This window comes from Streptococcus hyovaginalis DSM 12219 (assembly GCF_000420785.1).
In the GTDB taxonomy this organism is placed as follows: Bacteria; Bacillota; Bacilli; order Lactobacillales; family Streptococcaceae; genus Streptococcus; species Streptococcus hyovaginalis.
Window position 1 is genome coordinate 115,343 of record NZ_ATVP01000004.1, and the last position, 57,671, is coordinate 173,013.

Sequence of the window (57,671 nt, forward strand, 5' to 3'; positions counted from 1 at the left end):
ATAATCTGACGAACGTGATGTCTCACGATACAGAGTTCCGTTTTTGATCACATAGCCCGACTCATTTGCCCCGTAGTAATCACCATTTATCGCAAAAATAGCATTATTAGACTTGGCTATTGAGGATGTTGTTTCTGTGATATTAGTTCCATAGGTACTCTGCGCTAAGGCTGTTTTTAGATAGGAAGCATCTGAAACCAGTATATCAGCAACATAGTAAGTAGTATCATCAGTTGATTTAGTGTCAATTGAGATAGAAATATTATCATCCTTGTAAGTTGTATCTGTTTGAGTGACCTGTCCTTTATCACCTGTACTAGCATCAGTAGTACTTGAGCTTCTAGAAGTACTCGTTGCTTCAACAGTTGATATGGCTGATGGTAAAACGAAAACTTTCAGTAGCGAATAGGTATTTGCGCCTAATAATACTACGGAAAATAATAAAGCATAGGCATGTCGTTTTAAAAATGTCATAGATATCCTCTCAATCATTATTAGTGATTGAAATTAGTCTACTCAACATCAATAAAAGAAATCTTAAAATCTGATAATCGTTCAAACTCTTTAAGAATGATTTAAGGAATTAGCAATAAAAAAATTCTAGAAATATATTTAAGATGGATACTTTGAAACACGAAAATGGAAAAGAACCATTACTGAAATATAGTATCTTCATTGTAGCTCAGACAGTATTTTAAAATATCTTACCTACAAACTCTTCCACTTTACAGAGAAAACCTCTTTCTGATACAGAATATCAAAAGTTTAAAAAGCATATTAGGTACGGTTAGCATTAAGTTCTTCTTTGTCTAACATGCCATTTTCTTTAAAAATTTTTCTTTTTTTATGTACTAATCTAATCCTAAAGAAAAGCCCTTAGAAACTGAATTCTAAGGACTTTATTTTCAGTATGAAACTAGGATCTCTTCTGGTTTTCAATTATTTACCATTACTTGATGTAGCGTGATTCAAGACCTTCTGCTTCCAAAAATTCGCGGAACGGCACTAATTCTTCAGCTTCATATTTTACTTTAAAATCAGCAATTTCTTGTTCTGAGAAGAGTTTTGGATCCAATGTCATAATTGGCGCTTCTACTGGAATCGGACGGTCTTGGGTGATGCGAGCGTCGATCACGATTGTACGACCAGCTTTGTTGAGCTCAACTGCTTCTTTCATGACCGCATCCATGTCTTCAATGCGCTCAACACGGAAACCAACAGCACCTTGTGCCTCAGCGATTTTCACGTAATCTGGGTTAGTGAAGTCTACACCGAAGAGGTGTTTGTTAGTGTCTTCGTATTTGTTTTTGATGAAGGCATATTCAGCGTTTGAGAAGACGATGTTGATAACTGGAAGGTTGTATTGAACGTTTGTGATAACGTCTGGGTAACACATACCAAAGGCACCATCACCCATGATATTCCATACTTGACGGTCTGGATTATCTTTCTTAGCCGCAATACCACCAGGAAGAGCAATACCCATTGTTGCGAACAATGGTGATGTACGCCACATGTTCTTAGGTGTCATGTGCAAGTGACGTGTTGAAGTTTGAGTTGAGTTACCAACGTCAATTGAGTAGATTGCATCTTCATCAGCGTATTTATTGATGGCATTGTATACTTGGTACAATTGTAACGCGCCTTCAGTTTTACCTTCAAGCTTGTTCATGTAATCGCGCCAGTTTTGGTTGTTCTTAACAGCAGCATTCCACCAAGCAGACTCTTCAACAGCGTCAACACGCTCAAGGAGAGCTTTAGCCGCTTCTTTAACGTCACCAAGGATAGATGCATCAAGAGCATGACGTTTACCAAGTTTGTAAGGGTCGATATCAACTTGGATGAATTTTTCAGTATTTTTGAATGTGTTATAAACTTCTGAGAATGGGAAGTTACAGCCAAGGAAAAGGACAGTATCCGCTTCAAAAACAACTTCGTTAGCTGGTTTCCAACCAACACGGTAAGCTGAACCAGTAAGACCTTCGTAGTTCCACTCGAATGTTTCAAAGTTTTTACCAGTTGTGATCACTGGAGCTTTGAGTTTACGTGATAATTCAGTGATGATTTCACCAGCACCACGTCCACCAAAACCAGAGTAAATAACTGGGCGCTCTGCTGCGTTAAGGATTTCAACAGCCTTGCTGATTTCGACTTCATTCAAACCTGGAGCAACAAAAGTGCGGTCAAATTCACCTGATCCATAGTAAGAATCTTCGTCGATTTCTTGGAAACCAAAGTTTACAGGAATTTCAACAACGGCTGGACCTTTTTTAGCAATAGCTGCACGAACGGCATCATCGATGACTTTTGGCAACTGCTCAGCGTAAGCCACGCGTTTGTTGAAGACAGCAACGCCGTTGTACATTGGGTTTTGGTTAAGTTCTTGGAAAGCATCCATATTAAGTTCGTTAACTGGACGTGATCCAAGGATAGCAAGCATTGGTGTAGCATCCATGGCAGCATCGTAGATACCATTAATCAAATGTGTCGCACCTGGTCCCCCAGAACCTACACAGACACCGATAGAACCACCAAATTTAGCTTACATAAGAGCAGCCAATGAACCTGTCTCTTCGTGACGCACTTGCAAGAAGTTGATATCTTTATCTTCTGCAAGAGCATCCATCAATGAGCTAAGTGTTCCTGAAGGAATACCATAAATCGTGTCAACGCCCCATGTTTTGAGAACGTTCAGCATTGCTGCTGATGCTGTAATTTTTCCATTAGACATTTATAAATCTCCCGATTTTTTATAATTAATGTACACCGAGCCTAAACACTATTATTTGCTGATCAGACATTTGAAAACGTTTTATGTTTTTTTGTACAAGCATAATATTAGCATTCGTCCTTACTAAGAGCAATAAACATGCTCATATGGCAACGAAAACTACCTTATAACAGTTTTACCATAATTGTTATAATACAATTAAATGGTGGCGATTGAGCATTAAAACGCTGTTAGGAGATTTTTAACACATTTAGCCCAAGGTCATTTTTCGGTTATAAACTCTTGTCTTTCATAAAATGGCTCGCAGGATGTGGGAGATCACTCCTGTCTAATGGTGAAATGCTTTCTTAAAAGAGGTCAAAGCTAATACAACATCATCGCATATGATTAAACCAGTTGTCGAGGAGACCTGAGACATTCCCGTCAGGAACTATCTTTAACCGACAAGCTGATCATCGCTGTCGCCATGGCTAAAAAATCGGGAAATAACTGCCATGTGAAAAATCTTGTGGCGGCTTGGGATGACTTTAAAAGAAACCTTTCGACTGTTGCTAGCATCCTTTGAGCCTCAAAATGCCAAGATCTCGCTAAAGCTGTTCATAGGTGATATCGTCTCTAATGGCCTTGTAACATCTAGCGAAGATAGCTACCTATCATCGATTAGATACTGATACCTTACTCATTTTGGGCAATGTAGACACCATCTTTAACCAAAGGTTCCCGTTGAGACCGAAGCCCTTCTTCTTCTAGGAAAACACGAATTGGAATCAAATCTTCAGCTTCATAACGTTCTTTGAAAGCCTTAATTTCCTCTTCGGTGGCTAATTCAGGATCCAATTGCATGATTTCAACTGGGAATGGGCGGTCGTGTGTGATTTTAGCATCAATCACAACTGTTTTTCCAGCTTTGTTGTCTTCTACAGCTTTACGAACCACTTCATCAATGTCTTCGATGCGACGAACGGTGTAACCGACAGCACCTTGAGCCTCTGCTGCTTTGGCGTAGTCAACATCTGTGAAGTCGACACCAAAGAGGTGTTTATTGGTATCTTCGTATTTGTTTTTAATGAAGGCATACTCTGTATTTGAAAAGACCACATTGATTACTGGAAGATGATAAGAAACATTTGTCACCACGTCAGGATAGCTCATATTAAAGGCACCATCACCAATAATGTTCCACACTTGGCGATCTGGATAAGTCCGTTTGGCAGCAATACCACCAGGAATAGCAATCCCCATTGTCGCAAATAGTGGTGAGGTCCGCCACATGTTTTTAGGATTCATATGAAGATGACGGATAGAGGTTTGAGTTGAATTACCGACATCTATCGAATAAATGGCATCCTCATCAGCGTATTTGTTGATGGCATTATAGACTTGATAAAGTTGGAGCGGACCTTCAGTTTTGGTTTCCAATTTTGCCATATAGTCATGCCAGTTTTGAATATTTTTAAGATTAGCGCGCCACCAAGCAGAATCGTCAACAGCATCCACACGTTCGTAAATAGCACGGACTGCTTGTTCTGCATCAGCTAAAATAGAAACATCTAATGAATGACGTTTCCCCAGTTTGTAAGGGTCTATGTCAATTTGGATGAATTTTTTAGCATTGCTAAAGGCACCGAAAATTTCAGCGAAAGGATAGTTAGAGCCGATGAAGAGTACGGTATCGGCTTCAAAGTGAAGTTCATTCCCCGTTTTCCAAGCAACTCGGCCCACAGAACCAGCTAGTGCAGGATCATCCCAGTTAAAGCTATCAAAGTTTTTACCCGTAACGACAATAGGCGCTTTGATTTTTTGAGCTAAGTCAGAGACAAGGTCTCCAGCTTGATTGATACCAACTCCAGCGAAAATAACCGGACGTTCTGCATGATTGAGGACATCAACTGCCGCATCAATATCGGCATCATTTAAAGCTGGGAGTAGAAACTCTCTCTGATAGCTTCCTGAACCATAGAAGGCATCAGCAGGAATCTCAGCATAACCAAAGTCATTTGGCACCTCAACGACGGCTGGTCCTTTTTTAGACATGGCTGCACGCGCCGCTTCATCAATGACTTTAGGGAGTTGTTCCGCATAGGCAACACGTTTGTTATAAACGGCCACGCTTTCATACATTGGATTTTGATTAATCTCTTGGAAAGCATCTAAATTAAGCTCTTTTGTTGGACGAGAACCTAGGATCGCAATCATTGGGACACCGTCCATAGCGGCATCATAAATCCCATTGATCAAATGAGTTGCTCCTGGGCCGCCAGATCCGACAGCGACGGCTAAAGCACCGCCCCATTTTTTCTGCATAGCAGCTGCGAGTGAACCTGTTTCTTCATGGCGTACCTGTAGAAAATCAATTCCCTCTTCCTCTGCCAAGGCATCCATAATACCTCCCAAAGTACCAGAAGGAATCCCATAAATGGTGTGAACGCCCCATGTTTTCAAGACTTTTAACATGGCACGACCTGCTGTAATCGTTTCTGTACTCATAGTTGTTCTCCTCTCAATTGCTTTTACAACTATATAGTAATACTTCGCAAAAACCTTGTCAAGGATTTTGTGTTTTTTTCACATTATTAAAAAAACATAGCTTTAAAACACAGCTCTGGACTATAGAAACAAAGGTACTGAGCTTACATTGACAGCCATTTTAAACCACCCTGACAACATCTGGTCATAAAAATGCCTTCCCTTAAACGAGTCAGGATCCTAAAATAACCAAGGGCTTCTGAACTCTCAAACACTATTAATCAGATTAATTAATAAGCCAATTTATGATTTTAGCGGCAGTATACCTAATCAGTGCTGCTATGACCAAAATCAACAAAAAAGAACAAGCAGACACTTCCTTGGAATGAAAGAAAGGTTGCTTATTCCTTGTTTGTATTTGAAAATAGCCTTTGCGCTGCTTCTATTGTGATGACTGTCTCTGTTTCAAGCTATAGCGGCTCAAAGCATAAGCCAGCCACATGAGGCCTTCATAGAGGACAAAAAAGAGAAGGAAACAATGCATAAAGAAAGTCTCTGGCAAAACCCATATGATGGGATCAGTATAGGGATTAAAAATCCAGGTTCTGTCTCCCGGGAAAAGAAGCTGATGAAAGAGCGTGAAAAATTCGTTAAAGCCCATAGCTAGGCCTAAAGCAGCAATCACTAAGGGGACTAGGGCTGCGATTAGATAGGCTTTTTGATGAAGAAAGAGTGATTTTTGCCGCCAGGAACCGATAAGAAAATAAAGACTAGGTACTAGCGTTACAACAAAAATCACCTGAACCAGATGAAATAGCGACTTCACGTCTGCAAAATGCTTTAAACCATCCGCAGAAGACTGGAAATCCGGCATCTGTAAGACCTTTGCAAAAGGGTTGGTCAAATAATTAAGCAGGTGATTGTAGTTGCTCAACAATTCTGATTTGGACAAGGTCACCTGATCCAATAGGTTTAACCAATCAATCTCTAAAGGATAGGCCAACCAAGCTATGTAAATAGTCGCCAAAATAGCTATCGACAATAACCATATCACACTCAAAAATGCTAATAAGCGCTGTCCAAAAATGCCTTTCATCCTTACCTCACCTTTCATATCAGTGTCAATAGCCCTTTTTACTCACCCATTGGCTTGGTCATTTTAGCTTAGTTTTCTTAAGCAAACCTTATAAAAGGCCTTAGCCTAATCAAAGCGCCAGTCCGACAGTGATTCCAGGACATGTGTCGGCTGGACAGGTAAATTGGGTACCTCTTCTTTTTTGGTGAATCCTGTCAAAACGAGCAGGGTTGCAATATCGTTTTTGATACCGGCCGTAATGTCTGTCAAATAATTATCCCCCACCATGAGCGCTTGGTCACGTTTGACACCCAGTCTTTCCAAAGCCTTATTCATAATCACCGCTTCAGGTTTACCGATGATGATTGGCGAAACACGTGTGGCTGCTTCTAAAAGCGCTAACAAAGAGCCCGCACCAGGCATGAGACCACGCTCTGTTGGGATATTGAGATCTGGGTTGGTTCCTATAAAGATGGCCCCATTTTGAATAGCCAAAGTCGCAATGGCCAGTTTGTCATAGGTGACTTGGCTGTCCAGTCCCACAACGACATAAGCAGGATTCTTTTCCTCGTGGCGATAACCTGCTGCTTCGATGGCAGATTTTAGACCTTTTTCACCGATAACATAAGCTGTTTTTCCACGATCCATGTCATTCATGTAATCTACAGTAGCCAAAGTTGCTGTATAGATGGTCTCAAGCGGTGTCTCCACCTGGAACTTGCTGGCTAGCATCTCCTGCACCATCTCCGGTGTGCGTGTGGTGTTGTTGGTTACCAACACGTAAGGAATCTGACGTGCTTGCAAGTCAGCAATAAACTGCTCCCCCGCTGGAATGCGCTCATTTCCACGATAAATAGTGCCGTCTAAATCAATTAAATAACCTTTGTAAGTCATAGATACCTTTCTGATTGTCTAGTCAAAAACCGCCTCCCAGTGCTCAACTTTAGAAGCTTGATAGCAGAGCTGGATTTGCTTTTCTGTCGTTTTGTTTTGCGACAATTCTGGAAGCTGATCCAAAGAAAAGTAACGTGCTTCCAAGGTTTCACTGTTCGCAACAAAATCGCCACTAACGTAATCACAAAGCACGAAATGTTTAATCACTCTTAAGGCCGTATTGGACTGATTGTTTTTACGTTTATCGAGCACGGCTACTAGCCGTCTGGCCTCCACCTCAAATCCTGTCTCTTCTTTGACTTCTTTGATGGTATTGGACAAGATGGACTCTTGCACATCACACCAACCTCCAGGTAAAGCCCAAAGACCATTAAGCTCTTGAACTAAGAGAACCTTATCTTCTTTAAAAATGGCTGCTCGAGTATCAATTTTAGGGGTTTGATAGCCCTCTTCACCAGCAAACAATTCCCTGACCCTGTCCTTGGGAAGTCCTGAAGGCGCTTCTAACATTTGCACAGCGATGTCGCGAATCTCTTCATAGCGTTCCCTATCAAAGGGAGCAGGAGCATAAGCTAGGCCATTCTGTGCCAAGGCTTGCAGCCGGACTGCCCATTCTAACCAATTGTCATTTTTCATAGCTTATCCTTTCAACTCCTGCCACTCAATCAGAGCCTGGGCATTGATAACCCCTTCTGTGGTAATTTGGTGACGGCTTTGTTTGCCCTCAAGCACCACCTGTGAAACAATGTCATGACCATAATGAATTTCTTTTAGGTATTTCAACTGGAGCCGCTTGGGCTGATGACTCGTCAAAAACGCAAAAGGCAAGACATCATAAATCCATTCCAAGTATTTGCTATTATTGACATGGCCATTCATGTCTAAATCAAAATAACGCACGTGATAATCGGTCGCCTGACCTGAATTCAAAGCTGGGTATTTTGGACCACGCTTGACCTTCTTTTGAAAGTCAGAGTCATAGACTATTATCAAATCTTCCGGAACAGGAGCTACTTTGCGACTGTCAAAATCAATCAAGACAAAGGTGGCAGAAATGGTCAGCAGAACCTGGCCCTCATGGTCTGTGATTACAAAGTCACGGTAACAAAAGAGTTTGTTATAAGACTTGGCCTCTGTCGTAATCGTGACCGTCTCTGCAAATCGCGGAAGGCGCTCAACAACGATGTCATAATCCGTAATCACCCAAACCAAACCATAAGTTTCTAAGACATAATGGTCGGATACTCCTAATTCTTGAGATTGCTGGCCAGAGATCTGTAAAGCAACGGACAGAAGATGAGGAAGCTTCACACAGTGAGAGACATCCGTCTCATAAAAGGGAATTTCATAGGTAGTGCTATATTGTTTGCCCATACTTGTCCTTCTTTCTATTCATCATCAATAATAAACTTCTCAGCGACTGTATCACCTAAAAAGAGACCTTTGCGGGTCATGCGAATGATGTCTCCTTCATGAATCAGTAAACCATCAGCTACTAATTCCGCTACAATAGCGCCGTAGCGCTCTTCGAATGACACTCCAAACTTAGCCTCAAATCGGCTAATGGAAACACCTGCCTTTTTACGAAGACCGAGGAAGAATTCTTCTTCCATCATCTCATCTTTGGTCAATATGTCTTCCCCTAAGCGAGAGTGCCCTTCTGCCGCAATGGCTTTTAAATAATGTTGAATAGGTCCGCGGTTACGATAACGAATGCCATTTAAGTAACCCGATGCCCCAGCACCTACACCGTAATACTCCACATTATCCCAATACATGAGATTGTGACGGCTTTCAAAGCCTGGCTTGGTGAAATTCGAGATTTCATAATGTTCGAAGCCATTTTTCTCCAACTCAGTAATAATGTAGGTAAACATGTCTGCTTCAATGTCTTCATTTGGCAGGTGCAAACGGCCACGGCGTTGTTTGTTCATAAAGACGGTATGATCCTCTAAAATCAAACTGTAAAGACTGAGATGAGGTATATCGAGCGACAACGCCTTACGCACATTTTCTTCAACCTGTTCCATAGTCTGATTAGGCAAGGCATAAATCAAGTCAATCGAAATATTGGTCAACCCTGCTGCTTTCAAAGCATCAATGCTTTCATAAATCTGTGCTTCATTGTGACTGCGACCGATTTGCTTGAGCTGTTTGTCAAAAAAGGTCTGTACACCGAGAGATACACGGTTGACAGCTGACCGCTTTAAGACCTCGATCTTTTCTGGTGTCAAATCGCCCGGATTAGCCTCGATCGTGAATTCTTCTAGCATGTCTAGATTAAGATTCTTTTGGAGATGCGTCAGAAGATAATCTAGTTGCTCTGCCGAAATGGCTGTTGGTGTCCCTCCGCCAATATAAAGCGTCTTGAGGTCACGAATATCGTAGTAGTTAAACTCACGAATAAGAGCCTGCAGATAAGCATCAACAGGCTGATTTTTGATAAAGACTTTTGAAAAGTCGCAATAATAACAAATTTGCGTGCAAAAGGGAATATGCACATAGGCTGAAGTTGGTTTTTTTGACATAAATCTATTGTAACACTTTAAAAAAGAGTGTCCATTTTTCCTCACGATTTTTCACAAAAGAACCTCAACTTCCTGTTGCATGCCTTCTTTTACATTGATTTCCCGGAAAATAGGAACTAGACTAAAACCTTATCCTATTTTGATAAACGGATGACCTCAACTTTGTAGCCGTCAGGATCTTTAACAAAATAATAATGTGGTTCTTGGCCCGGCAAACCTTTTAGCTCAGTCACTTCAAAACCTGCTTCGACATGTTCCTCATATGTCTCTTCGAGATCGTCAACACCGACAGCCAGATGCCCATAACCATCTCCAATATCGTATGCCCCATGGCCATAGTTATAAGTGAGTTCGATTTCAAAATCATCATTTGGGGTTTTTAAAAAGACCAGTGTGAATTCATGATCTGGAAAATCCTTACGACGCACTTCTTCTAATGGAAAGGCTTTCGTATAAAAAGCAATTGACGCTTCCATGTCTTGGACGCGAATACAAGTATGTAACATTTTCATGATAAGTGTCCTCCTATACCTCTATCCTATCGGTTTCTGACAGAGATTGCAAGGCAGACGCTAGCGCTGATTTAAGAATTGTCCTAGCATTTGCCGTCATCTGGCATCTCACCTGCACTCAAGTTTTGAATAATTGACTATTTTTGACTATAATGGAGTTAAAAAGGAGTTACTCATGAAATCATTTTCACTACTGGCTGGTCTTTTATCGCTATTGATTGGCTTTTACCTGTTTAACCAACCCTTGTCAGCCGTTGCCACTATTGGATGGCTCCTCGCTCTATTGATCTTCATTTGGGGCATCCAAGGTCTCTTTACTTACTTCAAGAGACAGCGCAAAACTATCTGGCAACTCTTACAAGCTATAGTATCTACCGTGTTTGGGTTAATGCTCTTAGGCAGTTCGGCTCTATCACTCAGCCGCTTGGTGATTAGCTTTGTGGCCTACTGGATTTTGACAATTGCCATTTTGCGGATGATGTCAGGCTATCAGACCAGAAAAATGGGTTTTGGCAATAGCACACTGAACTCAGGAATTGCTATGTTCCTACTGGGACTGGTGCTCCTACTAGGTCCTGTTTTGACATCAGTTTTCATTGGCAAATTCTTATCTCTGGTCTTTATCATCCTAGGCTTCTCAGTACTGGTATTTAGCTTTAGACGCTAGATCAAGAGATTGGACAATGGGAGATAGAAATGTGATCCTAATGCTTCAACACTAGCAACAGACTGCAAAAAAAGCCTGGTCTCACGGTTTCCACAACCTGAGACCGGGCCTTTTAATTTTTGACAAGCACTGCTAAAAGACAGAGAAGGTCGCTATCACTAAGCCATTACACGCTATTGAGAGACAGCTTTTATTACCGCTACTGTTAAAAAGAGCTTAGAAATAAGCTTAGAGAAGCCCCAATTGGGCAAAGGCATTATAAAGCCCATCCTCTGCTACATCGTCAGTTATCATATCAGCCATGGCTAGAATCTCAGGGCCACCATTTCCCATCGAAACCCCAACCTGACAGTAGTCTAACATGGGAATATCAATCTTAGCATCCCCAAAAGCAATGGTATCTTGTCGATCAACTCCTAGATGCTGTAAAAGGACCTCTATGGCATGGGCTTTGTTAATGTCCTTAACGCCTAAATCACCAAAAAGGGCTGTTTCACCACGACCCCCCCAAGTATGGGCTTCAAGATTTGGAAACTCCTCAATAGAATCTAGATGATCCTGATAATCAGATAAGATGAAGCTGACCTTATTGAGATCATCACGATAAAGTTCGCCTCCATACACGAGACCATGTAGGGCATCTTCTGCTTCTTGGTCCTTGACTTCTTCTTGGGTTCTCCCCTTACGCAGACTATACTCCCTCAAAACAGGACGCGCTGCATCTCTGAAGTTTTCAGAAGCAAAAAGCCCATTATTCGACTCTAGATAAAACTCCAGACCTCTGCTATGGAGCCAATCGACGATATGCTTGGTATCCTCTTTGGAAATCAACTGGTGCATGATAACCTGTCCCTGATCTTCGACATAAGATCCATTGCCACCAATCATGCCATCAATGCCAATATCCCAGATTTCTGGCTGCATCTCAGCCCGACTACGACCTGTACAGACATAAACCTTGTGACCACTCTGACGCGCCTGACGAATGGCTGTGATAGCGGATTCTGGAATGGTATTATCATAATCCACCAACGTTCCATCAACATCTAAAAAAATCACTTTTGACATGCTTTACCTCACTTGTAATTCTGATGTTTCCAGTATATAAAAAAGATAGTGACAAAACCATCACTATCCTCGGAAAAAAAGATACTATCCTACGATTTGCTGAGACTTCAAAACGTAGCGATTGTAGAGTTTCTCAGAAAAGGGATTGCAAAGAGCTACGACACGACCTGTGAAGATCATAGCAATAATGGTACCAATACCAACACCCAACATGCCTTGACCAAAACTAAAGCTGAGAGCAAGAGCTAAAAAGGTACAGGTAAAGTCGAGCACGTTTTTACCAAAGCCAAAACTCTTATTAAGAACAAAACCAATCGTATCTGCCAAAGCATCGGCAGGATTTGGGATTAATTTCATATTGACTGTGATGGAAGCTCCCAAACCTGTCAAAACAATCCCAATCACCAACCAAATCAAACGCGTTAACAAGCTTTGAGGAACAGGCAGCAGGTAATCAAATCCTTGAATAAAAAAGCTGGTCAAAAAACTGACGAAAACCTGTAAAAGTTGTACCCGTTGAAAGTTTTTGCGTAAGAGCAAAAATTGGATAGCAATCAAAAAAACGTAGTACAAAAAAGTTGCCAAACCAATGGAAACATGGAAAATCTTAGCCGCATTAAAAGCCAGCGAAATCACTGGTGACACCCCCAGGGCTGTCTTGGTATTAAAGGTAATACCAAGACTGACAATGACAATACCGATCATGTAAATAATAATCTGATTGAGATGAATGGTTTTAGAATTCATGTACTCACTCCTTTTAACTACTAGCCAAGCACCAACAGAAAAACCGCCATAAGCTGTTAGTCAGTTAACTAGCGGTTTTTAAGCAAAATCGTCTTGTCCTTTATGGCTATAAAGCTAGGTCATAGCTTGTTTAATACTATTAGCATATCAAAAGGTGAATTTTTTGTCAAACTATAACTAATTAGTGACATAAAAACACAATATCATCTAAAACTAACAACAAAGGACAAGAGATAAAAAAGTCTAGAACCTTTGGGTTCTAAACTTTTTAAAAAGATGCCGCAAGTGATGCTTTTGATAGTTAGTCAATATCTGTTCCGTTTGAAGCGATCACTTTTTTATACCAATCAAATGATTTTTTCTTAGAACGCTTGAGGGTTCCATTACCATAGTTATCACGGTCAACATAGATGAAGCCATAGCGTTTTTTCATTTCCCCTGTTCCGGCAGATACCAAGTCAATTGGTCCCCAAGTTGTGTAACCAAGCAATTCAACGCCGTCTTCGTTGATCGCTTGATTCATGGTTTCAACGTGAGCACGAAGATAGTCAATACGGTAGTCATCTTCAACGTAACCATTTTCATCTGGCGTGTCAATAGCTCCTAAACCATTTTCCACGATAAACATCGGTTTTTGATAACGATCCCAGATAGCATTGAGCGTGATACGGAGACCTAATGGGTCAATTTGCCAGCCCCACTCAGAAGCATCTAGATAAGGATTTTTAATAGATGCAAAAATGTTCCCTTGCGTTTTTTCATTGACTTCAGGATCGCCTGACGCCACGCGGCTTGAATAGTATGAGAAGGACACGAAGTCAACTGTATGTTCTTTCAAAAGAGCCAAGTCTTCATCAGTTATTTCAATGTCTAAGCCAAGATGCTCGAATTTCTTCTTAGCATAGTTAGGGTATTCCCCACGCGCCTGCACATCGATGAAGAAGTAATTTTCCCGGTCTTCTTGCATAGCTGCCCAGTAATCACGCGGATGTGCAGTATTTGGATAGTATTGACCAGCCGCAAGCATACAACCGACCTTATTTTCTGGGTCTACTTCGTGAGCGATTTTGGTGGCAATAGCTGACGCTACTAGTTCATGGTGAGCCGCTTGATACTTAACCTGTTCTTGGTTTTCACCCTCTTCGAAGTACAAACCTGCTCCCATAAACGGTGCATGCAAAATCATATTAATCTCATTAAAGGTTAGCCAGTATTTTACCAAACCTTTGTAACGATTAAAGATAACCTGACAGAGACGCTCGTAGAATTCGATGATTTTGCGATTACGCCATCCGCCATATTCCTCGATCAAATGCATAGGGAAATCAAAGTGCGTAATGGTTACCAAGGGTTCGATATCGTATTTGCGCAATTCTTTGAAGACATTTTCATAGAATTGAAGACCTGCTTCGTTTGGCTCCAACTCATCCCCTTTAGGGAAAATACGTGTCCAACCGATAGACATACGATAAGTTTTAAAGCCCATTTCCGCAAAAAGTGCAATATCTTCTTTATAATTATGGTAAAAATCGATAGAGCCTTTTGCTGGGTAGAAATAACCCTCTTCAAAATCAAACATTTTCTTTTGACCAGCAATGATTGGGAAGCGATCTTCTCCAATCGGTACCACGTCAACGTTGGCTAAACCACGTCCATCAACATCATAGGCACCTTCAACTTGGTTGGCAGCTGTTGCCCCACCCCATAAGAAGCCATCTGGGAATGCAGGTAATTTTGTCATTATGAAACCTCTTTCATGATTTTATGACATTATTATACCATACAAAGCGAGGGAAAAACTGATAATTTCATAGGAATAACTGGTACTATCCTTTGATTTCTTACCATATAATTGACAATGTAATAAATAGACAAAAAATCTCAGCAATTTTTCTAGTAAAATAGTCTTATTTATCGACCACAGGAATCAAATTTATCTGAAATAGCGATTTTATTAAAGAGTTATCTGTCTAGTATTCACTGAGAAATAGCTAGCGATTAGTTTCATAACTCGATAAACTAATAGTCCGTTAGTAAATCATCTAAAAGTCATTTATTTGAGAATTTGATGATACACTTTTGCCTCAAGATACCCATGGATTTACTCACAAACGGACATCATCAAGGTAAAGCATATTATGCTAAGGATTATATTGAAAAATATGAAGACATTCCTATCCTGAAACGATCATGGGAAAGTTTAAAAAATACACAATAGTTCGAGGATAGAGACTGTAGGCAGATACCGTCGTTAAGTAATAGAAAATACTATTTAGTAACCCTATTAGACATATAATAGACCAAAAAAATATCTGAACTGAAAAATTCCTGATGAGAGAGTTTTTGGGAAAGCTATACACTTCATCGAATAAATGGGATTAAAAAAAAACAAGTCTAAAAACTTGCTTTTTTTATTTATCTAAGAAAATTCCCGATTAGGGTTATTTAATTTTTTAAACTTAGCGATCAGAATGATTGATATAACAATTTCTGCCACAGTGATAACTAAAACTAAACTGGTTGCAAATTCATATTTGTCAAGAAAACCACTCAATATAATATAGTCCCATGTAGAATGAAATAAAATTGGGAACCAAATAAATTTAGTATAAACATAGATACAACCTAAATAAATTCCCATAACAAGGGTTGATACTAATTGACTAACAATATCTTGGAAAGAAACACCTCCAAAAACATTTAGAACATGCAACAAAGAGAAAAAAGATGATGACAATATTATTGCCTTAACAGGACTCATTTCTCTCAAACTGCCACCCAGAAGAATTTTTCTAAACATAGTTTCTTCAGCGAATCCAATTAAAAGTACATCAAAGATTAAAATAAAAAATTTTGAACTAATCTCAAATGTTTCGATTAAAGTTATAATCCCTAAACCTAAAAGAGGAATCATCACTATCATAAACCAAAAATAGCCTGGTTTGTTTAATATCTGTAAGGTTAATACATCGTTTTTCCAAATACCATAAGTCCCAGATAGCAATGCCAAGGTTATCATAAATGGTAAAAAAGCTCTACTAAATTCTGGAGAGTCATACTTAACATTAAGGAAAGCATAACAGAAAGATAGCCCAACCGCCATAATCATATAGTACAGCCCCAAAACACTAAAATGCTTTTTCATAAATGCTCCTTTTCGTATATTTCAGAACATTATAGCACTATCTCTTACATTTTCCAATCATGAATAAAATTAGATGACAGACTTCTAATATCTATACATTGATCGAACTGTAATGTTTATCTATGATTTCTCAGCTTCATATAAATATTCTTGACTAATTGGATTAAAAATAAATTGTAGACAAAATTGATCCACATTGACATTAAATTTAAAAATTGCACAGTTAGACATTCGTACCTGTGGCGGATTGTCCATAACACCTCGATAAAACTGAGCTATGGAAGCCCCGTGACTGACCACTAAAATTTTCTCACCATCCTGGTGCTGTTTGAGAATTTCTGTAATAGTCGTAACCATACGCTCACGCACAGCCATAGAGTCTTCACCACCATGCTGAACAAAATAATCGCCATAGCCAACGCCTGGGATAAGGGGCGGGTTTAAGGTTTCCGTTTGTCCCTCGAAAGTCCCAAAATCCATTTCTTTCAATCCCTTCAAACGAATAATCTCTTTTTGTCCTGAAGCAAGCTCAGCAGTATCAACAGCTCGTTCTTGAGTTGAGGCGTAAACAGCTGCAAATTTTCCAACTTCTTGATCAAAAAAGTGACCCGCCTTTTGGGCTTGTTCGATTCCTATGGCAGTCAAGGGGCTATCGGATACCCCCTGAACTTGCTTGAGTTCGTTAAAACGCGTTTGCCCATGCCGCATAAGATAGAGTGTTTTAACCATAACCTCTCCTTAAAAATCGTATACTTTAAAGTCTTGTGCCGGTAAAATAAGCTTTTCCAATTTTAAGGAAGAACCTTCTACCACATCAAACTGACAAATGGCACAATTGGAGAAATAGACGCCTGGCGGGAAAGAAATAGCCAGTTCCAGCATTAACCCCCACATGGCAGCCCCGTGACTAACCATGAGTATGTTTTGGGATGTCGATTGGCTTAAGACGTCTTGAATAGCCGAATGAACCCGTTTCCCGACCTGACGAATATCTTCTCCACCAAAAGGCACCAAAAGGTCCTCAAAGGAAATAGCTCCCTCTCGAACTTTGGGTAGGAGCATTTCAGGTTGCGCCTCAAACTGACCAAAACTCATTTCTTTCAAACCTTTGAGCTGATCAATCTGTTTTCTATCACCCACTAATTTAGCCGTATCTGTTGCTCGCTCTTGCGTTGATGAATAAACTTTGTCAAAATGAATCTCATTTTCTTCAAAATAGCGTTTAGCAAGCCTTGCCTGTTCAATCCCCAGTTCCGTTAATGGGGAATCACAAGCTCCCTGCACACGTTTTTGAGTGTTAAAAAGCGTTTCGCCATGTCGCATTAAATACAGTTTTGTCATTTTAATCTCTTTCTAAAATAGTGATATTTTTAAAATAGGCTCTCGTTCCAATATCAACAAACAAGCCCAAATTTCCAGCTTGTGGCTGATGAATCAAGTCTTCTACAGTCAAAACCAAGTCATTATTAACATAAAATCTCCCAACATTATTGTCCAATTCAACCGCAAGGTGAATCCATTCATCCAGGCCAATATCTGCAGTCCATGATACCTTTTTCTCTAAAATAATCAAAGGTGTAAGTAGGATAAGCAAAATATTGAATAGCTCGATTACGGCGAATTGGATCTTCTGTTCGCCCATTAGTCGGACGAATGTAGAAAGATTCAAAGTAATCATCATTTTCTGAAATCCGAAAAGCCAAGCCTATAAACCCTCTAGCAAAATCTGGAGCATCCTCAACTTCCAAATGATTAATTGTAACATGGACTGGTTTAATACCTTTAATGGTTTGAGACATAAGACCTCCAAATGTCTTTCTAACTGAAAGACCAGCTTCGCTGGTTTTGGCTTAATTTAATAAGTTTGCGCCATCACTTGCAATAACATCTTTATACCAATAGAAGGAATCTTTACGATAACGGTCAAAACTACCATTTCCTTGGTCGTCTGCGTCAACATAGACAAAGCCGTAGCGTTTAGACATCTCTGACGTTGAGGCTGAGACCAGGTCGATACAACCCCACATGGTGTAACCCATAAGCTCAACTCCATCTTCAATGGCTTCATACATCTGCTTGATATGCTTATCAAGGTAGTCAATACGATATGGGTCATGTATTGAGCCATCTGTCTCTAAGGTATCAAGCGCTCCCAAGCCATTTTCCACGATAAAGAGTGGGACTTGATAACGGTCATAGAGCTTGTTTAAGGTCACGCGCAGACCAACAGGATCAATCTGCCAGCCCCAGTCTGATGCTTCTAGATAAGGATTTGATTCCCCTAAAATCAAGTTTCCAGCTGTGACTTTCTGTTCCTCAGTTTGATTATTAGGATGACGGGTCACTGATGACATGTAATAGGAAAAACTCATGAAATCAACCGTGTATTGACTAAGAATGTCTTCGTCACCCTCTTCAAAGACCAATTCAATATTATTTTCTCTAAAGAAGCGATTCATATAACTTGGGTATTTCCCACGAATCTGCACATCGGCATAAAAGAGATTTTCATGGTCCTTATGAATAGACTGCATGATGTCATCAGGATGACAGGTTGCAGGATAGGCTTCCATACGAGCCAACATCATTCCGATTTGATTTTCTGGATCAATCTCATGCCCAACTTTCGTTGCTAAACTTGAGGCGATAAACTGATGGTGAACCGCTTGGTACATGTCTTGAAGATTGAGTTTACCATCTTCAAAAAGCAAACCACCAGAGAGATAACCTGTCATGCCGAGAATGTTAATTTCATTGAAGGTCAACCAGTATTTGACTTTTCCTTTATAACGGTTAAAGACTGTTTCAGCATAATGGACAAAGAAATCAACAACTTTACGATTTTTCCAACCGCCGTATGCTTTTACCAAACCAATTGGAAATTCATAATGTGACAAAGTTACTAAAGGCTCAATCCCATACTTATTCAATTCGTCAAAGACAGCATCATAGAATGCCAAGCCCTCTTCATTTGGCACTGTTTCATCACCATTTGGAAAAATCCGCGACCAAGCAATGGACAGACGGAAAGTTTTAAAGCCCATTTCAGCCATGAGGGCAATATCTTCTTTATAACGATGATAAAAATCTGAACCCCAACGTTTTGGATATAAGCCTTCTTTATCATTCAAGGCAAACTCCAAACGTTCACGATTCATGGGCGTTGTGAATTCGCCACCCATAGTCTTACGTTCTTATGGAGCAACTGCTCTTGCTGTATCTGAGGTTGCTGGTCCACGACCACCTTCATCCCAGGCTCCTTCGTATTGATTGGCAGCTGTGGCGCCACCCCATAAGAAATCGTCACGTAATTTAGACATACTAGCCTCCTTGTTAGTTTTGTTTAGTCTTAGTTTAGCAAGCGGTTACACATTTGACCATAGCATAAATTTCCTTAGTGACTAAGGAAAAGAATCTTTTGCAATCCCTTACCTTTATTTTCATGTTTTTTTATAAGGAAAATATGCTATACTAATAGGAATGATTAGGAAGCAGAGGACAACATCAGTGACTAAAGAATGGACTAGACTTTTTCGTGGAATGCTTAGAAAAGCTCAGTTTGGTATTTTGGTCTATGCCTTTGTCTATACTTTAGGCTATTTTGGCTACACGGTTCCACTCGCAGGCTTTTTCTTTTGCCTTGGCATACTCTTTTTCAAAAATCAGCTCATACGATTTTTGAAAAAAGGCATTCAGATGCTTTATGCCCATAAAAAATGGGTTATGCTTGCGGCCTTTATTTTCCAGATCTTACTCCTCCTTTCTGCCAAGCTCTTGATTCGACGTGACGCTGCCGTTGTTTTTACTGGGGCATTTCATTACTTGCCTAGTAGCTCCATTTCAGCCTATATCACCCGAAATCCTAACAACCTTTTCTTATTTTTATACCAACGCCTCTTCTATAATCTCTTTGGAAAAGAGGCCCTTGGGCTTCTTCTAGGACTGAATATTTTTTATATCCATAGCTACACCTGGTTGATGGACAGACTCGCTTTGAGACACTTCAACCAAAGTACTGCCCAGTATGCCTTTAGTTTCAATATGCTTTTGATAGGCTTTACTCCACTCTTTCTAACCCTCTATACCGATGTTCTGGCCCTCCCCCTCCTAGCTCTGCAAGTGGAACTTGCTCTAAAGCTACTAAAAGCAAGGAATATGCAAGGTATCTGGAAAGTCAGTAGCGTACTAGGATTACTGTCTGGTATCATCTATCTCATTCGCCCGACCGGTCTCATTCTCCCTATTGCTCTATTACTAAGCATGTTCTTGCAAAAAAGATGGCACCATAGTGTGCTCTTCCTCTCGGTTTTCATGGTCAGTCTAGCAAGCGTTTCCCTGATCAGTCAGGAGATTAAACAGCATCAAAAAGAGATCAAGATTATCAAAGGAGCTGGTTTAGCTAAAACACCTCTGGCTTTCATTGATTTGGGACTGACCCATTCAGGGACTGATCAAGCTGATTTTAAAGATGGTCTCTTACAGTATGTCAATAAAGACAAGCGAAACCAGTATAACAATGGAATGTTCAATCAGAAGTTTGTCATAGCAGAAATTAAAAGACGCTTAAGTGACTTTACGGTCCTCAGTTTTACCCAGCATCTCCTAATCAAACTAGGAAATACCTTTCGTCAAGGCAATTTCGGTTGGACCTACTATGAAAATCTTAAGAAAGAAAAGACACCGTTTGTTTCACCCCTTTACCCCTATTTGAAACCCTCTCCCATTTTTAAAACCATTCGTTATTTGCTGATTAGTGTAGACACCAAGCCCTACAAGGTCACCTTCTCCTTCCTTCAAATCATCTGGCTTCTTCTCTTAATCGGACTTTTCTTCAGCGCAGGCAAGTCATTTCCTCTTAGTGACCAAACAGATTTTCTCCATTTAGCTATCTTTGGAGGCCTCTTGTTTCTCATGATTTTTGAAGGCGGAAAGGCACGCTACCTCTTACAATTCTTCCCTCAAATCCTACTGCTGGCAAGCCTAGGCTTACAATCACGAAGCAGGCATAACATAGACATCAAGTCATCTTGACAATAGCACTGACTCCCACTTTCAGAACAGTATCTTCGCCGGCGAGGCTTTGGCTATCTGGTCGCAGATGTTATAGCATAAAAAATAAGGTTGTCGATAATGCCAACCTTATTTGAGTTTGTAGACCAAGTCTTTTGTGAGACTTTCCTTAAATGATATCAGACAGCAGCAAACTTTTTTGATTCTAGGTCTACTCCTCAAACAGTCCCCAAGACTGTTTGAGCTACCTACGGAATTCCATGCCTTAATTTTGAGCCTTTTGTCGCTTTCTTATTTCTAAGCGACAACCTTAAAATATCTCCCAGACCTTTTAAGCCAAAAAAATTCCAAATGCCTAAAACTACGAGGTTTCAGGCATTTTTATCACGACGTAAACCTCAATTTGGAGCTCGCTCTGCTTGCTTGTTTCTGCAGAGCTACCCAGTTTCATATCTCCAAATGACGTTTGTCTTGTTTTATTGTCGTATTTGCTTAGTTTTCCACTTCTGGTACAGTCACTTTACCATCAATAATTGCTTTCTTGGCGTCTTCAACTGCCTTCTTAGCTTCGTCAGATAGACCTGTCATAGCAAGGTCAACGCCTTCTTCTTTAAGACCGAAAACAGAGAGTTTACCACCAGGGAACTTGTCTTCTGCTGTCTGATTAGCTACGATTTGAAGGGCTTTACCAACCTCTTTGATCGTTGAAGCTAAAACAAAGTTAGACTCTTTACCATCTTTTGAAGTATATTTTCCTTCGTCACTTTGATCACGGTCTGCACCAATAACCCATACTTTATCTGCTTCATCACGCGTTTCGTTTTCCAATTTAGCCTCATTAAAAACGCCAGCTCCTGTTCCACCAGCTGCATGGAAAATCACATCTGCTCCTGAACCATATTGGGCCGCTGCAATCGTCTTCCCTTTAGCAGCATCGGCAAAAGATCCCGCATAAGCAACGTCAACCTTGATGCTATCATCAACAGATTTGACACCTGCTTCAAAGCCTTTTTCAAAACGTTTTACGACAGAGGCTTCCATACCACCAACGAATCCAACGTGTTTGGTTTTAGTCGCTTTGGCTGCTGCAACACCTGCTAAATAAGACGCTTCATTGTCGCCAAAGCTAATGCTGGCAACATTGTCTTTACCCTCAACAACCGCATCAACTAAGGCATATTTGGTATCTGGATTGTCATCTGATACTTTATCAATCGCATCTTGAAGATTGAACCCAATACCAAAAATAAGATTGTAACCACTTGAAACGGCGGTATCTAGGTTAGTAGCGTACTCAGATTCACTAGATGACTGCCAGTAATCAAAGCCTGAACCTTTTTTAAGGTTATTTTCTTTCCCCCACGCTTGGAGACCTTCCCAAGCTGACTGGTTGAAGGATTTATCATCGATACCTCCTTGGTCTGTTACCATAGCTACTTTCAATGCTGTTTTATCGTTTGAGTCACTTTTTTCAGAACGATTGCCACAAGCTACCAAAGCAAGCAGAGATGCTGAAGCAAGACCTAAAGTAACGATTTTTTTATTCATGATATCACGAATCTCCTAAAAAATATTTTTTCATCAAGCCACCTGATGACTTGTTTAGGAAATTACTATAACAAGCATTTTATGTTTTAACAACATTTTTAGTTTCATAAAACTATATCGTTCGGTTTTTATGCAATCCCATACTTTTTTTAACGTTCAACGACCAACAAAACAACAATAAACTGATATTTTCTGAACATTAAAGTCTATAAGCACGAGTATTCACTTTTACTTCAGTAGGGTTAAAGAGACTATTTTACCCTATTTTAAAAATAACCCGCTAGTGCTTTTTTGTGATCATTAGCTAAAAGTGTGCAACTTTTTGTCATTCGTTGAAACTTTCTGAGATTGATAACCGCAAATAGCACTGTTCGCGCTTGAGATTCTAGACCAACTTAACGATATGTCATCCACTTCACCAATCAAGTCTAGATCTGGAGAGTCAGGATTGGCCCCTTGCGCCATCAGCACTTTCGCTGATCAATCCTCTCTTAATGCCGCATCAAAAACGGTTCATCAGAAAAAAACGATCTCCCCAATTGCGACAAGCATGAATCGGTTAGTAATCACACATCATCCCGTCAAAAAAGGACCGACTAGGTCGCATCCTTTCTGAACATTTTAATGCTCAACGGCTTCAGGCCTTGCTTCTTCCAAGCTTCACTCTACTTCTCCACCCGACTACCGAAGGCCACGAGTTGACGAGTTTATTCTATTGCGCCCTCATGCTGAGCTTTGATGATTTTCGAGCCCATAATCACGGCGTCCTATACGCGGTTAAAGCAGAGAATATCCTCTTGAATGGAGGCGCCAAATCCCGTTATAACTGGGACAGGAGACAAAGCCCTTTAACGTTGCAAGTACTCATTCAAGTCATCACGGTACTGGTTTTCTTTCAATTGCTAAATAATAAATGACAGCTGGACACCATTGACCAAACTGCATTGTCCCGTCACTTCAATTTTCCTGTAAACAGATCTAAAGCCTACTCCTTCTGACTATTTATTAGTCTGAAATTTTCAATTCTGAAGTCAACACTTTTTTAAAAAATTTAAATAATGTTCGGCATTTATGAGCGACGTCCAGGTATTAGACAGTGTTTCTGAACGTCTCACTGCATATCCTATAAGAACAATTGGGGATCTTTAAGACCAAAACCTAGCCGCAATATCTTGACCTTGCTTAATCTTAGCCCACTGTTGTGGAATGGCTAGTTCATTTACCGAATCACATGAAGCAAAGCCACATTGGTGGGAAAGAAAAAGACGGTCCTTAGGAATAATTTGACTAGCCTCTTCTAGCAACTGGTAGACACGGTCCTCGTCATCAAGATCAGTGGTTTTCGATGATAGCAAACCTAGCACCACTTCGGTATCCTTATCCTTTAGAGCTTCAAGTGCCTTAATGTCACCTGCACGCTCATCATCCCATTCTAGGAAAAAGCGGTCGTAATGCTGCTCAGCTAAGAATTTTTCTGCAATCGCTTCGTAAGTGCCTCCTGAAGCGTGACGACTTTCATAGTTTCCACGACAGTTATGGGTCCAAACCGTCAGCCCCAGATCATGAGCGAAATCGACAACCTCATTATTAATCGCAATAAACTGGTCTGCCAGATCTGTCAGGTCATCATTTCCTGCCGCAAAGAAAGAGTCGGGGTTGCTCTCATCAAACAATTCCCAGAGGCAGTCGTCAAACTGAATAATCTTGCCTCCAGCAGCTTTGTACTCAGTCAGAAATTCTTTGTAGGCATTTATCAGACCTTCCTTGAGTGCTTGGTCAGTCTCATAGACTTGTCCTGGTCCAGCTAAGCCATCAAAGACCGATAATTCGGTAAAGGCGTGGGCAGGTCCCCAAACTGTTAATTTACTAGCATGATCACCTGCATGCTCCTGAACCTGTTTGTAAATATCCAAGAAATGATGATTCTTACCAGACAAAGGTGCTGTAATACGAATACCAATATCCTTGCGTGTCTCAAATTGGCTACCATCATGGTCTTTAAAGGTATAGCCTTGATCAGCGATATAACGCTCGATACCTCCCAAGCCCCAAACAAAATCCAAATGCCACATGGAACGGCCGTATTCCCCATCAGTAACTGTCTCAATGCCATTCTCTACCTGGTCTTTCACAATAGCCTTGATCTTTTCAGCTTCAAGCTCTTGATAGCCAGCCAAGTCGTCATAAAAAGGGTAACTAATGTCGTCACGATGCTCAATCTCATCTTTGTATTGGCGTAAATCAGATGGACGAAGCAATGAGCCTACCAGTTGAAATCTAGATTGTGTCATAGTCATTTACCTCATTAAGTGTGATAAGACTATCCTAACGTAAAAAGGTATTTTTGAAAAATAGTTATTAGACAAAGAAAGATATAGCTTTTTGCTATATCTAATATCATTTTTCTTATTATTTAAGGCTATAGTTACTTTCTATCTATGGCTATTCTTTACTCTAGGAAATAGGTGGCACCAATCAGATTGGCAGCATTATGGTAAAAACAAGCCTTAACTTCTGGGCGTTTAATAACTTGAAATACCCACGCCTCCTCCTCTTCTAGCTGATCAAGTTGCCGGTTAATTTCCTCAATCAAGATGTCTTGACTGGAAATACCACCGCCAATGACAACCTTCTCAACATCTAAAAGGCTTTGGCAGTTATTAATCTGGATAGCAAAAGAGCGACAATAGGTCTGGAAAATAGGGTAAACCCGCTCATCTTCGGCCTTAATAGCCTCAAAAACAGCCTTACCATCTTGCTCATCTGCCAAATGGAGTGCCTTGGCACAAGTGCTAATCAAGTTGACCGCAGATAGCTGCGCACCGGCTAAATCACTTCCCGTCAAGGGATCCCTTTTGCCTTGTGGCAAGCTAAAGGTCAATTCCCCAGCTTGAAAGTGAGAGCCTTGATAGAGCTGGCCATTGATGATAAGACCGCCACCAAGCCCAGTCCCCACAATCATGGCAAGACCATTTTGCACCCCTTTCAGATGACCAGAAGCCAATTCAGCCAAGACCGCTGCCTTACCGTCATTAATGACAGCAACGGGTTTTTGATAAAGGTCCTCCAAAAAAACCTTAAAGGAAAAGCCATCCAAATAGCGCAGCATGCCACCCTTATAAACGGTTCCAGTCTCTGGATCAACCGTGCCAGGACAGGAAATGGCAATGCCTTCAATCTCGTCTAGATGTGGGCTAATCAGCTCTTTCAATACCTCTTGACAAGTCTCTATATCATGTGCAGCAGGTCGTGCTTCAAAGGCTTTCTCTAGTTCAAAAGTGTCTGAAACCAGTCCCGATTTAAACTGGGTTCCACCCAAATCGATAGCTAAAATTGTCATATGTTCTCCTTTATCACAAATATCTCAAAATCACGATTGCCTAACCAACCGTGATTTTCTGTCTTAATCTAACTCTTCGCCGTTTGAGGCAATGACTTTTTGGTACCAATAAAAACTGTCTTTTGGTGTCCGATCAAGCGTTCCCTCGCCCGCATCATCCATGTCCACATAGATAAAGCCATAGCGCTTACGCATTTCGCCAGTACCAGCTGAAACGATGTCAATACAGCCCCAAGTCGTGTAGGCAATCAAGTCAACCCCATTAGCAATCGCTCTACGCATAGCTTTGATATGCTCCCGATGGTAATCGATGCGGTAATCATCATGAATGCTACCATCTTCTTCAACCGTGTCAAAGGCACCCAGGCCATTTTCTACAACCATAAGTGGCAATTCGTAGCGGTCATAAATTTTTTCAAGGTAATATTGCAGCCCATCAGGATCCTGCGCCCAACCCCAATCAGAGTAGGTCAAGTAAGGATTTTTAACACCAGATGAGAAGTTACCAGCCACTTGTTCGCCACCTGTATGCGTGGTTACATTATTGGACATGTAGTAAGAGAAGGTATACATATCCACTCTTCCCTTTTGAAGGTCCTCAAGATCTTCGTCGGTGACCTCTAGCTGAACATTATGCTCCTGCCAGAGTCGTTTGGCGTAAGTGCCGTATTTCCCTTTGGCTTGAACATCCCCACAATAGTAATTGCCAGATTCCCACTTGTGCTGATTAGCCAAGATATCTTTAGGGTCAGGCGTAGCTGGGTAGAAGCTAATGCCACAAATCATGTTGCCGATCATAAAGTCAGGATTGATTTGGTGCCCCAATTGGACGGCTTTGGCTGATGCGACAAACTGATGGTGAAGGATCTGATAGCTCTCTTGATAGTCTTGATCAGAAGCTTTTTGACCAAACATGTCCAAAAACATGGTGGTGTTATTGATTTCATTAAAGGTTAGCCAATACTTAACTAGGTCTTTGTATTCCTTGAAAATGACCTCACAGTAGTTGACATAAAAATCAATGAGTTGGCGGTTAGTCCAGCCACCGTAGTTTTCTTCCAGAGCTAATGGCGTGTCAAAATGCCAGATAGACACCAATGGCTCGATATTGTATTTACGACACTCTTCAAATACAGAGCGGTAAAAGTCAAGACCAGCCTGATTAGGCTTCTCATCATCTCCATTAGGGAAAATCCGTGCCCAAGAAATAGACAGACGGAAAATGGAGTAGCCCATCTCAGCAAAGAGCTTGATGTCTTCTTTGTAACGGTGATAAAAATCCACCGCCACATGGTTAGGGTAATACTCCGTATCCAACACAGCAAATTTAGCACCTTTAGGAATCTTCGCATGGTGGCCCAGTCCGCCAACTTTACCCGGTTTGCCATCCTGATCAATATAAGTCGTATAGCGTGGGGAATCCACCAAACCACCAGTGGTCACATCAGTCTGTACAAGCCCACGACCATCCTCGCTGTAGGCACCTTCTGCTTGGTTAGCAGCGATGGCACCGCCCCATAAGAAATTTTTGGGAAAAACCATTCTAATACCTCTTTTTACTTTAATAACGGTATTATACCGCAAAAAGAAAGCCTTTTCTGATGAAAAATAATGAAAAACTGATACTATGCCACTATATTAAAAAAGCTCTGCAATACCATGCAGGGCTCTATCATCTACTTCTCTAGCTCATCTAAATAAGCTTCGATAACATCTAAAACACCATCTTCTTGGTTAGATTTTGCCACATATTTAGCGGCTGCTTTAACCTGATCCGAAGCATTGGCCATGGCATAAGACTGTCCAGCTAGCTCTAACATTTCCATGTCATTGGCATTGTCCCCAAATGCCATGACCTGATCTGCTGTTAGGCCCCACTTGGTCATCAGTTGCTCCAAGCCCCATGCCTTATGGACACCGCGAGTAATAACATCGATACTACCATAACCACTGGCAGTTGGGACCAAATTAAGATCAGCTAAATCTTTTTTTATGGCAGTGATGACTGACTCTGTCTGACCATCAGGAACCACTATAACCGTTTTATAGATGTGGTCATCAGGCAATGGGAGAAGGCTAGAAACCTTTTTCATAAGAGGTAAGTGCAGACGCAAAAAAACCTCAATGGTTGGGTCAGTGTCTTCCAAGACATAAGCTGCTTTATCCCCTGTAAGGCTTAGGGTTACCTGCGGAAATTTTCCTTCTACATAGCTGATCAAGGTCTCAATTTCCTCATGAGATTGAAAGAACTGGACCAAGTCCTCTTCGTGAGAGACAATATGAGCCCCATTTTCAGAAATAAAGGTCAGGTCCTGATAATGCTGAGGAAATTTAGAGGCCAATAAACGATATTGATTGCCACTAGCTACCACAAAGCGGACATCATGCTGATTGAGGCGCTCAAGAAGTTTTTCAAAACGCACCTCATCATAGCTTTTATCCTCCCGCAAAAAAGTGCCATCCATATCTGTTGCGATTAATTTTATCATACAATTTCTCCTTTTTTTGGTCTAGGGATGCAAAGGGTCTAAAGCTGTGCACCTTTTAACGATTCGATCGTCATGTAAAGTTACTGTATTCAATAGGACGGTGATGAATAATAAAAAGTCGGAATTGCTACTAACTTCTCTAACACTTAAATAGTTTTATCTTTATACGATATTATTGATCGCCAGTTCCATCAGTTCTCTTTCCATTTCAGTATCACCCGCATATGGGTAGGTCTGACAGACTTTTTCAAACGTATCTTGCCATTTTTTACTAGATTCTAAATTTTGCTCATAAAATTTTTCATAAGCATATAAAAAACGACTAGCCGATGGCGTTGATTTTACCATAGCTTTAACAGTAGATTGTATGGCTTTATCATAATTTTCTTCAAGACGGGTAAAATCACTTTTAATAAGATCAAAATATAAAAGTTCCAGAGTCAATAATTGGCGATATATTTCGGGAAGCTTCGCCTCTGGTTTTGATAATAGTTTTTCAATTTCGTGACAGGCTAACCCATAGTCACCTCGGTCTAACAGTCTACTTATTCCATGAATTGCTGCATTAATAGTAATAGGATTTAAATAATCTTCTTCTGACAATTCCATAAAATAAGAATCATCTATGTCCTTAATCCGTGTCCCCAATAGCTGTTCTCCTGTGATCCAAAGTCCCAGTGCAAAAGCCTTTCTAGCTTTTGGTGACCTATATAAGGCAAAAATATTGTAGCCATCATTTGGTACTAAACCATTCATGGGAATTAAATTAGCAATACCTATCAAAGCATTAAACATAGCAAAAATATTTGTATAAAAGGTAAAATCAGACCATATCACTCCAACTAACCAACTAATTCCTGCAACAAGCACATTTAGAATGCCTCCCCCAGCATTGTACCAAAAGTAAGGAATAGTTCCTTTTTCCATAGGCGGAAGCATAATACATTGCCCACCCGTTCCGGGAATTGAGAATCTTGTTAATTTGACCTTATCTCCTACTTTATACCACATTAAATTTGCGACTCGAAACGATGAAAATTGATAACCAGACCACAGCCCAAATAGCAAATGACCTGCTTCATGAATAATAATCGTCACAAATAGTAATAGGATGGATATACCAAGAAATAAGATAAAATATAGTAGACTTAAATTGCCTGCCTTAGAACCTATATAGATTCCTATATACATAAAAGGTAGTAAGTAAATTATCGACTGAATAATTGTAATTATTTTCTTTTTCATTTATCCTCTTCCAACAAAAAATATGACCTGTCATGTTCGAAATTAATAAGTGGTTCTGTACTACTTACCATAGTTTCATAAAGTCCTCGATCTCAGTCTTGAGGGATACTACTCTAATGGTTTTCTCGTTTTCTCCATAATCATCAATTTCCCCATTTTAGCTTCTAAGTCTCTTTTGATAAGCGCATAATCCTTTTGAGAATAGCCATACTCACTATACCCCTTGTTAAGGTGAAGACAAAACAGCCAAACATTTTAACATCATCGAAGATAACTATGGGATACCTATCCTTATCTTTTAGAAACAATGCCATAATGTTTGGGGAATATCGGTATGTGAACGATTAGTTAAACCATAGAAATCTAAAAAATGGTCATGCTCCACTTCATTATAGACAGATAGTTTCATGATCATTAATGCCTTTCATTTCAACACCAGATGTCACATCAAAAACGCCCTTAGTTTTCTAAACTCGCAATCCCTTCTTCCAACAAAGACATGAGCAATAGCGTCTGTTCTTCTTTAACCAGTGCTTCAGCGCCATTTGCCAAGGTCTCGTAAAGCGCCTCATAGAAAAGGCTGTAATCCCCTACCTCTGAAACGACTTTTTCTTCGTGGTATTGGCCATCCTCCATATAGGAAAGAACACCATAATCTTGTGGCCGATCAAGACCAAAGTCAGCATGGTCAGGCAGGTAGAATTTTTTCAAATCTTCTTCCTGACGGTCTTTAGTTTCTTTGATAAAAGTTCCCTTATCACCGTAAAGCACAAAACTTGGGCGCTCTTTAAGGCGGAAATAAGAGGATTTTACGGAAACTTTCAGATCGCCATAGGTCAAATCAATGTCAAAATAATCGTTCATCCGATTGTCACCCAGTAGCTGGCGCAAGTCAAAATGAACATGGTCAGGTTTGCCAAAATAAGAAATGACCTGGTCTAAGGTATGGCAACCATGATTATAAAGAAAGCTAGTATCGACCGAAAACTCGTTCACACTCTCAGGCACTTCCGGACGGAAATAATCAAAATGCATCTCAATTTCCTGAAGGTTGCCCAATTTGCCAGATGCAATTACCATCTTGCTGGTCAAAAAGTCCGAATCAAAGCGACGGTTGTGGTAGCCTTGCAGCATGAGCCCTTTTTCACGCGCTAGGTCAAACAATTCCTGCGCCTCTGCCAAGGTTCTGGTAAAAGGTTTTTCCAAAAGAACATGTTTTCCTGCCAAGAGGGCCTTTTTAGCCGATTCATAGTGGTTAGCCAAGGGCGTTGTCACCACAACTAATTCAATTTCGGGGTCATTTAAGAGGACGTCTAAGTCTGTCGTGTAGTCAGCTCCTTCGACCTTAGCCCAGTCATCCTTAATCGAGCGATTGTAGATGGTCTTAACCTTAAACTTTCCTGTTTTCAAAATAAAGGGTATGTGATAGCGATTGGTTGATTTGCCATTTCCAATAAATCCTGTAGTAATCATGATATTCCTTCTATTCCTTTTAATGATTTACTCTTATTTTACCATACTCTGAATACAGTCAAAAAACTCCCTAGTCTGGAGAGAAGCTAGAGAGTTGATGATAACCTTAAGAGTAGAGGGATTCCCCGTTGCTTGCAATGACTTCCTTATACCAGTCAAATGATTTTTTCTTGTAGCGAGCTAAGCTACCAGTGCCGTCATCATTACGGTCAACATAGATAAAGCCATAGCGTTTTGATAATTCCGCTGTTGACGCTGATACCAAATCAATCGGTCCCCAAGTGGTATAACCCAAAAGGTCTACCCCATCTTGTAGAGCTTCGCCCACTTGCACCAAATGTTTTTGAAGGTAATCAATACGGTAATCATCTTCCACCGTTGGACCATTTGGTCCGTCAACAAGCACATCTTTGGCACCAAGTCCGTTTTCCACAATAAAGAGTGGTAGCTGATAACGATCATAAAAATCATTGAGGACTAAACGAAGACCAACTGGGTCAATTTGCCAGCCCCATTCCGAAGATTCCAGATAAGGATTGGTTATACCACCCAAAATATTGCCTTTGCCACTAGCATAGTCCTCAGGATTATGCGCTTGTGCCACTGACATGTAGTATGAGAAGGAAATAAAGTCAACGGTATGTTTGAGAAGCTCTTCATCTCCTGGAGAAAATTGAATCTCAATATCGTTTTCTTTAAAGAATCGCTTGATGTAGTTAGGGTATTTGCCACGGACATGAATATCTGAGAAGAGATAATTTTGATTTTCAAACTCATGGACAGCTAGTTGATCAAGTGGATTTGACGTCATCCCATAAGCCGGCATAGCGATGACCATACAGCCGACTTTAAAGTCGGGGTTGATCTCATGAGCAATCTTGGTCGCTGATGCTGACGCTACGAGTTCATGATGAACAGCTTGATAAAGATCCTGTTTGGACAAGGCTTCGACTGGCGTTGCAATACCACCAGACATGAAAGGTGCATGAAGAACTGAGTTGACCTCATTAAAGGTCAACCAATACTTGACCTTGTTCTTGTATCGCGTAAAGACCGTACGGACATAGTTCTCGTAAAAACCAATCAAGTCACGATTTGCCCAGCCGTTATACTCACGCGCCAAGTGCAATGGCGTTTCATAGTGAGATAGGGTAACCAAGGGCTCAATGCCATATTTAGCCAATTCATCAAAGACCTTGTCGTAAAAAGCAAGACCTGCTTCGTTTGGCTCAGTCTCATCCCCATTTGGAAAAATACGTGACCAAGCAATAGACATGCGGAAGACCTTGAAGCCCATTTCTGCGAAAAGGGCAATATCTTCCTTGTAACGGTGATAAAAATCAATCCCTTCCAACTTAAGATTATCCTCAGTCGGAAGATCAGTAATCAAAGGGTTTTTATCACCAGCTTTAGCAGGAAGACCACCTTTTGGAGTGACATCCTGTACGGATAAGCCTTTACCATCAAGGTTATAGGCTCCTTCAAATTGATTGGCAGCTGTGGCACCGCCCCATAAAAATTCTTTAGGAAATGTGTAAGTCATAAAACTACCTCGCTTTTTCTTAATGTCATTATAAAAAAATCAATAGAATGATACTAACACTATTCTGCTAAAAACTGATACTATCATTCGAATTATGATTATGATGCTTTTTATATATTCTATAACTTTGATCTCAAGTGAACTCTAAAAGCTACTTCGTTAGGCCCGACGCATAACAGTAGAAGGGCTTGGAAATCATTCCAAGCCCTTTACATACTTTATCCTAACCAGAAAATTGTCTTATCTTGTATATTTACCATTAACAAAAGTTAATTCTTCAGTGTCGCTGTATGTACTGTAAGCCTTAACAATCGCAATAATCCAATCGATCAGACTCCAGAGACCAAACGTCAACCAATTGAAGAGGAGTTTTGCAACACCCAGACCAACCTGCCCTCTCATGAAGCGATCAACACCAAGTCCACCGAATAAAAAATTACCAACCCATACAAATAGGTGTTTATTAATTGTTTTTTGCATCTTTTCAATATCTCCTTAATACAATGATACTACAAGCATAACATAAGTCTCCCATTATATAAATAGCACTTTTTACCATAAACTAAGCTATATACCACATTCTGATACTATACTTTGACCATCTCCTATCTTATGTTACAATAAAGACAAACACTAAGGAGATCGTTTTGTGGACAAACAGCTTGATGAATTACGACTAGATATCAATTATAACAACCACTTGCTTCCCTATCATTTTTATCACACCAAAGTTAGAAATGGACGTCCAGATACCCTTTTTCATTGGCATCCTGAGTTGGAAATAAATTATGTCTATGAAGGCAGCGCACGCTATCATATTGATTATGATTTTTTCAATAGCACTGCTGGTGACATTATTCTGATTCGTCCTAATGGCATGCATTCGATCCATCCAATCGCAAACGAGGAGCATAGCACCGATACCTTTCTCTTTCACTTGGATATGATTGGCTACTCTATTGTTGATCAAGTTAGCCTTCGTTACTTACAACCTTTGCAAAATTCAACCTATAAGTTTATCCAACGCATTCAACCTCATATGTCAGGGTATGATGAGATTAAGTGCGTGCTGTTTGATGTGTTTCGCTTAGCCAGAGATGAAGGACGACACTTTGAAGTTTTGCTCAAGGCTAGATTAAATGAACTCATCTACCTGCTCTTTTTCCACCGTTATGTTGTCCGCAAAATGACCGATGATACCTACCGAAAAAATGAAAAATTACGGGAATTGATTGATTACATCAATAATCATTACAGTGAAGACCTGCCCATCTCACTCTTAGCTAAAAAAATGGGCTACAGTAAAACACATTTTATGTCCGTCTTCAAACAGCAAACTGGTTCTTCGTGTACCGAATTTATTATCCAAGTTCGTCTACACAAAGCTAGTGATGTCTTGGTAAATACCAGAAAACCAATCATCGACATTGCTAGCCAAGTTGGTTTTAATAACTTATCCAACTTCAACCGCCAATTCAAAAATTATTACCAAATAACACCTAGCCAATACCGTAAAAAGTACACGAAGAAAAAAGAATCCCAGACCCTCATCAACCCACAAGACGACATTCTCTTATAAACCACAAGCACATCATACCGTAAGTGATGTGCTTTTTAGATTTAGAGATTGCCATATCTTCATTCCAATAATTAAAATCCCTCCCGAAGGAAGGATTTCATTTTATTATTTAACAGTTGTAAGGAGATAATCACCTGTATTAACACGGCCTTCTTGTGTGGTTAAGACATCTGTATAAGCATCTGTATTTGTGATGATGATTGGAGTGATCACTGGAAGTCCAGCTGCTTTGATAGCATTAAGATCAAACTCAAGGAGTTTTTGCCCTGGTGTGACTTTATCACCGACTTCAACAAAGTTCTTGAAGCCTTTACCAGCGAGTGATACAGTGTCCATACCAATGTGAATCAAGATTTCAGCACCATTTTCAGTTTTAAGACCAATAGCATGATTGGTCGGGAAGACAAGTGAAACTTCAGCATTGGCTGGTGCTACAATAACACCATCTGATGGGTCAATAGCAATTCCTTTACCCATAGCACCTGAAGCAAACACTTCATCAGGAACATTTTCAAGAGCAACAACATTACCAATCAATGGGCTAGCAATAATTTCTTGTTTAATGTCAACAATTTCTTCAGCTGCAACAACACTAGCTTCTGAAGCTTGCTCTGGAGCCGTGCTTCCGAATAAAGTTGGTACTGGCGCAAGCATTTGAACAATGAAGGAAATAAGGACTGCAGCGATTGAGAAAGCAATCATAATCCACATTGGTGTTAAACCAGCTTCAGGACTAACGTAACCTGGATACATAAAGATACCAAGAGCACCCATTGCATAGTTTTTCAGATCAAAGAATGAAAGACCTGCACCAATTAAGGCTGAGACAGCACATGAGATGTAAAATGGAATTTTCATTGGAAGAGTGACCCCATAGATAGCAGGTTCTGTCACACCAAATAGAGAGGAAATAAGGGCTGGAGCTGAAATTGTTTTTACCTTTTGTTCTTTGGTTTTTAACATAATAGCTGCTAATACCCCTGTTTGTGTAAAGTTAGGTAAATCTGCAGCTAATAGAATATTAGACCAACCGTTTTGTGAGAATTGTAAGATTGCAAGTGGTACAATTGCCCAGTGCAAACCGAACATAACCATAACCTGCCAAGCTGCACCAAGTAAAATACCATAAAGAAGGGGGCTGAAGCCCATAACAGCTGTAAAACCTTTCGATAATAAATCAGAAACTAAATTAGCTAAAGGTCCAACAAGAAGGAAGGTTAGAGGGACGGTTATCAAAATAGTTACAAATGGAACTACGAATAACTTAACCACATCAGGTGTGATTTTTCTCATGAATTTTTCAATGATTGAAGCAACCCAAACAGCTAAAATAACCGGCATAACAGTTTGAAGGTAGCTTCCGGCGGCTGAAAGTCCCCTCTTAACCGATTTTCCGCATAAAGAACTCCAAGGGATCTCTTTGAATGATGTGACCTTGAGCTATGGTAAACACCTTATCACACATGATCTTCTCTTTACCCATTTTGGACTTTCTGGTCCTGCTGCCCTTCGATTATCCAGTTTTGTAAAAGGAGGAGAAACAGCACATCTTGATTTTCTTCCACAAACAAGTGAGGAAGAATTGTTGACCTTATTTGAAGCACAACGTGAAAAATCCTGTAAAAATGTCTTAAAAGGCTTATTGCCTGAACGTCTAGCAGATTTTTTAGCGCAGCCTCTCCCAGAAAAAATCAAGCAACTCTCCCCACAAGAAAAGCAAGTCCTTGTGGAAAACCTCAAAGCTTTCCCCATCAACATCACAGGAAAAATGTCTTTGGCTAAATCTTTTGTCACTAAGGATGGCGTGGATCTAAAAGAAATTAATCCAAAAATCTTGGAAAGCAAGAAGGTCCCTGGACTCCACTTTGCAGGAGAGGTGCTAGATATTAACGCCCATACAGGTGGCTTCAACATCACTTCTGACCTCTGCACAGGCTGGGTGTTAGGAACACCAATGTATTAATAGTTGAAAACACAATAAAACGAGGCTGATTCAATATATCTTAATTAGTATTTCCTATAATAATCATGTTATAATTAAAAAATAAATAATTGAAAGGAAAAGTTATGACTGGAACAGATAGTATCTCTTCTGAGAGAAGAGACGAGAAGGAATTACAAGCCATTGTTTTAGCGGGCGACTATGGCTATATCCGCCAAATTGAAACAACATTAAAATCATTGATTTTCCACAATAAAAACATTAAGGTTTATATTTTTAATCAAGATATTCCAAAAGAGTGGTTCACACATTATAAACAACTGCTTAATCAATTAGGTAGTGATTTAATTGATATAAAATTATTAGATGTCCCTTTAAACAAGGATTGGTTTGCTGGTTTTTCGCACATTACGTACATGGCCTTTGCTCGCTACTTTATTCCTCAATTTGTCTCTGAAGATAAGGCATTATACCTCGATAGTGATATTATCGTAACTGACCAGTTAGATGAGCTTTTTTCCATAGATATCAATCATCACTATCTAGCAGTCGTACGAGCCGTTTTTGGATACGGAATTGGTTTTAATTCTGGTATGATGCTAATTAACAACAAGCGTTGGAAATCTGAAAATATTACTGAAAAATTAGTTAAAAAAACAGAACAAGAAAAAGACTCTATTCAAGAAGGTGACCAAACCATTTTGAACATAGTGTTAGGACATGAAGCCATTTGGCTAGATGACACCTATAATTTCCAAATTGGTTTTGATAAAGGTGCCTTCGCCTATCGTCATAAACAACTATTTGAACTAAGCTTAGATCCCTTACCAAAAGTTCTGCACTATATCTCAGAAGATAAACCTTGGAATACCTATTCATCAGGTCGCTTACGTGAAGTATGGTGGCACTATCAAATGATGGACTGGTCCAAAATTGAGCAAAAATGGATTAGTGAAAAAAGGGAAGTATCCGCACCAGTATATAAGGGTAAGTTATTAATCATAACAAATACCCATTTAATTGAACAAATCGAAGACTTGATTAAAGAATTGCCAGACTACGCCTTCCACATTGTTGCTTTTACTGATATGGCAGATAGTTTAAAAAAATTAGCTAGCTTTGACAATGTTTTCCTACATCCTAAAGTTATCGGTTATATTTTAGAAAATATGATTCATGACTGTGATGCCTATCTAGACATTAATCACGGTTCAAAAGATCCCTACTTTATCAATCTTGTCAAAGAAGTCGATAAGCCAAGCTTTGCATTTGATAATGTTGCAGCTTCAGAATTTAATGATTACAAGTATGGCTACTGTTTTAACCAAAATCAACGACAAGAAATGATTACAAAACTAAAAGAAGTATTAGCGGAGAATATAAGTGAATAAAGACAATAAGTTGAAAGCAGTAGTTTTAGCAGGCGATTATGGTTACATACGTCAAATAGAAACTACTTTGAAGTCTGTTATCTACCTGTAGCGTTACAATAGATGTGAGACTTCTAGAAGCCAAAAAGAAGATTCCCTGATATGATAAGAGTACCACCACTCATCAAAAACTCTAAGCAGGTTCCACCTGCTAACTCATGACAGAAAAATGAAATCACCTTATAATTACGGTGAACAATGCAAATCCGTAGTCTTTAATAGGGCTTTGCCTAGCCTGTATTAAAAACTGGATGAACAAGAATCATGAGATAACTCGAATATGCTAAGAAGCGTGAAAATAAAATTACAGCTAACCTCTTGTTCCTATTGTTCAAATAGATAGCAGGAGGGCTTTAGTTATGGAAGTTATGATTGAAACCTGTTGTGGCATTGATGTTCACCAGAAATCCATCGTCTGTTGTATTCTAGATAGTCCGCTAGATACTAACAAACCTAGAAAAATCCAGAAGAAATTTGGAACAACGACTCATGCTTTGCGGAACGCCTTACAGTGGATTGAAACTAACTATGTATTGAACTGCACCCCAAAAGTTAGACACAAACTCTAACGATTGGGCTGTTTTTCTTATGAAATAATGCTAGGACTGAGGCAACAGTTCTAGCACCAAAAAAATTTAAAATTTCAATTACAGTATAGCATAGGGAGTGGCTTTTTGTACTTTTTTAATGTTTTTTTCAAATAAAAAGGAATCTCCTCATGACTAGTATATCACAAAATCTTCGCTATTTACCACATACTCTAGAAACATGTTACCACGCTGTTAAAACCTACCGAAATGGTGCCTCTGTCGCCTTCATCTGTCGACGTTACAAAGTTTCAAAAGCCTCTCTCATACGCTGGAATAAGCGGTTCGATGGAACCAAAGAATCGCTGAAAGACCGCTCTCATCGTCCTCTAACACCAAGGCATAATGGAAAGGTGGAGCGTAGTCATCGAAATGACAATCGACGTTTCTACCAGCACTTGACCTTCTATTCCTATGACGATCTAATCAAACAGATGAAAATATATTTGTACCGTTCCAATCGACTCCCTATGCAGACTTTAGACTGGAAATCTCCTATCGATATCAGAAAAGCTTTACTAGGAGCTAGCTCCTAGTAAAGCTTAACAAATGGGTAACTTCAAAATCACCTTTTTGGTCTCACATCATTGATAAAGGTACATTTTTGAAACCCTTTTCCTAAACATATTCTTGCCACCTTATGAAAAGAGAGACTCACTAATTGACATGTTATCCTATTACGCTCAAACAAGCTCTTCTATAATTCTTATTAAGGATCAACCAAACACCATTACTCCTTATTTCCCACTGCAACAATAGTCTAAAAGGTTTGAATTTCTCCACCACTGTTTTGAGGTTAATAAGGAACCTAAAACCTATTATGAAAGGCGGAAGTCAAGGATTTGATAATATAAAAAGACAAACAACACAAGGGATGTCTGTCCTTAACCTAAATCTAAATGTTAGGCTTGATATTCGATGTCATCATCCTTTTGTGAAGCAAACTGACTCATATAAAGATCATAATAGAAACCTTTATCAGCTAATAGGCTCTGGTGATTGCCTTGCTCGATGATTTGACCATCTTTCAAAACCAAAATTTTATCAGCTTCTTGAATAGTTGATAAACGATGAGCAATGACGAAACTGGTACGCCCTTTCATCAACCGGCGCATCGCCTTTTGAATCAGCAATTCTAAACGCGTATCAACCGATGATGTTGCTTCATCCAGAATCAAAATCTTAGGATCCGCCAAAAGGGCACGCGCAATGGTCAAAAGCTGCTTTTGCCCTTGTGAGATATTGCTTGATTCCTGATTCATATCAGTCTTATAGCCGCCTGGCAAGGTACGAATAAAGTGATCGACATTAGCCGCCTTGGCTGCCTCGACAATTTCCTCATCTGTGGCAGACAGATTACCAAAGCGCAAGTTTTCTTGAATAGTCCCTTCATATAGCCAAGCATCCTGTAAGACCATACCAAACTGCCTGCGGAATTCCTGGCGTGACAGCTGTCGAATGTCATGCCCATCCACCGTAATTGCTCCCGCTGTCACATCGTAAAAACGCATCAGAAGATTAATCATGGTCGTCTTACCAGCGCCTGTTGGGCCAACAATGGCAACCATCTCACCTGGTTCAACATCGAGATTGAAATCACGAATCAGTGGTTTGTCCGCAGTATACTGAAAATCAACATGATTAAAGCTAACTTGGCCACTTAAGGCATGGTCCAGTGTCTCTGTCACCTGATTCGGCTCGTCAGCTTCATCCAAAACAGCAAAGATACGATCCAATGACGATTTAGCACTCTGCAAGAGTCCCGCCAATTGAGAAATGGTCTGAATAGGCTGAGAAATCTGCCAGGTATACTGGACAAAGGCTTGGAGGTTACCAATAGTCATGTGACCTGAGATGACCTGTAAGCCACCATACACCGCTAGAATCAAGTAAATACCATCTGAAATCGCATGGAGCACAGGCATCATCAAGCCAGAGATAAAGCTAGCTTTAAAACCTACTGCCTGCAAGTTTTCTGTAATTTGACGAAACTCCGCTGCAGAGACTTCTTCACGACCATATAATTTTAAAACATTAAAACCCGTTAATTTTTCTTGGACAAAACCATTCATGGCACCAAGAGCATCAGCCTGTTGTTTAAAGTAGGGTTGAGATTTTTTGACTATAGTTTGTGCTGAAAAATATGTCAGTGGAACCATCACAATAACTAGCAAAGCCAACTTCCAGTTAAGATAAAGCACCATAGCAATCACAAGAATGATGCTCAAAAAAGCGTTAATAATCTGTAGAAAACTCTGCTGTAATGCATTCGACACCGTCTCCACATCATTGGTAAACCGTCCCAGCATATCACCGAATTGGTGCTTATCAAAGTAAGATACAGGAATACTGTTGATTTTGTTACTCAAATCGCTCCGCAAATCATGAATACTTTTCTGCACAGCCTTGGTCATGAAATAGTTAGAACCATAGGCACCAATTTCATAAACTAAAGCACGAAGAGCATAAAGTACCAATACCAAAACAATGTATTCGACATTAATACCAGCACCAGACACTCCTCTTGCCATATCCAAGAGATTGCTAGTCAGCTCCGTAATAATCAATCCTAGAACAACCGGTTCCAAGACATTCATAATAGCGCTTAGAACTTTTAAACCAATCGCCAAATAAACCGATCCTTGGTATTTTTTCAAATAGCCCCAGAGACGTTTAAAAACATGTGTTTCCTTCGGCATTAGGCACCTCCTTCTTCCAAAGACTGACGATTCAGCTGAGAATTGGCAATTTCACGGTAAATGGCATTGCTTTCGATTAATTCCTCATGTGTTCCACGACCGACAATCTCACCCTCATCCAAGACGATAATCTGATCAGCATCCATGATGGTACCGACACGCTGAGCGACAATTAACACCGTCGCTTCTTCAGTAACCTCTTTCAACCGTCGGCGTAGTTCGGCATCTGTCTTATAATCAAGGGCCGAGAAAGAGTCATCAAAGATATAGATATCTGGCTTTTTAACAATAGCGCGTGCAATGGACAAACGTTGTTTCTGACCGCCTGACAGATTGGAGCCACCTTCAGCCAAATGGGTTTCGTACCGGTCTTCACGACTCTCAATAAACTCGCGCGCTTGCGCAACATCACTGGCTTCGTCTAGCTCTGGAGAAGTGGCATCAGATTTACCATATTTCAAATTTTCACCGATGGAGCCAGTAAATAGTAGCGCTTTTTGGGGAATGAAACCTACTTTTTGGCGTAAGGCTTTGAGATTATAATCTCTGACATCAACACCGTCTACTAAAATCCGACCAAAAGTCACATCATAAAAACGCGGAATGAGGTTCACAAGAGAAGACTTCCCTGAACCTGTTGACCCAATAAAAGCAATTGTTTCACCTGGTTTTGTCTGAAAGGAAATATTATGCAAGACTGGTGATTCAGTTTCGCCTGGATAGGCAAAGGTTACGTTATCAAATTCCAAATAGCCCTTACTTGCCGTCTCAGTAACACCATCTTCATTTTTAGAAATTGAGATTGGCATAGCCATGACTTCTTCAATCCGCTGACTAGATACGGCCATACGTGGGTACATGGTAAAGAGATTGGCAAACAAAAGGAAAGAGAATAAGGCATGGAAACTGTATTCGATAAAAGCTACCAAATCACCAATTTGCAGCTGTCCCTGACGCAGAGGATCCAAAGCAAACCAGACAATAGCAACAATCATGGCAATAATAATCTGCACAAATAAAGGTTCAGTCAAACCAGTTAAAATAAAGAGATTCTGCGAAATATTAGCATACTCCTCATTTTTACGGTCAAATCGCTCTTCTTGGAAACTTTCACGCGTGAAGGCTCTGATAACCCGAAGACCTGTTAAATTTTCACGGACATACTGGTTAATCTTGTCCAAGGTCATCTGTTGCTGCTCAGACAAAGGCTTCGTTTTTAAAGCGACATAAGTCACTACCCAAGCCAAAAAAGGAATCGATGCTGCTACAATCCAAGCCAAAGATGGGCTGGTCAGAAAGATCATGACCACTGAAAACAGCATCATGAGAGGGGTCACCATTCCCAAACGCAGGCTTTGTTCTGCAAATTGCATCAAAACAAAGGCATCGCTCGTCATTCGAGTGACAAGGGATGACACACCGATTTTGTCATACTCACTGTGAGAATAATCTTGTAGCTTGTCGTACATGTCATTTCGCATATCCTGTATCATGGTTGTGGTTAATTTTCCAGCGGCATAGGCCAGAAGAATCCGTCCCAAAAACCCTAAAAGCACAATGATCAACATCATCCAACCCCAGAAGTATAGACGCGAAACTTCCGCCTGATTAATTCCTTCATCAATCATTCGCGCTAAAATGGTTGGCAAACCTAAGTTCGCCAATACAAATAGCAAGGCGCCTATGACATCAAGTACCAACCATTTGGGGTACTTTTTTAAATAAGACCAAATTAATGTCATTTTTTGTTATCTCCTAAATTCACTAAATCACTTTTTCTCTTGGTGCGACAGGGCTTAAAATGGCCTTTTTCTGCTGATGATCCCTTCAAGTCTTTCACCATCCAGATCGTCATGGCATGGTACCCATTGTCATTAGCCAATGGCTCGTCTAATGCTTTAAAACCGAGCGCCTCATAAAGAGATACTGCCTGAGCAAGGACATCAGTCGTTTCTAAATACAATTGCTTGAAACCGGCTGCTCTTGCTTCTGCAATCACCGTCTCGGTCAAACGACGTCCCCAACCCTGACCTCTGATAGTTTCAGACACATAGAGCTTTTGCAGCTCACAGATGTCATCCGATAGTAGTGCAAACCCTGCACCTCCCATGACCCTGCCCTGATCCTCAAGGACAAAATAAGCCGAGCGTTCATCGGAGACGTAAGTTTCTGCCAACCTATCTAAAAAAGGATCAAAGTAGGCAGTTCCCGGTTTATCAAGACCTACGGCTTTCAAACTCTTTCGTATAATGGTCGCCATTTGCTCATTATCATTAGCGACAATTGGTCGTATATGCATTCCTTGTAAGACCCTTTCTAAAGTATTTCCTGCTTAATAGCGTTTTTCAATAGATCGCAACCTAAAATGGAGTAAAAGGCTACAGGTAAAGAGTCCAGCAATCAGACCAATCCAATAGGCCCGAGCCCCCAAATCTGTTAAGACATCCAATAACCAACCAGCTGGAAGTGCGATCCCCCAGTAGGCACCTACACCAACAAGGAAAGGATAGGTCGTATCTTTGTAACCACGCAAAATGCCTTGTACAGGAGCTGCTAAAGCATCAGCCAGTTGAAAAAAGAAAGCATAGATTAGAAAGTCTGTTGTTAATTGAATAAACCGTTCCCCACTCCCGTAAAGATAGGCCACCTGCGTTCGAAAGAGAAATAAAATGGTTAAGGTCACTGCCGCAAACAAGAGTGCTGTCACACGTCCAATTCTAGCAAACTGACGAGCATCACCATAATTTCTGGCACCTACTTCAAATGATATCGCAATAGGCATGGTGATCGAAATACTTAGTGGAAAAGCATAGAGCAAGGTCGCAAAGTTCATGGCTGCTTGATGGGCGGCAATGATATCCGCTGAAAAGTTTACCATAAAGAGACCCACTGTCGCAAAAATGGCCACTTCTGCAAAGATTTGCATACCAATAGGTAGTCCAAGTAGAAATCCTTGTTTTAATAATTTGAGATTTGGCAAAGTCCAGCGCCATACATGAAAGGGCTTGACTTTCGGATGTAATGACATCACCACTAGAACCACCAAGAGTAATAACCAATAGGATAGGGCCGTCCCAAGTCCAGCACCTGCTCCTCCCATTTCAGGAAGCCCAAATTTGCCATAAATCAAAGCATAATTAAAGCTAGCATTGAAGGGCAGTAAGAGCAACATCAAGTACATAGACAATTGTGTCAATCCTAGGGCATCAAAAAATGATCGACAAACACTGAATAAGAGTAAGGGCAAGATCCCTAAGGCCAACCACTTCAGATATCCTTGACCAACCTCAACCACTTGTGCTTCAAGACCAAAAGAGGTCAAGAGAGGGATTGCGACAAAGGTCACCAGTAACCATAAAAAGGCAGATAAAAGAATGGCCATATAGATAAACTGATGAAAATCATCTTTGATCCGATGACGATTGCCCTGGCCAAGGTGTTGACCAATAATGGGAACCAAGGCAGACACGATACCAGTCAATAAGGAGAAAAATGGGTTCCATAAGCTAGCTGCCATCGAAACTCCTGCTAGGTGTGTCGTATCATACTGTCCCGTCATCATAGTATCAATGAAAGTAGCTGAAAAGTTGGCAAATTGATAAATCAAAATAGGAAAAAAGAGTCTAAGAAAGAGCGTGATTTTATGTTTCACGCTTTCAGTATGATACATAGTCCCTCCTTATTCTGCTAATTCACTGAGATAGTCATAACGTTCATATTTTTCAAGCAGGCGCGCATTATGACTATCCAAATCTCTCTGAAGAACAGCCAACTCACCATAATCACTGGCATTTTCCAGCATAGCTTCCTCTATCTGTTCGATCGCTTCTTCAAGCACTACAATATCTTCTTCAATAGTCGCCCATTCTTTCTTTTCCATATAAGTCATACGCTTTTTCTCTTGGCGAACTTTAGTCGTTTTTGGGGTTTCTTTTTGACGTAATAAAGTGGCACTTTCTGCTTCAAAAGCCTTTTCGTCTAAATAATCTGTATAATTTCCATAGAAAGAGCGAATGTTACCATTTTCAAAGGCTAAGATTTTATTAGCAACCTTATCTAAAAAATAACGGTCATGGCTAACGGTGATAACTGGACCGGTGAATCCAGCTAAAAATTGCTCTAAAACGGTCAAGGTCGCAATATCCAAATCATTGGTAGGCTCGTCCAGTAAGAGGACATTGGGCTTTTCAATCAACAATTTCAAAAGGTAGAGACGCTTCTTCTCCCCGCCAGATAATTTCGAAATCTGTGTACCATGGCTCGATCTTGGGAATAAAAACTGCTCCAGCAGTTCACTGACACTAATTGTTCCAACACTCGTTTTGACTTCGTCCGCAACTTCTTGAAGGTAAGAAATGACACGCTTATTCTCATCCATACCCTGAATTTGCTGTGAGAAATAACCAACACGAACGGTTTCTCCGATAACCACTTGACCTGATGTCGGCTCAATCTTTCCAGCAATCAAGTCTAGGAGAGTTGTCTTACCAACCCCATTATCACCAACAATACCAATGCGGTCTTTATTTTGGATAATCTCATTAAAATCCTTTAACAAAGGCTTGTGGCTATCGTAAGCAAAATCGACATGCTCAAAGTTGACCACTTTTTTCCCAATACGACTGGTTTCAAAAGTGATCTCCAAATTGTCCGTAGAAGTCTCCTGATGAAGATTCTGTTTGAGATCATGAAAGCGATTAATTCTTGCTTGTTGCTTTGTCGCTCTAGCTTGCGGCTGCCTACGCATCCAAGCCAATTCTTGCTTGTAAAGTTGCTTTTTCTTATGTAAGGCCGCAGCATCACGCTCATCCTGCTCTGCACGTAAACGCACATAATCCTGATAATTACCTTGATACTCCGTCAACTGACTATCCGATAATTCAAAAATACGGGTTGCCACATTATCCAAAAAGTAGCGGTCGTGCGTAATAAACAAGACGGTCTTTTTAGAGTTAGTTAAATAATTTGTTAACCAAGCAATGGTTTCAATATCCAGATGGTTGGTCGGCTCATCCAACAGCAACAAATCAACATCTTTTAACAAGACCTGTGCCAACTGCACACGGCGACGAAGACCTCCTGACAAATTACCCACGGTTTGTGTTAGATCTGTGATACCTAACTTAGATAAAACAGTTTTGACCTCACTCTCGATGGTCCAAGCGTCTAAGATATCCATTTCCGACATTAGAGACTCTAATCGCGCCTGCTTATCTTCTGAGTAGTTAGCCATGATCGTTTCATACTCGCGAATCAAGACCATCTCACGCAAATCAGAAGATAAAACCGTATCCAAGACAGTCTGGTGCTCATCAAAATCAGGTTCTTGTGTCAAGTAGGCTATTTTATAGTCTTTGGGTTTGACAAAAGGGGAAATATCACCATCAAAACCAATACGTTCGGCAATCACATCCAGTAAAGTTGTTTTTCCGGTGCCATTAACACCAATAATCCCAATACGATCAAGCTCATGAATCATAAAGGAAATTTTCTGAAATACCATCTTATCCCCAACGGATTTTGTTAACTGTTCAACACTAAAATCACTCATACTATTATTCCTTCTATCATACTAACAAAAAGACAAATGCCTCAACACTCACTTTTGATAGCCTTCTACTTCAGTAGCGCCATAGTCCTTTAAATCAAGCCCCTATTCTTTAACAGCTCGACCAATATCTTTCAACATAGCACAAAGTGAGCGACTTTCATCTAAGACCTTATTTATCGCATGGCATTGGAGTTTCTGAATATTGCAATCGCATTTTTTATGCTTTATGTTGCTTAATGAGGCTGGGTTCAAGCCCAGCCTCTCATCACATTATGCACTTGTATCTAGCACCAAGACTAGTAGGCATTTCGTTGCCCATTTCAAGCAGCCACTTACTAAACTTCTAAAACTTTGGTGTTAAAGGCCAGTTCCTTTCTTGGAAACTCAGCTTGATTTAGTCATCAATGATAGGTACTGTTTGGCAAAAAGCATAATAGTCTCTCTGTCATTAGCAAGATTACCATCAACAATAGCCATTTCAATAGCGGAGAGCATCTGCCCTAACTGAGGCCCAGGTTTTAAATCAAGCTCGCTTAAAAGCATTCCACCATTCACAACGATATCATGTTTATCATGAATCAACAAAGCGGCATCCAGCTGATCTAGACGATCAAAATCTGCGGTCAAACCCACAGCCTGTCTCAATGCTTCCACTTCACGGATCAGGTCTAAGCCATACTGATAAACCAACCTCTTGGTGAGACCACCTTTCAGACGACTATTAAAAGCAGCGACCATGTGCGATACACGTGTTTGAAATTGTGTTGAGGTTTTCCATTTTTTAAGAAACCCTTTTGGATTCTCATGGTTTAAAATCAATAAAACAGCGGCCCAAGCCTGCTCGGAACTCTGAAAAACATAGCTATTATCGATTTTATTCAGAAAGGCCTGCCAATAGCCAACCGTCTCCTGTAAGTCAGGCAGATAAGCATAGGCTTTTGTTGCTATCAAGGCTTGAATGCCTTTAGACCAATGTGGTGCCATCAACAATTTATCGAACTCTATAAAACAGCGTTCGACAGAAATTTTTTCTAGTAGGGGTGCGCACTCTTGCATAGCTGATAAGGTCTTAGTCTCAATATCAAAATCAAGACTAGCTGAAAAACGAATACCTCTTAAAATTCTCAAAGCGTCCTCATGAAAACGTTCAGAAGCTTCGCCGACCGCTCTGAGAAGTTTATTTTCCAAATCTGTCAAACCGTCAAAGAGGTCTATAACTTGACTATTTTCATCAAGCGCAAAAGCATTGACGGTAAAATCTCGCCGTTTCAAATCCTCTTTTAAAGAGCGGACGAAGGTGACACTAGATGGTCTGCGATAATCAACATAGACATCTTCTGTACGAAAGGTAGTCATCTCATAGCTATGCCCATTCTCTAAAACTAAAACCGTCCCATGATCGATACCAACGTCTACAGTATGCTCAAAAATGGCCTTCGTTTCTTCAGGATAAGACGAAGTAGCAATATCGACATCATGAATAGGACGTCCTAGTAGGACATCACGAACAGAGCCTCCGACAAAATAGGCCTCAAAACCAGCCGTTTTAATTCTTTCGAGAAGCGGTAACGCCTCCTTAAATTCAAGGGGAAGATCTTGTAATTTCATTACAGTAATTTTTCCAATCCATAGACCAAACGATCGCGTTTAACAACTTCTTTTATCCCAAGATTCACACCACTCATAAAGGATGAGCGGTCATAAGAGTCATGGCGGAGCGTGAGCCCTTCACCTGGAGCGCCAAAAATAACTTCTTGATGCGCCACCAAACCCGGCAAGCGAACACTATGAATGCGGAAACCATCATACTCAGTACCACGAGCACCAGCTAACAATTCTTCCTCATCTGCAGCACCTTGCTGTTTATACTGTCGACTTGCCGAGATGAGTTCAGCTGTTTTAACTGCAGTTCCTGAAGGAGCATCTTTTTTCTGATCATGGTGTAATTCAATGATCTCTAAATCAGGGAAATATTGAGCAGCCTTTGCCGCAAATTCCATGAGTAATATGGCACCAATGGCAAAGTTAGGCGCAATCAAACCACCAACTTGCTGTTCTTCAGAAAAACTAATCAACTGGGCGATCTCTTCTTCAGTAAAGCCCGTTGTTCCAACTACTGGAGAAAAACCATTTTCCAAGGCAAAACGGGTATTTTCAAAGGCTACCTTAGGCGTTGTAAAATCAACCCAAACATCAGCTTCAAAACCAACCAAATCGTTTTTATCATTAAAAACAGGAATACCTTCAAGATCTTTTTCTGCTGCAAAAGGATCCAATAAAGCTGCTAATTCAAGTTCTTTATCTGATTTAACCATGTCAACTGCAGTGGATCCCATTCGTCCTTTGAATCCTGCGATAATCACCTTAATTGCCATAATATCTCCTTTTTTTCTGTTTTAAAAAGGGGAGTGAGCTTGATCTGAATCATTCAGAAAACTCAACTTCCCTAGCACTAATTCTTAATGACCATTGACGTCTCGCAAAGGGATTGCCTAAACTTTTGGTATCATCCCAAAAGCAATGGCGCCTTGACCTAAATGTGTCCCAATAACACTACCAAATGGAACAATTCGAAGATCGTCATCAAAATCTGACTCTTTCAATAATTGGTAAAATTCCTGAGCTTTTTCTGGGACATTGGCATGAATAATAGCCACATCATAATGACCATCTTGCGTTTTTTCCTTTAAAATGTCCAACAAACGTTTAACGGCCTTCTTTTCGGTACGCACTTTTTCATAAACTTCAATAACACCTTCGTCATTAAAGTACAAAATCGGCTTGATTGACAGCAAATTTCCTAATAGGGCCGAACCGTTTGATAATCGCCCTCCCTTAACCAGGTGGTTCAGATCATCCACGATGATAAAAGCATCCGTTCGTTCAATCTGAAAGGACAATGTTTCCAATATGGCTTCAAAAGTACTTCCGCTTTCTGCCACATCTAGAACAGTTTTGACCATATAGCCTAGAGGCGCTGATGTAATTTTACTATCTGGTATGGCAATGGTTAGTTCTGGATGTTCATCAACTAAAAATTGACTGTTAGCCCAAAAACCGGAAATACCACTTGATAAGAAAAGCCCTATAACATGAGTATAGCCATCATGCGTCAATTGATTGAGTAAGGCATCAAATTCAGCTAAACTCGGCTGGCTGGTCTTTGGTAATTCGGCAGACTGCGCCATTTTTTGGTAAAAGGCCTCTATCGATAGGTTTTGCCCCTCAATGTAAGATTGGTCATCAATCGTTACCGGGATATTTAAGCAATACAGATCAGCGTGACTGGCTATTTCTTGAGGTATGACCGCTGAATTATCTGTTACTACGGCTAGTTTCATTAGTTTTTAAACTCCAAATTGACACCTGGTCGGTCCAAAGCAATTTCGGTTACTTCGTAAGTCATACGACGTACCATTTCCAACAATGGCTCTGCCAAGGTTTCAACTTCTTCTTGTGAAAATTCCTTTGGTTCATTTACGATACGACCTTTGATGTGATCCATTTGGGAAACCACACCACTAATCATAAATTCATCACGAACAATAGTAAATTGTAAGACGGATACGATTGTGGTTTGGTTCTTTTCCGTATTTTTTTCCACTAACTGGAAGGTCACTTCAAAATTTGTCTTTGGGGTACCATTTTCTTTTTCCCACTCTAGATTACGAGCATTGTAATGGTATTGGTTGACAAATTCTTTTTCACGAACGATTTCCATAATTTCTCTCCTATAAGATACAAGTGTTTTCATTATAGCATAAGGCTAGGTAAAATAAAAGCTAGCTAATACTTCTTCTGAGGGTGTTTTGCGATGATCTCTGGGTGCTTATCCAGCAGTTCTTGGCCAGCTTCCGTCAATGAATAGCTACGCTCATCAAAAGTCCTTGCCAAAGATGCCTCTGTGTATGTCGCTTGAAGTGCAGCTTCCAAGTCAGCTCTCTTCATCTTACTGAGTCCCTTCACTTCCTTATCTTGTAGCAATTCTTTCAGCGTCATGACTGGCAATAATTTCACCGATTCAAAAGCCGTATCAATGCGAACGAGACCATCCTCAATCAGCTGTTCAAGCTCTTTTTGGGCATCGATCCCATAAGTCGTATAAAAATACTTATGATGAGGGTGATGGGTGGTGTAAGTGCCAAACTGAATACGCCAAAGTAAGATGATGTGACCCGGAAGATAGCCTTCTCCTGTTCGTTCCATTTGTCGCTTAGCGATGGGCTTCTTCAGTAATTCTTGTTCATACTTTGGTGAAATAAAAGGCATTTCAGCATGGTGTTCATAAACGTCTTTTAATGTTTTCATAGCTCTCATTATAACAAAGTCCATTGAAAATCACTAGTCTGGGATGTGCGTATTTAAAATCCCCTGGAGTACCTAATATGACATGCTATAATAGATTTTAGAAATGAGGTAACTTATGGCACGAAGATTAGTATTAAATATAGCGGTAAGCTTGGATAGGTATATCGCCCGTGAGGATGGCAGCTATGACTGGATTATCGAAAATTCTGGTTCTCCAGCCAATACAGCAGAACAATTTGACAACGATGGCTTCTTCAAGTCTTGTGACACGATTATTATGGGATATCAATCCTATCGTGATTGCCCCATTGAAATGATTGATGATTATGAGCACAAACAGTTTATTGTTGCTAGTCGCAAAGAGCATCCTTCCACAGCGCATGTGACCTTTTCCAAAACGATTATCGAAGATATTAAGCGGTTGAAAAAGCAAGATGGCACTGATATCTGGCTATTTGGTGGTGCTAACTTGGCTGATCAAGTCATCTCCTTGGGCTTGGTTGACGAATACATCATTGGTATCATTCCTATCATTCTCGGTAAAGGAAAACGCTTATTTACTGATAATACGACTGAAATCCCACTAACCCTAATCCAATCAACAGTGACTAACGGCATCGCAATGTTGCGATATTTGCCTACAGACACACAAAAGAGCTGATCGTTTGTTCAGCTCTTTTGCTTTGTCACGGTAGTCTCTTTCTACTCATTTTCGCTCTGAGTAAAATAAAAGTTGTCAAAGTCATATTTAAAAACGCGGTAGATACTCGTCGTCTCACCTAGGTAACGGAAACGTTTGATAAGATTCCCTTTAGCATCATACTCTCCGAAGGATAAGTCTTGGCCGGATGCGACCAGCATATTGTCCCCCAAAGCTTGGGTGCTAGAAAGGTAAGGAGAGTAAGGCACTTCAAAAGTATCGACGCGCTCAAATGTCCTCTTATTTTCATCAACGAAGTATTTGTAATAAAAAGAAACAGAATGATTCACGTCTAGGGAATTATCATTAGATTGGTAATGGCGCCAATCAAAGTCTTTGCGAGAATCCATCACTGTCGAGTTGTTATTAAACATATAGAGATAATATTGCCCATCTTCTAGATTTGGGTCTGGAACATAGGTAACCGTATGCTGTCCCGTTTGTGGGATGAAGTCGCCCACCTTATCCAGAACTAAATCCGAATAATCTGAGATACCCTCCCAGATACTCGGATCAGAAATGAGATAGTCAATCTGAGGATTTTGGCTAACGCCGACAATCTTCATGATCGTAGAGGTCTCACGAGAACTCACAATAATGGCATCGTTACCTATATCTTGAACGCTATTCAAATGAATAGGATCCCAGAAACCAGCATAAGCATTGGTTTCTTCAATCCCATCTGCCACCTGATAATAATCTGCCAAAAGTTGGCTAAAGTCAATAACCGCTTCAATAGCGCCAGTTTCTTTGTTCAATTTTAGAATGCGATCTTCAACTAATTTCTTTGTCTTTTTGTCCTCACTGCTGGTCGCCAAAGCATAAATAGCGGTCTCATCATTGGTTACAATATTGTCATGATGCAGCTCGTAACCTTCTTTCCTAACATCATAAATCGTTGTGATCTGCCCCAAACGTGAATAGGCTCCTAAAGATGTCGATGAGATTCCCATGATAAGTTCGCCTGACGAGGTTTGGTTCAATCGTGTGGCGTAGTAATCAATCATAGGCATTTCTGCCCTAACAACACCCCTGTTATCCACAAGATAAGTCGCACGTAGATCCAGTTTATTACCGATAATGGCGAAAAGACCATTTGAGAGCTTCGCTTTACTACTTCCCTCTTGAATCATATAGGTTAAGATAGGGCTGGACTGCATCATTGGTGGCGTATAAGTAAACTGCTTGGTCACCTGATCACCACTTGCTGTCTCAGCTGTAATCGTAATGGTATTCACTAAGCCTGCGATACTACCAATAAGTTGGTAGTCATGTGATCTGGCATAGATTCCCTCTGGATTATATAAAGTGTTATGATAGCTTGGATAGCCTAGTGTATCTATTTGATAGCTCACCTTAACAGGTTCATCCGTGTCAAAAGCAAGATAAAGTCCAGTTGTATTCGTCAAGTAAGGATTGGATACAAGCAACATATTATCAAAACTATAGCTTTTTTTCCTACGGAGCTGTTGTAACTTTTTATGAATCGCCTCTTGATGATCAATATCGAAGACATCTTCGATACTCTTTAAATCCAAGTCACGATAATCCAAAACGTGGACGCCATCGCCTTTTTGAGAGGTTAAAGCTGATACCTGCCAATGCTTTGGAGTAGCCTCATCTCCACTTGAGACTTCTTCTAATTGTTGGTCACCTTCCTGAACCTCCAATAAAGAATGTCGACTAAGACTAATGACAAAAACCATGATAGCTAACCCCAACAGTAGTCTTAAGACATGTTTTGGTTTCATGACACTCTCCTTAATTAGTGATAATATAAGTTCTATTTTACCATAAATCCATTAAATTAACATATATTTTAATGATAACAGACATTAACCCCATCCATAACAAACAAAAACACTTAGAAAGGTATAAGCCTCTACACTTTCTAAGTGTTTTACAGATGATAAATCATAAAACCATTTTATTTAGGTACTCCGCGACCTAAGCTAAGGTCGCTAATTTTACGTCTATATCAATCAAACCTCGTCAACTGATAACGAGCAATCAAGTCATTTAACTTATTGCCATAACTGGTATCCGTCGCATAGGTTCCGGTCAAGGCCGCTGTGGCATCCTGGTAGCTCAAAGTCTGACTGCGTCTCACGCCAAGATATAAGTCTTTCTGAAGAAACATAGCATAGTCAGAAAGACTGTTTTCCATACTTCCGTAGGAACGAAAATTGGCCATAATGGTATAAGGATTGCCCTGACCATCATCTTCCCAGGTTTCAAAGGAAGCAGACTGTCCATTGTACTCCCCTTTGATACCGAAAAAATTAAAATGAGGCGCTTGGCTAAGGGCCGACTGACCACTATCTGATTCTAAAATAGATTGGGCAATCATAACAGACGGATAGAGATCGTATTGATCGGCAACTACCTTAGCTTTGGGACCTATGATATCAACAAAGTGTTCTGTTGTCGTTGGTACTTGATTGGTAGGAGCACTTTCAGGCAATATGGCTTTACAGAAAGTTAACAATGCAAAAGCCATGGTCACGACCAATACGAGAGACCACTTGTTCTTGGGGGCCTTTTTCTTTTTTCTTGCCAAACCATTGCCACCTCCTTTGATACTCTCCTATTTTAGCATAAGAGCAAGAGGTAACAAACTAAAAACCAGATAGGTAAAACCTTATGACATAATTGGCACTTTACCGCCTGAAAAGTGTGCGCTTTAGCTTTTCTTTAACTGATGATTTTATAGGTATATAAGGCTCACGCTTCATCAGAATCTAAGGCATCAATCAGCTCATCAACATGTTTAATCCCATCGACCACTAAACAATTCCCCCTCATTTCCGTTATAAAGATTTTCGTTGGTTTACGGCCTCCACATCTGAAAGCCTCATTTGTCCTGATCATAAGATATTTTTCAAATGACTTGTTTCAAGAGTGCTCATTTCGTGTTTTTTGAAATAAAAAAGCGCTGACCAGGCGGTCACCGCTACTATTATTATGTTACAGTTTCATTATTTCGCTTTACGGAGTAATCCAAAGAGAACTCCTGAAATAACTGCACCAATCGCAATAAAGACGAGGTATAAGAGTGGATTGCTCGTCAAGGCAATCACGAAGATACCACCGTGTGGTGCCATTAGCTTGATCCCTGAAAGCCCAACAAGAGCACCTGTCACAGCTGATCCTGCAATAAAGCTTGGAATAGCACGGGCTGGGTCAGCAGCACCAAATGGAATAGCTCCTTCTGTGATGAATGAAAGCCCCATAACAATGTTAGTCAAACCAGAGTTACGTTCTTCTTGTGTAAATTTATTTTTGAATAGAAGTGTTGCTACAAAAACAGCAAGTGGAGGAACCATACCACCAGCCATAACAGCTGCCATAACAACAGAGCCACCTTCTGACACTGTCGCTGCAAGTGTTCCTGTACCAAAGACATAAGCTGCCTTGTTGACTGGTCCACCCATATCCACTGCCATCATACCACCGACAAGAAGTCCCATCAAAATAGCTGAGCTACCTGAAAGGTTTTCGAGAAAGGTATTAAGCGCTGTGTTAATCGCAGCCATCGGGATATTGACAAAAAGCATCAAGAAGCCTGTCACAGCCACACCAAGTAGTGGGTAAAGCAGAATCGAACGAACCCCATCAAGTGAACGAGGCATACCAGCAAGAAGCTTACGGAGTACAAGGATAACACCCCCTGCAAGGAAACCACCGACAAGGGCACCAAGGAAACCTGACGATACTCCTGCGAGACCGAGAGTTGCTTCACCACCGGCAGCATAAGCAATCTTGCCAAAGGCTAGACCACTGTTAGCAATAGCACCCGCTACAAAACCTGCCACAAGACCTGGTTTTTCAGCAATAGAGTAAGCAATGTAACCTGAAAGTACCGGCAGCATGAAGCCAAAGGCTGCTTGCCCAATTTTCATAAAGGTTGACGCCAATTCATTGTAAGATCCAAGATTTGACAGTTGGTCCTTAGGCACACCCAACATGTTATCAAACAGGAAAGCCAAAGCAATCATAATACCGCCACCGATAACGAATGGCAACATTTGAGAAACACCACCCATAAGGTGTTTATAGAAAGAACCACCAAGGCTTGTTTTCTCTTCAGAAGCGACAGCTTGCGCACCTTCTTTGGCTACAAAGGTATCTGCTTTACCATCCAAAATCATTTGAATCAACTCTTCTGGTTTTTTAATCCCATCGGCAACCGGACGCGAAATCAAGGGTTTACCATTAAATCGTGGCATTTCAACCGCCTTATCAGCGGCAACAATAACACCTTTAGCTTTTTCAATATCAGCTGCGGTTAATTTATTACCAATACCGGATGCACCGTTGGTTTCAACCTTTATAGCAACGCCCATTTCAGCTGCTTGCTTTTTCAGAGCTTCTTCAGCCATATAAGTGTGGGCAATCCCTGTTGTACATGCTGTTACCGCAACGATGAAGTCTTGGTCACTTGATTGCAAGTTGGTCACATCACTATGGGCCACAGCTTCTTCTTGTTCTGCTTCCTTATCAGCAGCTTCTGCACCGTCAAATGTCGCAATCACGCCATCAGGTGTGTGGATGTTGCGTAATTCATCTGCGAAACCATCTTTCATCAAATATTTTGACAATTCCGCAAGTGCCGCTAAGTGTGTATCATTAGCCCCTTCTGGAGCTGCAATCATGAAAAAGAGATAAGTTGGTTGCCCATCAAGCGCTTCATAATCAACACCAGAACTTGATTTGGCAAAAAGTACTGTAGGTTCGACAACAGCTGTATTTTTAGAGTGAGGCATAGCAATGCCGTCACCCAATCCAGTTGATGTCAAGGCTTCACGCGCCATAATCCCTTCTTTAAAGGTCGCGAAGTCACTAACAACACCTTCTTCAACCAAACGGTTAATCATTTCGTCAATAGCAGCTTCTTTAGTCCTAGCTTGCAGGTCCAAGATCATGACATTTTTGTTCAATAGGTCTTGAATTTTCATCGTTTTTCTACCTCTACTTTTTGATAAGTTTCTTTAATAAAGTCAATACTTGCTAAATCGTCTGAGAAGGTTGTTGCTGTACCACAAGCCACTCCCCATTTGAGTGCTTCAAGAGGGTCGCCTGATTTGACCAACTCTCCCGTAAATCCTGCCACCATAGAATCACCGGCACCGACAGAATTTTTAACCTGACCCTTGATCGGTTTAGCGAAATAAGCAGCCTCTTGTGTCACAAGGAGAGCACCATCGCCTGCCATGGAAATGAGAACATTTTGAGCACCCATCTCAAGGATTTTACGAGCGTATATCTCGATGTCATCTAGTGATGTTAATGTCACCTCAAAAATAGCTTCTAATTCATGGTTATTCGGCTTAACCAATAGTGGCTTGTAGGCAAGGGAATCTAGCAGTGTTTGTCCTTCAAAATCACAGACAATAGCTGCCCCAGCCTCTTTAGCAATTGGCAAGAGCTCTTTATAAACCTGATTCCCTAAATTACTTGGCGCAGAGCCAGCAAACACAACAACATCATCAGACGTTAAATGCGCTAGCTGATCTTTCAAGTTTGCCAACTCTTGTGCAGAAATAACAGGACCTTGCCCATTGATCTCCGTTTCTTGATCCGCTTTGATTTTGACATTGATGCGTGTGTCTTGAGAGACAGGCACAAAAGCTGTTGTAATGCCTTCGTGTTCTAATTGGTCTGTAATAAAATGTCCCGTAAAACCGCCAATAAATCCTGTAGCTGTATTGTCAATAGCCAAACGTTTTAAAACACGACTGACATTAATCCCTTTACCGCCAGCGTACTTGTCATCACTAGCCATACGATTAACGTGTCCAACAGAAACAGTCTCCAGTCGAACAATATAATCGATAGACGGATTTAAAGTCACCGTATAAATCATGCTTCTATAACTCCTGTCTTTTCTTTTATGATTGGTAAAAGTGGATGATCACAATGATTCGTGATAATATCCACCTCATTAAGTGGGGCAACATTGATAAAGGATACCTGCCCCAATTTGGAAGCATCCGCTAAAATAAAGGCCTTCTTGGCACTAGCAATAATCGTCCGCTTCACCACAGCTTCTTCCATTTCAGGTGTGGTGATGTGGTTAGCATCAATACCATTCATCCCTAGAAAAGCCTTATCAAAATTAAGCCTTTTGACCTGTTCAACAGCAATTTGGCCAACACTGGCATCTGTGGTATTTTTGATAAAACCACCAATAATTAAGGTTTTAATATTTTTATCCACCAGTTTAGCAGCATGGTGAATAGCATTGGTAACAACCGTCAGCCCCTCTTGATTTAAAAGAGGTATCAAGAGTTCTGTTGTTGAGCCTGCGTCCAAAAAAATCACATCGCCATCTTGGATCAATTCAGCGGCTTTTTGAACCAAATCCTTCTTTTTTTGAATGTTTTTGATAGAT

Annotated in this window: 48 protein-coding genes and 4 pseudogenes (2 of these 52 running past the window's edge); 8 read left to right on the forward strand and 44 right to left on the reverse strand. The window is 40.4% G+C overall.

What is annotated here, in order from left to right; genetic code table 11:
• The 9 genes and pseudogenes from G574_RS0103880 to gloA form a co-directional block, all read right to left on the reverse strand.
• On the reverse strand, window positions 1-474 hold the 5' portion of the coding sequence (locus G574_RS0103880; RefSeq protein WP_029691044.1) for a phosphodiester glycosidase family protein. 453 nt of this gene lie to the left of the window's left edge; 474 of the gene's 927 nt are visible here — the first part of the coding sequence; it begins with the start codon at window positions 472-474; its stop codon lies off the left edge, out of view.
• Window positions 475-949: 475 nt separating this feature from the next.
• Window positions 950-2,731: pseudogene (spxB, locus tag G574_RS10760) on the reverse strand (pyruvate oxidase).
• A gap of 675 nt (window positions 2,732-3,406) precedes the next feature.
• Window positions 3,407-5,218: a pyruvate oxidase gene (spxB, locus tag G574_RS0103890; RefSeq protein ID WP_029691045.1), complete on the reverse strand. Its 1,812-nt coding sequence runs from the start codon at window positions 5,216-5,218 to the stop codon at window positions 3,407-3,409.
• A 421-nt stretch (window positions 5,219-5,639) separates the two neighbouring features.
• The gene (locus tag G574_RS0103900; RefSeq protein ID WP_029691046.1) at window positions 5,640-6,293 is read right to left on the reverse strand and encodes a TIGR01906 family membrane protein; all 654 of its coding nucleotides are present in this window, start codon (window positions 6,291-6,293) and stop codon (window positions 5,640-5,642) included.
• A gap of 105 nt (window positions 6,294-6,398) precedes the next feature.
• Complete coding sequence (locus G574_RS0103905; protein ID WP_029691047.1) at window positions 6,399-7,166, reverse strand: TIGR01457 family HAD-type hydrolase; 768 nt, start codon at window positions 7,164-7,166, stop codon at window positions 6,399-6,401.
• Window positions 7,167-7,184: 18 nt separating this feature from the next.
• On the reverse strand, window positions 7,185-7,802 hold the full coding sequence (locus tag G574_RS0103910) for an NUDIX hydrolase (RefSeq protein ID WP_029691048.1): 618 nt from the start codon (window positions 7,800-7,802) through the stop codon (window positions 7,185-7,187).
• A gap of 3 nt (window positions 7,803-7,805) precedes the next feature.
• Window positions 7,806-8,540 (reverse strand): acyl-ACP thioesterase domain-containing protein, encoded by a 735-nt coding sequence (locus G574_RS0103915; RefSeq protein ID WP_029691049.1) that lies wholly within the window; start codon window positions 8,538-8,540, stop codon window positions 7,806-7,808.
• Window positions 8,541-8,554: 14 nt separating this feature from the next.
• Window positions 8,555-9,694, reverse strand: a complete 1,140-nt coding sequence (gene hemW / locus G574_RS0103920) for a radical SAM family heme chaperone HemW (protein ID WP_029691050.1) — start codon at window positions 9,692-9,694, stop codon at window positions 8,555-8,557.
• A gap of 134 nt (window positions 9,695-9,828) precedes the next feature.
• On the reverse strand, window positions 9,829-10,206 hold the full coding sequence (gene gloA / locus G574_RS0103925; RefSeq protein ID WP_029691052.1) for a lactoylglutathione lyase: 378 nt from the start codon (window positions 10,204-10,206) through the stop codon (window positions 9,829-9,831).
• A gap of 175 nt (window positions 10,207-10,381) precedes the next feature.
• Here gloA and G574_RS0103930 point away from each other — a divergent pair, with 175 nt between their 5' ends.
• Window positions 10,382-10,873: a DUF308 domain-containing protein gene (locus G574_RS0103930; protein ID WP_029691053.1), complete on the forward strand. Its 492-nt coding sequence runs from the start codon at window positions 10,382-10,384 to the stop codon at window positions 10,871-10,873.
• A 228-nt stretch (window positions 10,874-11,101) separates the two neighbouring features.
• Here the strand turns inward: G574_RS0103930 and G574_RS0103935 are convergent, their stop codons facing one another.
• The 9 genes and pseudogenes from G574_RS0103935 to G574_RS10770 form a co-directional block, all read right to left on the reverse strand.
• A complete protein-coding gene (locus tag G574_RS0103935) occupies window positions 11,102-11,941 on the reverse strand; it encodes a Cof-type HAD-IIB family hydrolase (protein ID WP_029691054.1) in 840 nt (279 codons plus the stop codon).
• A gap of 84 nt (window positions 11,942-12,025) precedes the next feature.
• Window positions 12,026-12,688, reverse strand: coding sequence for a YczE/YyaS/YitT family protein (locus tag G574_RS0103940; RefSeq protein ID WP_029691055.1), 663 nt, complete (start codon window positions 12,686-12,688; stop codon window positions 12,026-12,028).
• A gap of 301 nt (window positions 12,689-12,989) precedes the next feature.
• Window positions 12,990-14,429 (reverse strand): 6-phospho-beta-glucosidase, encoded by a 1,440-nt coding sequence (locus G574_RS0103945; protein ID WP_029691056.1) that lies wholly within the window; start codon window positions 14,427-14,429, stop codon window positions 12,990-12,992.
• A gap of 678 nt (window positions 14,430-15,107) precedes the next feature.
• Window positions 15,108-15,833, reverse strand: coding sequence for a CPBP family intramembrane glutamic endopeptidase (locus tag G574_RS0103950; protein WP_029691057.1), 726 nt, complete (start codon window positions 15,831-15,833; stop codon window positions 15,108-15,110).
• Between the two features lie 120 nt (window positions 15,834-15,953).
• On the reverse strand, window positions 15,954-16,562 hold the full coding sequence (locus G574_RS0103955) for a histidine phosphatase family protein (protein WP_029691058.1): 609 nt from the start codon (window positions 16,560-16,562) through the stop codon (window positions 15,954-15,956).
• Window positions 16,563-16,571: 9 nt separating this feature from the next.
• Entirely contained in the window at window positions 16,572-17,174 is a 603-nt protein-coding gene (locus G574_RS0103960) for a histidine phosphatase family protein (RefSeq protein WP_029691059.1), read from the reverse strand.
• 1 nt (window position 17,175) lies between these two features.
• A complete protein-coding gene (locus tag G574_RS11500) occupies window positions 17,176-17,406 on the reverse strand; it encodes a LamG domain-containing protein (protein ID WP_156828100.1) in 231 nt (76 codons plus the stop codon).
• Complete coding sequence (locus G574_RS11090; RefSeq protein ID WP_051130526.1) at window positions 17,354-17,632, reverse strand: hypothetical protein; 279 nt, start codon at window positions 17,630-17,632, stop codon at window positions 17,354-17,356. The genes G574_RS11500 and G574_RS11090 overlap by 53 nt, the downstream gene beginning before the upstream one ends.
• Window positions 17,633-17,683: 51 nt before the next feature.
• Window positions 17,684-19,153: pseudogene (locus G574_RS10770) on the reverse strand (glycoside hydrolase family 1 protein).
• Window positions 19,154-19,313: 160 nt separating this feature from the next.
• On the opposite strand from G574_RS10770, the gene G574_RS0103975 reads away from it, so the two are divergent.
• On the forward strand, window positions 19,314-20,864 hold the full coding sequence (locus G574_RS0103975) for a glycosyltransferase family protein (protein WP_051130527.1): 1,551 nt from the start codon (window positions 19,314-19,316) through the stop codon (window positions 20,862-20,864).
• A 471-nt stretch (window positions 20,865-21,335) separates the two neighbouring features.
• Here G574_RS0103975 and G574_RS0103980 read toward each other — a convergent pair whose 3' ends face one another.
• From G574_RS0103980 to G574_RS0104020, 9 genes are all read right to left on the reverse strand, one after another.
• Window positions 21,336-22,391, reverse strand: a complete 1,056-nt coding sequence (locus G574_RS0103980; RefSeq protein WP_029691061.1) for a BMP family lipoprotein — start codon at window positions 22,389-22,391, stop codon at window positions 21,336-21,338.
• 1,145 nt (window positions 22,392-23,536) lie between these two features.
• Window positions 23,537-24,682 (reverse strand): cobalamin-independent methionine synthase II family protein, encoded by a 1,146-nt coding sequence (locus tag G574_RS0103985; RefSeq protein ID WP_029691062.1) that lies wholly within the window; start codon window positions 24,680-24,682, stop codon window positions 23,537-23,539.
• A gap of 158 nt (window positions 24,683-24,840) precedes the next feature.
• Complete coding sequence (locus G574_RS0103990; RefSeq protein WP_029691063.1) at window positions 24,841-25,731, reverse strand: ROK family protein; 891 nt, start codon at window positions 25,729-25,731, stop codon at window positions 24,841-24,843.
• 63 nt (window positions 25,732-25,794) lie between these two features.
• Window positions 25,795-27,279, reverse strand: coding sequence for a glycoside hydrolase family 1 protein (locus G574_RS0103995; RefSeq protein ID WP_156828102.1), 1,485 nt, complete (start codon window positions 27,277-27,279; stop codon window positions 25,795-25,797).
• 128 nt (window positions 27,280-27,407) lie between these two features.
• Window positions 27,408-28,220 (reverse strand): Cof-type HAD-IIB family hydrolase, encoded by an 813-nt coding sequence (locus tag G574_RS0104000; RefSeq protein ID WP_029691065.1) that lies wholly within the window; start codon window positions 28,218-28,220, stop codon window positions 27,408-27,410.
• 162 nt (window positions 28,221-28,382) lie between these two features.
• A complete protein-coding gene (locus tag G574_RS0104005) occupies window positions 28,383-29,465 on the reverse strand; it encodes a M50 family metallopeptidase (RefSeq protein ID WP_029691066.1) in 1,083 nt (360 codons plus the stop codon).
• Between the two features lie 459 nt (window positions 29,466-29,924).
• On the reverse strand, window positions 29,925-30,938 hold the full coding sequence (locus G574_RS0104010; protein WP_029691067.1) for a Gfo/Idh/MocA family oxidoreductase: 1,014 nt from the start codon (window positions 30,936-30,938) through the stop codon (window positions 29,925-29,927).
• Between the two features lie 106 nt (window positions 30,939-31,044).
• A complete protein-coding gene (locus G574_RS0104015) occupies window positions 31,045-32,481 on the reverse strand; it encodes a glycoside hydrolase family 1 protein (protein ID WP_029691068.1) in 1,437 nt (478 codons plus the stop codon).
• A 240-nt stretch (window positions 32,482-32,721) separates the two neighbouring features.
• Window positions 32,722-32,961, reverse strand: a complete 240-nt coding sequence (locus tag G574_RS0104020; RefSeq protein WP_029691069.1) for a TM2 domain-containing protein — start codon at window positions 32,959-32,961, stop codon at window positions 32,722-32,724.
• Between the two features lie 169 nt (window positions 32,962-33,130).
• Here G574_RS0104020 and G574_RS0104025 point away from each other — a divergent pair, with 169 nt between their 5' ends.
• Window positions 33,131-34,060, forward strand: coding sequence for a helix-turn-helix domain-containing protein (locus G574_RS0104025; RefSeq protein WP_029691070.1), 930 nt, complete (start codon window positions 33,131-33,133; stop codon window positions 34,058-34,060).
• Window positions 34,061-34,165: 105 nt separating this feature from the next.
• Here the strand turns inward: G574_RS0104025 and G574_RS0104030 are convergent.
• Window positions 34,166-35,434 (reverse strand): annotated as a pseudogene (locus G574_RS0104030) (glucose PTS transporter subunit IIA); the annotation flags it as partial.
• Here G574_RS0104030 and aao point away from each other — a divergent pair.
• From aao to G574_RS11280, 4 genes and pseudogenes are all read left to right on the forward strand, one after another.
• Window positions 35,418-36,023: pseudogene (aao, locus tag G574_RS11505) on the forward strand (aminoacetone oxidase); the annotation flags it as partial. The pseudogenes G574_RS0104030 and aao overlap by 17 nt on opposite strands.
• Before the next feature lie 104 nt (window positions 36,024-36,127).
• Window positions 36,128-37,393, forward strand: coding sequence for a glycosyltransferase family 8 protein (locus G574_RS0104040; protein ID WP_051130528.1), 1,266 nt, complete (start codon window positions 36,128-36,130; stop codon window positions 37,391-37,393).
• A gap of 398 nt (window positions 37,394-37,791) precedes the next feature.
• Window positions 37,792-38,001, forward strand: a complete 210-nt coding sequence (locus G574_RS0104045; RefSeq protein ID WP_051130529.1) for a hypothetical protein — start codon at window positions 37,792-37,794, stop codon at window positions 37,999-38,001.
• Window positions 38,002-38,150: 149 nt separating this feature from the next.
• Window positions 38,151-38,555: a transposase gene (locus G574_RS11280; RefSeq protein ID WP_084677572.1), complete on the forward strand. Its 405-nt coding sequence runs from the start codon at window positions 38,151-38,153 to the stop codon at window positions 38,553-38,555.
• Window positions 38,556-38,921: 366 nt separating this feature from the next.
• Here G574_RS11280 and G574_RS0104055 read toward each other — a convergent pair whose 3' ends face one another.
• The 10 genes from G574_RS0104055 to G574_RS0104100 all read right to left on the reverse strand — a co-directional run bounded on the left by G574_RS0104055 (window position 38,922) and on the right by G574_RS0104100 (window position 50,577).
• Window positions 38,922-40,718, reverse strand: coding sequence for an ABC transporter ATP-binding protein (locus G574_RS0104055; protein WP_029691076.1), 1,797 nt, complete (start codon window positions 40,716-40,718; stop codon window positions 38,922-38,924).
• Window positions 40,718-42,460 carry an ABC transporter ATP-binding protein gene (locus G574_RS0104060; protein ID WP_029691077.1) on the reverse strand — a complete coding sequence of 581 codons (1,743 nt, stop codon included), beginning with the start codon at window positions 42,458-42,460 and terminating at the stop codon, window positions 40,718-40,720. Before G574_RS0104060 ends, G574_RS0104055 begins: the two co-directional genes overlap by 1 nt.
• Window positions 42,457-43,017, reverse strand: coding sequence for a GNAT family N-acetyltransferase (locus tag G574_RS0104065; RefSeq protein WP_029691078.1), 561 nt, complete (start codon window positions 43,015-43,017; stop codon window positions 42,457-42,459). The genes G574_RS0104060 and G574_RS0104065 overlap by 4 nt, the downstream gene beginning before the upstream one ends.
• Before the next feature lie 33 nt (window positions 43,018-43,050).
• A complete protein-coding gene (locus G574_RS0104070; protein WP_029691079.1) occupies window positions 43,051-44,388 on the reverse strand; it encodes an MATE family efflux transporter in 1,338 nt (445 codons plus the stop codon).
• Window positions 44,389-44,397: 9 nt separating this feature from the next.
• The gene (locus G574_RS0104075) at window positions 44,398-46,269 is read right to left on the reverse strand and encodes an ABC-F family ATP-binding cassette domain-containing protein (protein ID WP_029691080.1); all 1,872 of its coding nucleotides are present in this window, start codon (window positions 46,267-46,269) and stop codon (window positions 44,398-44,400) included.
• 384 nt (window positions 46,270-46,653) lie between these two features.
• The gene (locus tag G574_RS0104080; RefSeq protein WP_029691081.1) at window positions 46,654-47,877 is read right to left on the reverse strand and encodes a CCA tRNA nucleotidyltransferase; all 1,224 of its coding nucleotides are present in this window, start codon (window positions 47,875-47,877) and stop codon (window positions 46,654-46,656) included.
• Window positions 47,877-48,644 (reverse strand): 4-hydroxy-tetrahydrodipicolinate reductase, encoded by a 768-nt coding sequence (gene dapB / locus G574_RS0104085; RefSeq protein WP_029691082.1) that lies wholly within the window; start codon window positions 48,642-48,644, stop codon window positions 47,877-47,879. The genes G574_RS0104080 and dapB overlap by 1 nt, the downstream gene beginning before the upstream one ends.
• Window positions 48,645-48,761: 117 nt before the next feature.
• Window positions 48,762-49,610, reverse strand: coding sequence for a DegV family protein (locus G574_RS0104090; protein WP_029691083.1), 849 nt, complete (start codon window positions 49,608-49,610; stop codon window positions 48,762-48,764).
• A complete protein-coding gene (locus G574_RS0104095; protein WP_017770716.1) occupies window positions 49,610-49,990 on the reverse strand; it encodes a DUF1149 family protein in 381 nt (126 codons plus the stop codon). Before G574_RS0104095 ends, G574_RS0104090 begins: the two co-directional genes overlap by 1 nt.
• 65 nt (window positions 49,991-50,055) lie before the next feature.
• Complete coding sequence (locus tag G574_RS0104100) at window positions 50,056-50,577, reverse strand: hypothetical protein (RefSeq protein ID WP_029691084.1); 522 nt, start codon at window positions 50,575-50,577, stop codon at window positions 50,056-50,058.
• Between the two features lie 115 nt (window positions 50,578-50,692).
• Between G574_RS0104100 and G574_RS0104105 the strand changes: the two genes are divergently transcribed.
• Window positions 50,693-51,238: a dihydrofolate reductase family protein gene (locus G574_RS0104105; protein ID WP_029691085.1), complete on the forward strand. Its 546-nt coding sequence runs from the start codon at window positions 50,693-50,695 to the stop codon at window positions 51,236-51,238.
• A gap of 41 nt (window positions 51,239-51,279) precedes the next feature.
• Here G574_RS0104105 and G574_RS0104110 read toward each other — a convergent pair whose 3' ends face one another.
• The 6 genes from G574_RS0104110 to G574_RS0104135 all read right to left on the reverse strand — a co-directional run.
• On the reverse strand, window positions 51,280-53,028 hold the full coding sequence (locus G574_RS0104110; protein ID WP_037590637.1) for an aryl-sulfate sulfotransferase: 1,749 nt from the start codon (window positions 53,026-53,028) through the stop codon (window positions 51,280-51,282).
• 227 nt (window positions 53,029-53,255) lie between these two features.
• Window positions 53,256-53,777 carry a glucosaminidase domain-containing protein gene (locus G574_RS0104115; protein WP_245540397.1) on the reverse strand — a complete coding sequence of 174 codons (522 nt, stop codon included), beginning with the start codon at window positions 53,775-53,777 and terminating at the stop codon, window positions 53,256-53,258.
• Window positions 53,778-54,001: 224 nt separating this feature from the next.
• Window positions 54,002-54,148, reverse strand: coding sequence for a hypothetical protein (locus tag G574_RS11635; protein WP_169343459.1), 147 nt, complete (start codon window positions 54,146-54,148; stop codon window positions 54,002-54,004).
• A gap of 107 nt (window positions 54,149-54,255) precedes the next feature.
• The gene (locus tag G574_RS0104125; protein ID WP_029691088.1) at window positions 54,256-56,235 is read right to left on the reverse strand and encodes a PTS fructose transporter subunit IIABC; all 1,980 of its coding nucleotides are present in this window, start codon (window positions 56,233-56,235) and stop codon (window positions 54,256-54,258) included.
• Complete coding sequence (gene pfkB, locus G574_RS0104130) at window positions 56,232-57,143, reverse strand: 1-phosphofructokinase (RefSeq protein ID WP_029691089.1); 912 nt, start codon at window positions 57,141-57,143, stop codon at window positions 56,232-56,234. Before pfkB ends, G574_RS0104125 begins: the two co-directional genes overlap by 4 nt.
• On the reverse strand, window positions 57,140-57,671 hold the 3' portion of the coding sequence (locus tag G574_RS0104135; protein WP_029691090.1) for a DeoR/GlpR family DNA-binding transcription regulator. The gene runs 221 nt beyond the window's last position; 532 of the gene's 753 nt are visible here — the last part of the coding sequence; the start codon falls outside the window, past its right edge; the stop codon is at window positions 57,140-57,142. Before G574_RS0104135 ends, pfkB begins: the two co-directional genes overlap by 4 nt.

What these genes read in the sequence shown, in the direction of transcription:
- spxB (WP_029691045.1), bottom strand. Translation starts at nt 5,218, where the DNA reads ATGAGTACAGAAACGATTACAGCAGGTCGTGCCATGTTAAAAGTCTTG.
- G574_RS0103900 (WP_029691046.1), bottom strand. Translation starts at nt 6,293, where the DNA reads ATGAAAGGCATTTTTGGACAGCGCTTATTAGCATTTTTGAGTGTGATA.
- G574_RS0103905 (WP_029691047.1), bottom strand. Translation starts at nt 7,166, where the DNA reads ATGACTTACAAAGGTTATTTAATTGATTTAGACGGCACTATTTATCGT.
- G574_RS0103910 (WP_029691048.1), bottom strand. Translation starts at nt 7,802, where the DNA reads ATGAAAAATGACAATTGGTTAGAATGGGCAGTCCGGCTGCAAGCCTTG.
- G574_RS0103915 (WP_029691049.1), bottom strand. Translation starts at nt 8,540, where the DNA reads ATGGGCAAACAATATAGCACTACCTATGAAATTCCCTTTTATGAGACG.
- hemW (WP_029691050.1), bottom strand. Translation starts at nt 9,694, where the DNA reads ATGTCAAAAAAACCAACTTCAGCCTATGTGCATATTCCCTTTTGCACG.
- gloA (WP_029691052.1), bottom strand. Translation starts at nt 10,206, where the DNA reads ATGAAAATGTTACATACTTGTATTCGCGTCCAAGACATGGAAGCGTCA.
- G574_RS0103930 (WP_029691053.1), top strand. Translation starts at nt 10,382, where the DNA reads ATGAAATCATTTTCACTACTGGCTGGTCTTTTATCGCTATTGATTGGC.
- G574_RS0103935 (WP_029691054.1), bottom strand. Translation starts at nt 11,941, where the DNA reads ATGTCAAAAGTGATTTTTTTAGATGTTGATGGAACGTTGGTGGATTAT.
- G574_RS0103940 (WP_029691055.1), bottom strand. Translation starts at nt 12,688, where the DNA reads ATGAATTCTAAAACCATTCATCTCAATCAGATTATTATTTACATGATC.
- G574_RS0103945 (WP_029691056.1), bottom strand. Translation starts at nt 14,429, where the DNA reads ATGACAAAATTACCTGCATTCCCAGATGGCTTCTTATGGGGTGGGGCA.
- G574_RS0103950 (WP_029691057.1), bottom strand. Translation starts at nt 15,833, where the DNA reads ATGAAAAAGCATTTTAGTGTTTTGGGGCTGTACTATATGATTATGGCG.
- G574_RS0103955 (WP_029691058.1), bottom strand. Translation starts at nt 16,562, where the DNA reads ATGGTTAAAACACTCTATCTTATGCGGCATGGGCAAACGCGTTTTAAC.
- G574_RS0103960 (WP_029691059.1), bottom strand. Translation starts at nt 17,174, where the DNA reads ATGACAAAACTGTATTTAATGCGACATGGCGAAACGCTTTTTAACACT.
- G574_RS11090 (WP_051130526.1), bottom strand. Translation starts at nt 17,632, where the DNA reads ATGTCTCAAACCATTAAAGGTATTAAACCAGTCCATGTTACAATTAAT.
- G574_RS0103975 (WP_051130527.1), top strand. Translation starts at nt 19,314, where the DNA reads ATGATTAGGAAGCAGAGGACAACATCAGTGACTAAAGAATGGACTAGA.
- G574_RS0103980 (WP_029691061.1), bottom strand. Translation starts at nt 22,391, where the DNA reads ATGAATAAAAAAATCGTTACTTTAGGTCTTGCTTCAGCATCTCTGCTT.
- G574_RS0103985 (WP_029691062.1), bottom strand. Translation starts at nt 24,682, where the DNA reads ATGACACAATCTAGATTTCAACTGGTAGGCTCATTGCTTCGTCCATCT.
- G574_RS0103990 (WP_029691063.1), bottom strand. Translation starts at nt 25,731, where the DNA reads ATGACAATTTTAGCTATCGATTTGGGTGGAACCCAGTTTAAATCGGGA.
- G574_RS0104000 (WP_029691065.1), bottom strand. Translation starts at nt 28,220, where the DNA reads ATGATAAAATTAATCGCAACAGATATGGATGGCACTTTTTTGCGGGAG.
- G574_RS0104005 (WP_029691066.1), bottom strand. Translation starts at nt 29,465, where the DNA reads ATGAAAAAGAAAATAATTACAATTATTCAGTCGATAATTTACTTACTA.
- G574_RS0104010 (WP_029691067.1), bottom strand. Translation starts at nt 30,938, where the DNA reads ATGATTACTACAGGATTTATTGGAAATGGCAAATCAACCAATCGCTAT.
- G574_RS0104015 (WP_029691068.1), bottom strand. Translation starts at nt 32,481, where the DNA reads ATGACTTACACATTTCCTAAAGAATTTTTATGGGGCGGTGCCACAGCT.
- G574_RS0104020 (WP_029691069.1), bottom strand. Translation starts at nt 32,961, where the DNA reads ATGCAAAAAACAATTAATAAACACCTATTTGTATGGGTTGGTAATTTT.
- G574_RS0104040 (WP_051130528.1), top strand. Translation starts at nt 36,128, where the DNA reads ATGACTGGAACAGATAGTATCTCTTCTGAGAGAAGAGACGAGAAGGAA.
- G574_RS0104045 (WP_051130529.1), top strand. Translation starts at nt 37,792, where the DNA reads ATGGAAGTTATGATTGAAACCTGTTGTGGCATTGATGTTCACCAGAAA.
- G574_RS11280 (WP_084677572.1), top strand. Translation starts at nt 38,151, where the DNA reads ATGACTAGTATATCACAAAATCTTCGCTATTTACCACATACTCTAGAA.
- G574_RS0104055 (WP_029691076.1), bottom strand. Translation starts at nt 40,718, where the DNA reads ATGCCGAAGGAAACACATGTTTTTAAACGTCTCTGGGGCTATTTGAAA.
- G574_RS0104060 (WP_029691077.1), bottom strand. Translation starts at nt 42,460, where the DNA reads ATGACATTAATTTGGTCTTATTTAAAAAAGTACCCCAAATGGTTGGTA.
- G574_RS0104065 (WP_029691078.1), bottom strand. Translation starts at nt 43,017, where the DNA reads ATGCATATACGACCAATTGTCGCTAATGATAATGAGCAAATGGCGACC.
- G574_RS0104070 (WP_029691079.1), bottom strand. Translation starts at nt 44,388, where the DNA reads ATGTATCATACTGAAAGCGTGAAACATAAAATCACGCTCTTTCTTAGA.
- G574_RS0104075 (WP_029691080.1), bottom strand. Translation starts at nt 46,269, where the DNA reads ATGAGTGATTTTAGTGTTGAACAGTTAACAAAATCCGTTGGGGATAAG.
- G574_RS0104080 (WP_029691081.1), bottom strand. Translation starts at nt 47,877, where the DNA reads ATGAAATTACAAGATCTTCCCCTTGAATTTAAGGAGGCGTTACCGCTT.
- dapB (WP_029691082.1), bottom strand. Translation starts at nt 48,644, where the DNA reads ATGGCAATTAAGGTGATTATCGCAGGATTCAAAGGACGAATGGGATCC.
- G574_RS0104090 (WP_029691083.1), bottom strand. Translation starts at nt 49,610, where the DNA reads ATGAAACTAGCCGTAGTAACAGATAATTCAGCGGTCATACCTCAAGAA.
- G574_RS0104095 (WP_017770716.1), bottom strand. Translation starts at nt 49,990, where the DNA reads ATGGAAATCGTTCGTGAAAAAGAATTTGTCAACCAATACCATTACAAT.
- G574_RS0104100 (WP_029691084.1), bottom strand. Translation starts at nt 50,577, where the DNA reads ATGAAAACATTAAAAGACGTTTATGAACACCATGCTGAAATGCCTTTT.
- G574_RS0104105 (WP_029691085.1), top strand. Translation starts at nt 50,693, where the DNA reads ATGGCACGAAGATTAGTATTAAATATAGCGGTAAGCTTGGATAGGTAT.
- G574_RS0104110 (WP_037590637.1), bottom strand. Translation starts at nt 53,028, where the DNA reads ATGAAACCAAAACATGTCTTAAGACTACTGTTGGGGTTAGCTATCATG.
- G574_RS0104115 (WP_245540397.1), bottom strand. Translation starts at nt 53,777, where the DNA reads ATGGCTTTTGCATTGTTAACTTTCTGTAAAGCCATATTGCCTGAAAGT.
- G574_RS11635 (WP_169343459.1), bottom strand. Translation starts at nt 54,148, where the DNA reads ATGATCAGGACAAATGAGGCTTTCAGATGTGGAGGCCGTAAACCAACG.
- G574_RS0104125 (WP_029691088.1), bottom strand. Translation starts at nt 56,235, where the DNA reads ATGAAAATTCAAGACCTATTGAACAAAAATGTCATGATCTTGGACCTG.
- pfkB (WP_029691089.1), bottom strand. Translation starts at nt 57,143, where the DNA reads ATGATTTATACGGTGACTTTAAATCCGTCTATCGATTATATTGTTCGA.